General features: G+C 62.1%; 53 protein-coding genes, 1 tRNA gene and 2 pseudogenes (1 of these 56 cut by a window edge). 15 read left to right on the top strand and 41 right to left on the bottom strand.

All coding sequences use genetic code 11. The features are described from left to right. From NKI15_RS02925 to NKI15_RS02845, 17 genes are all read right to left on the bottom strand, one after another. Nucleotides 1–84: the start of a hypothetical protein gene (locus NKI15_RS02925; RefSeq protein ID WP_352885680.1), read on the bottom strand. The gene continues 171 nt to the left of window position 1, outside the view; the window shows 84 of its 255 coding nt (coding positions 1–84); it begins with the start codon at nucleotides 82–84; its stop codon lies beyond the left edge, outside the window. After that, on the bottom strand, nucleotides 81–719 hold the full coding sequence (gene parA, locus NKI15_RS02920; protein ID WP_352885679.1) for a ParA family partition ATPase: 639 nt from the start codon (nucleotides 717–719) through the stop codon (nucleotides 81–83). The genes NKI15_RS02925 and parA overlap by 4 nt, the downstream gene beginning before the upstream one ends. Beyond that, a complete protein-coding gene (locus NKI15_RS02915; RefSeq protein ID WP_352885678.1) occupies nucleotides 716–1858 on the bottom strand; it encodes a replication initiator protein A in 1143 nt (380 codons plus the stop codon). Before NKI15_RS02915 ends, parA begins: the two co-directional genes overlap by 4 nt. Before the next feature lie 20 nt (nucleotides 1859–1878). Continuing rightward, complete coding sequence (locus NKI15_RS02910; RefSeq protein WP_352885677.1) at nucleotides 1879–2160, bottom strand: helix-turn-helix transcriptional regulator; 282 nt, start codon at nucleotides 2158–2160, stop codon at nucleotides 1879–1881. Nucleotides 2161–2297: 137 nt separating this feature from the next. Next, the gene (locus NKI15_RS02905; protein ID WP_352885676.1) at nucleotides 2298–2807 is read right to left on the bottom strand and encodes a DUF2285 domain-containing protein; all 510 of its coding nucleotides are present in this window, start codon (nucleotides 2805–2807) and stop codon (nucleotides 2298–2300) included. Further along, on the bottom strand, nucleotides 2749–3075 hold the full coding sequence (locus NKI15_RS02900) for a transcriptional regulator domain-containing protein (protein WP_352885675.1): 327 nt from the start codon (nucleotides 3073–3075) through the stop codon (nucleotides 2749–2751). The genes NKI15_RS02905 and NKI15_RS02900 overlap by 59 nt, the downstream gene beginning before the upstream one ends. Before the next feature lie 121 nt (nucleotides 3076–3196). Further along, a complete protein-coding gene (locus NKI15_RS02895) occupies nucleotides 3197–3460 on the bottom strand; it encodes a DNA -binding domain-containing protein (protein ID WP_352885674.1) in 264 nt (87 codons plus the stop codon). A 130-nt stretch (nucleotides 3461–3590) separates the two neighbouring features. Next, on the bottom strand, nucleotides 3591–3845 hold the full coding sequence (locus NKI15_RS02890) for a helix-turn-helix domain-containing protein (protein WP_287070818.1): 255 nt from the start codon (nucleotides 3843–3845) through the stop codon (nucleotides 3591–3593). Between the two features lie 191 nt (nucleotides 3846–4036). Further along, the gene (locus NKI15_RS02885) at nucleotides 4037–4360 is read right to left on the bottom strand and encodes a DUF736 domain-containing protein (protein WP_352885673.1); all 324 of its coding nucleotides are present in this window, start codon (nucleotides 4358–4360) and stop codon (nucleotides 4037–4039) included. Nucleotides 4361–4729: 369 nt separating this feature from the next. Next, nucleotides 4730–5290, bottom strand: coding sequence for a YnfA family protein (locus tag NKI15_RS02880; RefSeq protein ID WP_352885672.1), 561 nt, complete (start codon nucleotides 5288–5290; stop codon nucleotides 4730–4732). Between the two features lie 1407 nt (nucleotides 5291–6697). After that, nucleotides 6698–7639 (bottom strand): DUF2493 domain-containing protein, encoded by a 942-nt coding sequence (locus NKI15_RS02875; RefSeq protein WP_352885671.1) that lies wholly within the window; start codon nucleotides 7637–7639, stop codon nucleotides 6698–6700. A 311-nt stretch (nucleotides 7640–7950) separates the two neighbouring features. After that, nucleotides 7951–9006: a DUF7146 domain-containing protein gene (locus tag NKI15_RS02870; RefSeq protein WP_352885670.1), complete on the bottom strand. Its 1056-nt coding sequence runs from the start codon at nucleotides 9004–9006 to the stop codon at nucleotides 7951–7953. 68 nt (nucleotides 9007–9074) lie between these two features. Then, nucleotides 9075–11195, bottom strand: a complete 2121-nt coding sequence (locus NKI15_RS02865) for a ParB/RepB/Spo0J family partition protein (protein WP_352885669.1) — start codon at nucleotides 11193–11195, stop codon at nucleotides 9075–9077. 146 nt (nucleotides 11196–11341) lie between these two features. Further along, nucleotides 11342–12538 (bottom strand): DUF932 domain-containing protein, encoded by a 1197-nt coding sequence (locus tag NKI15_RS02860; RefSeq protein ID WP_352885668.1) that lies wholly within the window; start codon nucleotides 12536–12538, stop codon nucleotides 11342–11344. Nucleotides 12539–12721: 183 nt separating this feature from the next. Beyond that, on the bottom strand, nucleotides 12722–12925 hold the full coding sequence (locus NKI15_RS02855) for a hypothetical protein (RefSeq protein WP_352885667.1): 204 nt from the start codon (nucleotides 12923–12925) through the stop codon (nucleotides 12722–12724). Then, nucleotides 12922–13968, bottom strand: a complete 1047-nt coding sequence (locus tag NKI15_RS02850) for a hypothetical protein (RefSeq protein WP_352885666.1) — start codon at nucleotides 13966–13968, stop codon at nucleotides 12922–12924. Before NKI15_RS02850 ends, NKI15_RS02855 begins: the two co-directional genes overlap by 4 nt. A gap of 376 nt (nucleotides 13969–14344) precedes the next feature. Then, nucleotides 14345–14596 (bottom strand): hypothetical protein, encoded by a 252-nt coding sequence (locus NKI15_RS02845; RefSeq protein ID WP_352885665.1) that lies wholly within the window; start codon nucleotides 14594–14596, stop codon nucleotides 14345–14347. Between the two features lie 31 nt (nucleotides 14597–14627). Between NKI15_RS02845 and NKI15_RS02840 the strand changes: the two genes are divergently transcribed. Continuing rightward, nucleotides 14628–15488, top strand: coding sequence for a DUF4238 domain-containing protein (locus NKI15_RS02840; RefSeq protein WP_352885664.1), 861 nt, complete (start codon nucleotides 14628–14630; stop codon nucleotides 15486–15488). On the opposite strand, the gene NKI15_RS02835 is transcribed toward NKI15_RS02840, so the two are convergent. From NKI15_RS02835 to map, 13 genes are all read right to left on the bottom strand, one after another. Further along, entirely contained in the window at nucleotides 15478–16305 is an 828-nt protein-coding gene (locus NKI15_RS02835; protein WP_352885663.1) for a hypothetical protein, read from the bottom strand. The genes NKI15_RS02840 and NKI15_RS02835 overlap by 11 nt on opposite strands. Nucleotides 16306–16620: 315 nt before the next feature. Next, entirely contained in the window at nucleotides 16621–18504 is a 1884-nt protein-coding gene (locus NKI15_RS02830; RefSeq protein ID WP_352885662.1) for a UvrD-helicase domain-containing protein, read from the bottom strand. A 2-nt stretch (nucleotides 18505–18506) separates the two neighbouring features. Beyond that, a complete protein-coding gene (locus tag NKI15_RS02825; RefSeq protein WP_352885661.1) occupies nucleotides 18507–20492 on the bottom strand; it encodes an ATP-dependent nuclease in 1986 nt (661 codons plus the stop codon). Nucleotides 20493–20649: 157 nt separating this feature from the next. After that, nucleotides 20650–21999 (bottom strand): AAA domain-containing protein, encoded by a 1350-nt coding sequence (locus tag NKI15_RS02820; RefSeq protein ID WP_352885660.1) that lies wholly within the window; start codon nucleotides 21997–21999, stop codon nucleotides 20650–20652. After that, nucleotides 21996–23435: a hypothetical protein gene (locus NKI15_RS02815; RefSeq protein WP_352885659.1), complete on the bottom strand. Its 1440-nt coding sequence runs from the start codon at nucleotides 23433–23435 to the stop codon at nucleotides 21996–21998. Before NKI15_RS02815 ends, NKI15_RS02820 begins: the two co-directional genes overlap by 4 nt. After that, the gene (locus tag NKI15_RS02810) at nucleotides 23428–24540 is read right to left on the bottom strand and encodes a hypothetical protein (protein WP_352885658.1); all 1113 of its coding nucleotides are present in this window, start codon (nucleotides 24538–24540) and stop codon (nucleotides 23428–23430) included. Before NKI15_RS02810 ends, NKI15_RS02815 begins: the two co-directional genes overlap by 8 nt. Next, nucleotides 24537–25385, bottom strand: coding sequence for a hypothetical protein (locus NKI15_RS02805; RefSeq protein WP_352885657.1), 849 nt, complete (start codon nucleotides 25383–25385; stop codon nucleotides 24537–24539). Before NKI15_RS02805 ends, NKI15_RS02810 begins: the two co-directional genes overlap by 4 nt. A gap of 112 nt (nucleotides 25386–25497) precedes the next feature. Further along, nucleotides 25498–26193 (bottom strand): MAE_28990/MAE_18760 family HEPN-like nuclease, encoded by a 696-nt coding sequence (locus NKI15_RS02800; RefSeq protein ID WP_352885656.1) that lies wholly within the window; start codon nucleotides 26191–26193, stop codon nucleotides 25498–25500. After that, nucleotides 26177–27313, bottom strand: coding sequence for a DUF262 domain-containing protein (locus NKI15_RS02795; protein ID WP_352885655.1), 1137 nt, complete (start codon nucleotides 27311–27313; stop codon nucleotides 26177–26179). The genes NKI15_RS02800 and NKI15_RS02795 overlap by 17 nt, the downstream gene beginning before the upstream one ends. Further along, a complete protein-coding gene (locus NKI15_RS02790; RefSeq protein ID WP_352885654.1) occupies nucleotides 27310–28626 on the bottom strand; it encodes a hypothetical protein in 1317 nt (438 codons plus the stop codon). Before NKI15_RS02790 ends, NKI15_RS02795 begins: the two co-directional genes overlap by 4 nt. A gap of 184 nt (nucleotides 28627–28810) precedes the next feature. After that, nucleotides 28811–30052: a tyrosine-type recombinase/integrase gene (locus tag NKI15_RS02785; protein ID WP_352885653.1), complete on the bottom strand. Its 1242-nt coding sequence runs from the start codon at nucleotides 30050–30052 to the stop codon at nucleotides 28811–28813. 147 nt (nucleotides 30053–30199) lie between these two features. Continuing rightward, the gene (locus NKI15_RS02780; protein WP_352885652.1) at nucleotides 30200–30865 is read right to left on the bottom strand and encodes a JAB domain-containing protein; all 666 of its coding nucleotides are present in this window, start codon (nucleotides 30863–30865) and stop codon (nucleotides 30200–30202) included. A 113-nt stretch (nucleotides 30866–30978) separates the two neighbouring features. Continuing rightward, on the bottom strand, nucleotides 30979–31812 hold the full coding sequence (gene map / locus NKI15_RS02775; protein WP_023705982.1) for a type I methionyl aminopeptidase: 834 nt from the start codon (nucleotides 31810–31812) through the stop codon (nucleotides 30979–30981). A 279-nt stretch (nucleotides 31813–32091) separates the two neighbouring features. On the opposite strand from map, the gene NKI15_RS02770 reads away from it, so the two are divergent. From NKI15_RS02770 to NKI15_RS02760, 3 genes are all read left to right on the top strand, one after another. Further along, nucleotides 32092–32388, top strand: a complete 297-nt coding sequence (locus tag NKI15_RS02770; protein ID WP_023667653.1) for a DUF982 domain-containing protein — start codon at nucleotides 32092–32094, stop codon at nucleotides 32386–32388. Between the two features lie 146 nt (nucleotides 32389–32534). Next, entirely contained in the window at nucleotides 32535–32810 is a 276-nt protein-coding gene (locus NKI15_RS02765) for a DUF6074 family protein (RefSeq protein WP_023681621.1), read from the top strand. Nucleotides 32811–33142: 332 nt separating this feature from the next. Next, nucleotides 33143–33811 carry a DUF2161 domain-containing phosphodiesterase gene (locus NKI15_RS02760; protein ID WP_023705981.1) on the top strand — a complete coding sequence of 223 codons (669 nt, stop codon included), beginning with the start codon at nucleotides 33143–33145 and terminating at the stop codon, nucleotides 33809–33811. A 145-nt stretch (nucleotides 33812–33956) separates the two neighbouring features. Here the strand turns inward: NKI15_RS02760 and NKI15_RS02755 are convergent. From NKI15_RS02755 to phaC, 3 genes are all read right to left on the bottom strand, one after another. Continuing rightward, nucleotides 33957–34031 (bottom strand) — tRNA-Glu (locus NKI15_RS02755). A gap of 324 nt (nucleotides 34032–34355) precedes the next feature. After that, a complete protein-coding gene (locus tag NKI15_RS02750) occupies nucleotides 34356–35477 on the bottom strand; it encodes a D-Ala-D-Ala carboxypeptidase family metallohydrolase (RefSeq protein ID WP_352514098.1) in 1122 nt (373 codons plus the stop codon). 360 nt (nucleotides 35478–35837) lie between these two features. Next, nucleotides 35838–37673 (bottom strand): class I poly(R)-hydroxyalkanoic acid synthase, encoded by a 1836-nt coding sequence (gene phaC, locus NKI15_RS02745; protein ID WP_023708456.1) that lies wholly within the window; start codon nucleotides 37671–37673, stop codon nucleotides 35838–35840. 97 nt (nucleotides 37674–37770) lie between these two features. On the opposite strand from phaC, the gene NKI15_RS02740 reads away from it, so the two are divergent. The 4 genes from NKI15_RS02740 to recJ all read left to right on the top strand — a co-directional run bounded on the left by NKI15_RS02740 (nucleotide 37771) and on the right by recJ (nucleotide 42887). Beyond that, nucleotides 37771–38181, top strand: coding sequence for a hypothetical protein (locus NKI15_RS02740; RefSeq protein ID WP_023667627.1), 411 nt, complete (start codon nucleotides 37771–37773; stop codon nucleotides 38179–38181). Between the two features lie 90 nt (nucleotides 38182–38271). Further along, nucleotides 38272–39489: an LL-diaminopimelate aminotransferase gene (locus tag NKI15_RS02735; protein ID WP_023681615.1), complete on the top strand. Its 1218-nt coding sequence runs from the start codon at nucleotides 38272–38274 to the stop codon at nucleotides 39487–39489. Nucleotides 39490–39539: 50 nt separating this feature from the next. Continuing rightward, the gene (locus NKI15_RS02730) at nucleotides 39540–40853 is read left to right on the top strand and encodes a homoserine dehydrogenase (protein ID WP_023707143.1); all 1314 of its coding nucleotides are present in this window, start codon (nucleotides 39540–39542) and stop codon (nucleotides 40851–40853) included. Between the two features lie 249 nt (nucleotides 40854–41102). Then, complete coding sequence (gene recJ, locus NKI15_RS02725; RefSeq protein ID WP_352885651.1) at nucleotides 41103–42887, top strand: single-stranded-DNA-specific exonuclease RecJ; 1785 nt, start codon at nucleotides 41103–41105, stop codon at nucleotides 42885–42887. A 15-nt stretch (nucleotides 42888–42902) separates the two neighbouring features. Here recJ and NKI15_RS02720 read toward each other — a convergent pair whose 3' ends face one another. The 3 genes from NKI15_RS02720 to folE form a co-directional block, all read right to left on the bottom strand. Further along, nucleotides 42903–43874: a patatin family protein gene (locus NKI15_RS02720; RefSeq protein WP_023667624.1), complete on the bottom strand. Its 972-nt coding sequence runs from the start codon at nucleotides 43872–43874 to the stop codon at nucleotides 42903–42905. Nucleotides 43875–43958: 84 nt separating this feature from the next. Beyond that, complete coding sequence (gene hisI, locus NKI15_RS02715) at nucleotides 43959–44417, bottom strand: phosphoribosyl-AMP cyclohydrolase (RefSeq protein WP_023695458.1); 459 nt, start codon at nucleotides 44415–44417, stop codon at nucleotides 43959–43961. A gap of 35 nt (nucleotides 44418–44452) precedes the next feature. Further along, the gene (gene folE, locus NKI15_RS02710) at nucleotides 44453–45088 is read right to left on the bottom strand and encodes a GTP cyclohydrolase I FolE (RefSeq protein ID WP_023667622.1); all 636 of its coding nucleotides are present in this window, start codon (nucleotides 45086–45088) and stop codon (nucleotides 44453–44455) included. Nucleotides 45089–45329: 241 nt separating this feature from the next. On the opposite strand from folE, the gene NKI15_RS02705 reads away from it, so the two are divergent. After that, the gene (locus tag NKI15_RS02705; protein WP_023707147.1) at nucleotides 45330–45776 is read left to right on the top strand and encodes an iron-sulfur cluster assembly scaffold protein; all 447 of its coding nucleotides are present in this window, start codon (nucleotides 45330–45332) and stop codon (nucleotides 45774–45776) included. 87 nt (nucleotides 45777–45863) lie between these two features. On the opposite strand, the gene NKI15_RS02700 is transcribed toward NKI15_RS02705, so the two are convergent. Continuing rightward, nucleotides 45864–46781, bottom strand: coding sequence for a LysR substrate-binding domain-containing protein (locus tag NKI15_RS02700; protein WP_023746751.1), 918 nt, complete (start codon nucleotides 46779–46781; stop codon nucleotides 45864–45866). A 93-nt stretch (nucleotides 46782–46874) separates the two neighbouring features. Here NKI15_RS02700 and NKI15_RS02695 point away from each other — a divergent pair, with 93 nt between their 5' ends. The 3 genes from NKI15_RS02695 to blaOXA all read left to right on the top strand — a co-directional run bounded on the left by NKI15_RS02695 (nucleotide 46875) and on the right by blaOXA (nucleotide 48500). Next, entirely contained in the window at nucleotides 46875–47033 is a 159-nt protein-coding gene (locus NKI15_RS02695; protein WP_023667618.1) for a hypothetical protein, read from the top strand. Between the two features lie 124 nt (nucleotides 47034–47157). Then, nucleotides 47158–47526: a membrane protein insertion efficiency factor YidD gene (gene yidD / locus NKI15_RS02690; RefSeq protein ID WP_023695455.1), complete on the top strand. Its 369-nt coding sequence runs from the start codon at nucleotides 47158–47160 to the stop codon at nucleotides 47524–47526. Nucleotides 47527–47684: 158 nt separating this feature from the next. After that, nucleotides 47685–48500: a class D beta-lactamase gene (gene blaOXA, locus NKI15_RS02685; RefSeq protein WP_023695454.1), complete on the top strand. Its 816-nt coding sequence runs from the start codon at nucleotides 47685–47687 to the stop codon at nucleotides 48498–48500. A 13-nt stretch (nucleotides 48501–48513) separates the two neighbouring features. Here the strand turns inward: blaOXA and NKI15_RS02680 are convergent, their stop codons facing one another. Beyond that, nucleotides 48514–49350: an SAM-dependent methyltransferase gene (locus NKI15_RS02680; RefSeq protein ID WP_023695453.1), complete on the bottom strand. Its 837-nt coding sequence runs from the start codon at nucleotides 49348–49350 to the stop codon at nucleotides 48514–48516. Between the two features lie 207 nt (nucleotides 49351–49557). Here NKI15_RS02680 and thrS point away from each other — a divergent pair, with 207 nt between their 5' ends. Beyond that, on the top strand, nucleotides 49558–51531 hold the full coding sequence (thrS, locus tag NKI15_RS02675) for a threonine--tRNA ligase (protein ID WP_023667614.1): 1974 nt from the start codon (nucleotides 49558–49560) through the stop codon (nucleotides 51529–51531). 85 nt (nucleotides 51532–51616) lie between these two features. Next, nucleotides 51617–52554: pseudogene (locus tag NKI15_RS02670) on the top strand (lysophospholipid acyltransferase family protein). Nucleotides 52555–52638: 84 nt separating this feature from the next. On the opposite strand, the gene NKI15_RS02665 reads toward NKI15_RS02670, so the two are convergent. Together NKI15_RS02665 and NKI15_RS02660 are read right to left on the bottom strand one after the other, a co-directional pair. Further along, nucleotides 52639–53529 carry an ankyrin repeat domain-containing protein gene (locus tag NKI15_RS02665; RefSeq protein WP_023741479.1) on the bottom strand — a complete coding sequence of 297 codons (891 nt, stop codon included), beginning with the start codon at nucleotides 53527–53529 and terminating at the stop codon, nucleotides 52639–52641. A gap of 156 nt (nucleotides 53530–53685) precedes the next feature. Then, nucleotides 53686–54648 carry an RgsD C-terminal domain-containing protein gene (locus NKI15_RS02660; RefSeq protein WP_023695450.1) on the bottom strand — a complete coding sequence of 321 codons (963 nt, stop codon included), beginning with the start codon at nucleotides 54646–54648 and terminating at the stop codon, nucleotides 53686–53688. A gap of 165 nt (nucleotides 54649–54813) precedes the next feature. Here NKI15_RS02660 and NKI15_RS02655 point away from each other — a divergent pair, with 165 nt between their 5' ends. After that, the gene (locus NKI15_RS02655; protein ID WP_352514096.1) at nucleotides 54814–55398 is read left to right on the top strand and encodes a nitroreductase family protein; all 585 of its coding nucleotides are present in this window, start codon (nucleotides 54814–54816) and stop codon (nucleotides 55396–55398) included. A gap of 94 nt (nucleotides 55399–55492) precedes the next feature. Here the strand turns inward: NKI15_RS02655 and NKI15_RS02650 are convergent. Then, a pseudogene (locus NKI15_RS02650) lies at nucleotides 55493–55666 on the bottom strand (transposase); the annotation flags it as partial.

The following is a 55666-nucleotide window of genomic DNA, read 5'->3' as shown; positions in this document are numbered from 1 at the left end:
CAGCGCTATCCCGGATTCCTTGATCCAGTCCTCGGCGGTGCCGGGACGGGCGATGAAGCCGCGCTTCGAGGGTCGCCCATTCATGGCGCGATCCTTCCAACTTCCGCAGCGAAGGCCGCAATCTCGCGTGAAGCCGGGCTATCCTCGTCTGTCTCAAAGACGAGGCGACCCGATTGTGCGGCATCGGCAAAGGCGACGCGCTGGCCGATGGTCGCTGCGAGCACCGGCGGATCGTGATCGGCCAGGGTCTCAGCCGTTTCGCGGGCGATGACGGTACGCGTGGCGCAACGATTGAGCACGAAGCGAGCGACAAGTTGGGGGCGGTAGATCCGCGCCTCTCGGATTAGTGCCAGCATCTCGGCCGACGCCCAGCCATCGAAGGGAGACGGCTGAACCGCGACAAGCGCGAGATCGGCCGCGAGCAGCGCCGAGCGCATCAGCGCGGCGACACGGGGCGGCCCATCGATGACGATATGATCGGCACCACGGGCCAGTTCGGGCGCCTCGCGATGCAGGGTATCGCGCGCCAGGCCGACAACCCCGAACAGCCGTTGCAGACCTTCCCGGGCGCGCTGCTGCGACCAGTCGAGAGCCGAGCCCTGCGGGTCGGCATCGATCAGCGTGATGCGCTTTCCCGTCCTGGCCCATTGCCCGGCGAGATGCAGCGCCAGCGTCGTCTTGCCGACGCCCCCTTTCTGATTGAGGAGCGCTACGATCATTTTGCCCCTCGCGGCTTAGGTTCGAGGGGAAGTTCAGGTGTCGGAACGCCAGGTTTACTGAAAGACGTATACGGGAAGATCGGGGGCTGAAGCGTCTGTGTTTCGTTGCGATTGCCGCCGTCGGCAGAGCTTTCAACGATGCCGCGCGCGCCATAAGAGTTAGATTCTGTGTTAGATTCTAAGTTAGGGGCGCGATTTTCGCTTGCTGTGCAGTGGGTTAACCCATGTTTGGGTTCCCGATAGCACGAGCCTCGGGTTCCCGATGGCACGATAGTGCGGGTTCCCGATAGCACGAGGCCGTCCACAGGTCTCCTTTGAGGAGTTGGCTCAAAGGAGAGCAGCACCCGGCCGCTGATTTCGACCTCGATGAACAGGGTGTACCCGGGCAGCGGCTGGCGTCTGACGATGTCGCGCAGCTCGAAGGCAAACCGCTTGAAGGGTGAGAGGCTACCGGACTTCAGGTAGAGATGGCGGAAGTCGAAGCGCCAGCCGGCGCGCTGTCGGCCGCAATGCTTGCGCACGAGCCGATAGAGCCAGCGGTCGAGCCCACCCGTCAGCGAAAAGTAATCGCGGTCGATGGTGAGTACGAGGGCCTCGTCGAGGACCGCCTGATAGAACCAGTCGGGGACGATCAATTCGATGCCAGCGGGACGCCCGCGCCGATCCGTGCGCTCGACCCACTCGTTGATCCAGGAGAAGCGGTGCCGACGACCCTGCGCGGGCTGGCGTATCGTCGTCGCCACCGTTGTCGATTGCAGGCGATCAAGCGCCGCCTTCAGGCGCTGGTAGTCACGAGCGCCGACGCCGCGTCCGATGAAGGTGAGAATTTCGTAGGGCGTGGCCGCCATAAGGCGCGACGTGCGCAGTCCGGCGTCGCGCGCCTCGACGATCTGGCTTGCGGCCCAGATAAGGATATCCGCGTCCCAGATGGTCGCCATACCATGTTCGGGCACGGCTTCGACGCGGACAACGACGTCCCCGGCGGAGAAGTCGATGGGCTGTACCCGAAGGGATTTGGAGAGGCTGAAGAACGGATAGGCCATGAGATCCTGCGTGTCTCGGGGTGCGAGATCGCTACCGCGCGCACGGAACAGTTCGAGTTGTCCGCGTTCCGACAGGGGGCGATGGCGCACCGGCATTGTGGAAACCGGCGCGACGGTCAGCGGGCGTGACGGCCGGCAACGACGGGCGTCACGGCCTCATGGCGCTTTGCGGGAAGAACACTGCCGCGGGGGTCGGAGGTCGAGATAACGGCGCCCCGGTCCGCCCAGGCCTGCAGGTCGTCGATCGCGTAGACGACGCGTCCGCCGAGCTTTCGATAGGATGGGCCGGTTCCGTAGGTCCGGTGTTTCTCCAGCGTGCGGCCGGACAGGCCCAAGAATCGAGCCGCTTCGGGAGTACGAAGAAAGCGCGGCGGCAAGCCGGTGAGGTTGGCGGACATGATCGGGCCTCCGTGGGTTCATTGAGGCCGCTGGCGATCAGCGGCGGACGAAGGCCACGGTGGCGGAGAGGAGCTGCGAGGGGGGATGGCGAAGAAGGGTGAGCTAAATTCGCACCCCAGACGTGGCGCGAAGGGTGTCAGGACTTGCGGCGATGGCGCAGAAGCTTGCGATAGCCGCCGGCGATCATGGCGCGACCGTCCTTGACGAGGTCGATGGTGCTGTCTCGAAGCGCCGACGTCTTCCAGGAATCTGCTGCGACGCGCGGCGCGCCATAGATGGCGTTTGCGATCTCGCGGTAGCTCGCGCCGTTCATGCTGCCGTCGACGGCCTGCAGCATGTGGCGCAGCCTTCGGCGCTGCTGTGCCGTCAGGCGGGTATCGGGGAAAACGCGACGGCTATGCAGTGCGCGCCAGAGCCGCGTGACGGCCTCAATGCGATCGAGGCCGTCGGCGTCAAGCGGAACAAGGGCCGCCAGCGGCTGATCGGGCCGCGCATCGCCAAGCACCAGAAGGCGGATGGCGGCGGCACCCTCGCCGTGCAAAATGCTCAGCCCCTCCGGCCCTAACTGCGCGTTGCGGGGATCGAGATCATGTGGCGCAAAGCCTTCCAAGCCCGGCAATGGCAATGGCGGGATCGCTGTGAGCATTACTGTGCCCGGATCGGCTCCCGGCGCCCAGAACACTGCCTTCTCGATGGCACTGAAAGTTGGGTCGACAGAGAAATCGCAGCCCCCAGCGCATTCGCACCATGTTCGTCAGGCGCTCACGGTCCGCGTCGGGACGTTCAGCTTCAGCGTAGTCGCGCTGATAGTCGGCGTTGCGGCGCAACCATTCCCAAGCGAGATCCGCGGCGACGAGGTCGTCGAGATAGTCGTACGTCGACGAGGATCTCCACTGTGATGTGTCCGGCCGCATCAGTGTCCTCTAAGCGTGCATGGTCTCGTACATGCTGGGAGCGACACGATTGCCGGATGTAAAGACCTCGGGAAGCCCTCGCGTGGACAACGCGCGATGCGGGCGTTGCATCGCGGTCGAGCTAGTGACGACCCTCGCGAACAAGCTTGCGGTAGCCGTGCTCTGTCATCCAGCGTGCGCGGGCAAGATGGGTGTCGTAAACGCGCCGGGCTCGTTCGGGTTCGAGGTCAGCATCTAAACCAAAGAGGATCGACACTGCCTCATGCCAGTCTGCACCGTCGGCCGCCGCGTCAATGAGGCGGATATACAGCTTCATGTGCTCGCGATCGTACCTGGTGAGCTCTTGGCTCTCTGGTGGCTGGTCCAGAAACGCTTCTTGTGTCACGCCGATCTCCCGCAGCCAGTCATCGCAGCGTCTGGATCATGTGAGCAGTATAGGCTGGCAGGTGAATGCGCGAGTGCACGAAGGCATCAGGTGATGCGCGCGGCGCATCGCCGCGCCGGGCCGTGAGAGGCTAGGACGAACCGGGGGAATCGATCTTCGCACGAACAAGCATCACTCCTTCCCCTTGGTCGGAGGACAGAAAGACGATACCGCTGCTCTCAAGGGTCCGGCGCACCTGATCGCGTGTCGTCTCGTACACCTTGAAGTCGTTCTCGGACTCAAGGCGCTTCAACGCGGTCAGCGATACCAGGGCCTTCTCAGCGAGCGTCTCCTGCGTCCAACCAAGCAACGCGCGCGCGGCCCGCGTCTGTCGGGCGGTGATCATGCATGACCACCTCCTACAGACCTAAATGCGCACGCCAGAACTACGGCTAAAATAGTCGTTCTTGACTGACATAGCGAGAGAAAAGTGCCGCGCGGAGCTGGCTTTGGGGAATTAAGGCCGAACTGATTCGGTCGCCCGAAAAGGGGCTTGGCCCCGCCCGGTGTGTCCGGGCGGGGCGTTGTTCAGGCCGCCTACTCCCCGTTACGGCGGCTGGGGCGGGACCAGATGAGGCTGAAGCCTTCGCCTTCCTCGTCGTCGAAGAGGTTGGCGTAGATCGGAGCGTTGAAGCTCGGGTCATCGAGCTTGAGGCCGAGGTAGTCGCGGCCCTCGTTGGAGGTTTTGGACCAGGCGGCGCCGATCTCGGCGCGGCCGACGAAGACGCGGTGGCTTGGGGCGCTCTCGCCGACCTGGCGGCTCTCGGGGACGATGCGGACGTTCTTGGTCTGAAGGCTCAGGGTGACGATTTCGCCGGTGAATTCGTTGCCGGACTTTTTGAAAGTGCCGATGGTCGCCATGGTAGTTCTCCTTGATCTCTGCTTCGAGCCCGCACCATTGCGGCCTCGATGGCGATCGGCAGGCCGGAGGCGATCGACGCGGCATCGCTTGCGACCGCAGCGTCAGCGGAGGATGGCAGTCAGGCGACTTTGTTGGGTCGCGAGGAATGACGGCACAGCCGGCAGGGGAAGAAAGTCGATCGGCGCCATTGCCGCATAGGCGGTCGAGGCATAGCCGACCTTCGGTCAGATCAGGCCATTGATGAGGCCGTTTTGGAGCGGTCGACCTACAAGAGGACCTCAAGCGAGAACATGGCGACCAACGTTCACTTCGAGTAGCCGGCGTTTGCTCTACGGCGCTCAGCCCGCCTTTCGACCATATCCGCGATGTCACCGGAATGAGCTTCCCAGGGAGAAGACCGCCGTTGCATCTGCGATCGACGGCCGCTTGAGGTCGTGACCGCGGTCAATGCCAGACGGGGTACTGCTCGGATCTGCGCCGTGCGTGTGGGAACCCCGTGGGCTTGAACGCTCTGTCCGTGACCCTGACGCGGCGAGGAGCGGCTTGGTAGTGATCCTCGCTGTCCTCTGGCCCACAAACTCCGGATGGGCCCTAATACCTCTGCACAGAGGATTAGTGCTGGCGATCGCGCGACAGCGAGGGCCCTTTTCAGTCAGCATCGGATCAGAGCGACATGAGGGCGCTGCTGGACTAGTTGATCGACGGCGACGTGGAACTGAGACGCTGGGCACGTGCGAGCGCGCTACTGAGTTCGGGTGAAAACAGTATGATAGCCGCTGCCAGCAGGCGACCATGCCGCCGGTCAAATTCCAAGCGTCCGGCCGGTGGCCTTCGCCCAGCCACAGCCAGAGCAACGCAGCGACGATGTAAATGCCGCCACAGGCGGCATTGGACCTCCCGGCATAATCACTTGGGAGAAGCGTCAGCAACTAGGCGAACAGCACCGGCGAAACGACGCCGGGGCCAGCCAGGCAAAAGATTTGCCCTGCCGCAGCCACCGGCCGCCCCGTCTGCTGAACGACGATCGCTTTGGGCCTTTCTTGCAGCCCTCCGACAAGCTTGTGGACGATCCTGTTCTGAGGATCATCCAATCGCCGATTAATCATGAGCAGGTTCCAAGCCGAGTCGTTGCGCTATTCCACAGAGGCCAGATAACGACCTCGAGCTTATCGCTAACGTCCGGCGTAAGGCCGGTCAACGGAATTGGGCACAGTTTTACTTAGGACGCCTACCCCGACCCCCTTCGGCATCCCCTCGCTATCCCTTACTTATCGCGCACACAGCAATGTCCATCAACAACCGGCCGTACAGGTGTACCCACCACCCTCTACGCTAAGAAAGTCGTGAAAGTTTGTTTGGTCAATGCACGCAGAACTTTCCCTCCCCGGTAATTGTAGAGAGCAAGTGAAAGTATAAACGTCACCCGATTGTCTTTTTATCCGACAACTGAAGTCCGCTTTAATTAGATGATCGACATTGCTTGTTGCTTCCATCCTAGCGTTAGTATAATGATCTCCCCCATTTCCAAAAAGTACGCATTGAGCGCTTAAGGCTCCGTCAGCTTCTGGGGAGGGCTTTTCTGCTTTCAGAGGTGTTGTAAATACTGGTTCTGTACCGGTAGATGGCAGGTCGCTCGCGTTCGCATTCATAAATGAAATATTGAACACGACACCAAGTATAATTGCGAATGCTATTCCATTATTTCCCTGTATCACGTCGTCCTCCACTCGATCATTTTTTTTCTGTTGCCTTTCCCCTTGAACGCAATTTATCCTCGTGCCGAACTAGCTGCCCATCTCCCTGTGGACATGGATTATTTAGGTCAACCCATGACCCGCTGTCCGAACACTTCATTTCTCGCCCGCTCTGGCACACAACGGAACCTGGAGAATAAGAACTACCATTGTAGGTACAATTCATAACGCTCGCCTCCAAAAATGCGCAAAGCATGTTATACTGAGTGAGTGCATCGCGGACAGCCCCTCCCACGAACGAAGCATAATTATCCCGATTTAAGTGGAAGTAAAGCTATCTCGCTGGCCGCGCAGAAGGCGAATTAGCGGGACAATCACTCTAGTTCGAGTCTCAATTTCGTTAGATCGCCGAAAGCGACGAGTGACGGCCGACTTGGGGGCGCAAAGCGGCAGTCACCGGGGCCGCTACACGAGGGCCAGATTGCGACACATGTCTGTCTGTAAAACGACCGTTTTCCGCACGTCGGCAGGACTAAGTTGCAGCCGGGCAATCTGGATCAAATCATCGGCCGTGCGCAGGGTTGACTGCAAGTCAGTTCTAAAAGGAAATGCCGATACAGCTTTTCGGAAATACGATGGCGCTCACGCGCCGCCCGTCTTGCGGAAGTCGTAGGGCTTGATCCCGAGCTTGCGCGCCTTGTCGGCGAAATTGTCCTGGATGCCGGTCCCCGGAAAGACAATGACGCCGATCGGCAGGACGTCGAGCATCTGGTCATTGCGTTTGAAAGGTGCCGCCTTGGCGTGCCTGGTCCAATCGGGCTTGAAAGCGACCTGCGGCACGTTGCGATTGTCGGCCCACTTGGCTGCGATCAGTTCGGCGCCCTTCGGCGATCCACCATGCAACAGGACCATGTCGGGGTGCTTGGCGTGGACCTTGTCGAGCGTCTCCCAGATCAGGCGATGATCGTTGAAGTCCAGCCCGCCGGTGAAGGCGATCTTGGGTCCGGCCGGGACCATCACCTCGGCTTCGGCCCGTCGTTTGGCGGCGAGGAAGTCGCGGCTGTCGATCATGGCCGAGGTCAGTGTGCGATGATTGACCATCGAGCCACTGCGCGGTCGCCACGATGATCCGGTGTGACGCTCGAAGTGCTCGGCGGCCTGGTCGCGCATCAACTCGAAGGCGTTTCGGCGCTCGATCATGGCCTGGCCCTCGGCCGTCAGACGTTCCAGATCGACCGACTTCACCTCGCTGCCGTCCTGTTCACGCTGGCTACGGCGCTGCGCCTGCTCGTTGTCGTCCAACTCGCGCTCGATCCGGCCGGTGGCGCGGTGGAAGACATTGACGGTCGACCACAGCAGGTCGTCGAGGTCGGGCTCGAGGCGTGTGTCGCTCATGCTCACAATCAAGGCGTCGAAGATGTCGGCGATGGCGCCAGCGACGATGTTGCCTTCGGGGAGTGGTCGCGGGTCGGCTTCGTCCTGGAAGGGCCGGTAGCCATAGAGCTGGAGTTCGGCGAGCAGATGGTCAGTGGGCGATGAGGCGTGATGGGGCTCGAAGCCGGTGTCGCCCTGGTCGATGGTCATGGGATGCTCCTTCGTGGATCAGCCGCGACCGTCGCGGCCTTCATGGCGACGAAGGAAGGCGGGCGGGCCGGACCTGCACCCCGAGCGAAGCGAGAGGGCCAAGCTTCGCGCTGAATGGCGAAGGCCGGCTATTTTGCCTCGCGATGCAAAGGCGGGCTTGCCCGCCGGCGGAAAATAGCCGGGCGCAGCCATTGCCGGACCGGGCCGATTGCCGTCCCGATCGCCCTCTGAGAAGGCCGTGGTCGCGGCTCTCTCCGATGTCGTGGAGCAATCCCGTAGCCGATGCAGCACACCGGCCCCGAGGCGCGGACTCATATCCCCATGCCGGCCATTGCCTGCACTCCCATGAAGCCGGCGACATCTTCCGCCGCGATCTGTACCCGCAAGGCCGCCCGAAGTGCATCAATGCCGAACGCGCGGAGATCCTCGTTGAAGTCCCCGACCCGTGGCGACAGGGTGATCGCCTCGATCCCGACCGCCTGCGCCCGTTCGACAAGGCTTTGCACCGCCCCATCACCGGCCGGATCGTCGTCGCGCGCGATGTAGAGACGGCGCAGTGTCGCCGGGAACAGGAGCTGGCCGAGATGTGCAGCCGAAAGCGCCGCCACCGTCGGCATCTGGGGCAGCACCATTCGTAGCGACAGCATGGTCTCGGTGCCTTCGCCAGCCGACATGACATCGTGGGCAACACCGAAACGGACCCCGTTGCCGAGGAGGTCGCCCATCGCACGCCTCGGCGTATCGACCGGCGCCTTGCCGCTACAATCTGGTGCAAGCCAGGTGCGGTGCGCCCCGGTGATCTTGCCGTCGAGATCGGTGACGGAAGCGATCATCGCCGGCCAGGTCTCGGTTTGGCTGAAGCTGTCCGGGCGATAGTAGCAGCGTGGATGGAAGCGCAGCGCTCCGGTTCCGTGCATAGCCGTAATGCCGCGTTTGCGTAGATACGTCTCTACGATGGTGCCCGTGATCGGCTGCGACATGGAAATTAGCCGCCGTGCTGATTCCGGCGATCCCGCCGGTGCGGACGATGATCGGGGCCGCGGCTGAGGGTTGGGTTCGTGTCGGGGCAGGCTGAGGAAACGTCGGGCCTCGTCAGCGACATCCTTGAAGTCGAGCAGGCCGCAACTCTCGCGGATGACGTCGAGAAGGTCGCCATGCTCGCCAGTGGCGGCATCGGTCCATTTGCCCGCCGCGCCCTTGCCGGACTCGGCTCCTTTCAGCCGGACGAACATCGACCGGCCCAGATTGTTCTGGACATCGCCGACAAGCCAGTAATGGCCCTCGCGGTGGCCGTTTGAGAGGTAGTGCCGACATACGGCCTCGGCCTGAGCAGCCAGCCGCTGCGCAAGATCCATGGCGGGTCGCATTGCAGACTCCTTAACAAAAAAGGGCCTGCCGTTGCCGGCAGGCCCCTCGGGAGGATGTGTTTCTTCGACTATTCGGCCGCAACCGCATGTGTGTCGATCTCAGCCGCCTCATCTTCGGCTTGCGGTTCGCTTTCCGCCATAGCCGTTTCGTCGCCGTCTACCGCCGTTTCTTCGACCGCCCGATCGGTGGACAGGCTGGTGTGGGTGGACGACGTGTCGACAACCGTCGCGACTGGCCGGCCAGGCGTGCGCAGCGGTTCCGGAAGCCAACCCGCACCGGCGAGCAGCTCTTGCGCCTTCTCGGCCATGTCGCCCTTCTTGAGGTGTTCGATGCGATCGCCGGCGCGTGCGCCCTTCGCTTCGCGCACCGATGCGAGAATGCGAGCCTTGGTGACACGGCCGAGATAGGTTTCGACCGTTGGTGTCCATCCGGCCGCCACCATGTCGAGATCGACGGCCTGTGCGAGTTGGTCGGCATGGGCGAGCGCACGCGGTCGACGACTATATGCCTCGTAAATCGCGTTGACCGACAGCGACACGCAGTGCGCAAACAGGCCCTGACGGCTGTCGCCGTCGAACGCCTGCAAGGCATCCCACAAATCGCCGGGCTCTTTCGGTAGCGCCGCCACCCAGGTTTGGTGACGGCCATCGAGCGCGGACGCCAGGCTGCTGTCGTTCAGGCCCGGCGCTTGCGTGCCGAAGCTGATGCTTTTCAACTCCATTTCCAGGCACGTATCCGAGCCGTAGCGGTAGAAGGCACGGAGCGTGAGTGCATGGAGGGCAGCGAGGAAGGCGACATCGGGCTGATCGCCGAGCGCGTGGCGCAGAGCCAGCGTGCGATGGGCAGTCAGCTCGGTCATCAAGCGATCCGGGATCGGCTTCAAACCGTCGTCTTCCTCGTGTTCCGTCGCGGTCTCGATGTTCGCGCTCACACCGTCGACCTCATGCTCCGCACGCGCCGCGGTGGCGACGTCGCCGTCCTTGGTCTCGACGTCGGCCTCCGGTTCGATCGGACGTTCGTCGTCGGGGCGAACATACCCACGCTCGACCCTGAGGTTGCCCGATGCATCGATGCTGACGAATGCACCGGCGCGCCTGATCTCCTCGGGATCGAAGACCTCCGCCCTTTCGTCGAGAGCGCTGATCGCGGTTTCGATCTCGCCAAGCCTTTCGTCCACCTCATCGGGGAGATCGTCGGTGGCGGCATAAGTCTCCTCCAATCTGTCCAACTCGGCTTGAAGAGATGCGCGGGTGGCCTGTTCCTCCTCGGTGAGAGCGGGCTGTTCGCCGCGGAGGTGACGGAGACCATAGGTGTGGCCGTAGGGGAAATCCGGCGCGATCTCGACCCACTTCCAGCCTTCGGCCGAGATCACCTCGGACTGCACGCGCAGCTTCTCGGCAACCAGCATTTCCAAGAGACCGACATCCTGCAGCCAACCGCCGTCGTCGCCCTGGAATAGGTCGCGCATGACGATGCCACCAGCCTCGGCATAGGCGCCCAGGCCGATGAATTGGGCACGCTTGTCGGCAACACGGACTGAGGTCTCGGTAAGCATTCGGCGGATGACGTGCGGCTCCTTACTGTAGCTTTGAGCGAGACGTTCGAAGACCTGCTCCTGCCGTTGATGGTCGCCGTTGACGGTGAACGCCATAAGCTGTTCGAGGGTCATGCCGTCGTCGGCATAGACATCGAGGAGCTTGGGCGAGACCGACGCAAGGCGAAGCCGCTGCTTCACGATCGCGGTCGAGACGAACTGGTTGGCGGCGATTTCCTCTTCCAACATGCCCTTCTCGCGGAAGGCAAGGAAGGCTCGGAACTGGTCCAGCGGATGGAGGGGTGCCCGCTGGATATTCTCGGCGAGCGAGTCTTCCTCAGCGAGACCGCCTTCACGGACAACGCAGGGAACCGGGGCATTCTTGGCAAGGCGCTTCTGCTTCACGAGGAGTTCGAGCGCTCGATAACGGCGTCCGCCGGCCGGGATCTCGAACATGCCGGTCTCATTGCCGTCGGCATCGCAAACCGGCCGAACCGTGATGCTCTGTAGCAGGGTACGGCGAGCAATGTCCTCCGCCAGTTCCTCGATCGACACGCCGGCCTTGATCCGGCGGACGTTCGCCTGGGAGATGACGAGTTGATTGAATGGGATGTCGCGTGACGACGACAGGGTGATTTTCTTTGCAGTAGCCATCGGAATGTACTCCGCGACGGGCGGCCGAAAGCCTCTCTCTCGGCCTCCAACCCGTCACGAAGTTGCGGCCCACCTCTTACTCTGAGAGGCGAACCGCAGAACCGGACAGCAGGAAAGGCGTGCAACCGCAAAGGCGTGAACCCGGATCAGGTGGCACGGTCGAGCAGCTTCTTTGCCTTGGCTTCGAGGTCGAGCCGCGCGTCCTGGTGTGTCTTGTCGCGCGCCACCGCAGTAATGCCTTGGACGAAATCGAAAACGCTCTCGGGTTTGTGGCCCTCCTCGGACAGCACGGTCTCAATGATCTTCTTGGTCTCAGTCTTGCTGAAGTCCCGCTTGCGGAGGAAATCGGTGCGGTCTTCGTCGGAGCGGGCGACGATCCGCGTGCGGGCCGCCTTGATCCCATTGACGAAGGGCAGGGGGCTCGAGTTGGCAAACCGTGTTAGCGCCGGTGCGGCCTCTTGAGCGAAGCGCGAGGCGGCATATTTCGAGTGCCGGATCGTGATCTCCTCGAAATCCTCGACGCCCCAGAGATTGCGGTTCTGGCAGACGGCGCGCAGATAGAAAGACGCCATGCCGAGCGTCTTGGCGCCGACCTCCGAATTCCAGCAATAGAAGCCGCGAAAGTAGAGGTCAGGCGAACCGTCTGGCAACCGGCCCGCCTCGATCGGATTAAGGTCATCGACCAGAAAGAGGAAGACGTCACGGTCGCTGGCGTAGAGCGTTGTCGTGTCCTTCGTCACGTCGACACGGGGGTTGTAGATGCCGGTCGACCAGTCGAGCAAGCCCGGCACCTTCCAGCGTGTGTCACCGGTACCGTTGCCGGCGATGCGCTGAACGGCGGCGACTAGCTCGTGGTCGTAGATCCGGCCATAGTCTGGGCCGGTGACGGCGCGGAGTTCGACTCGCCCGTCATCGGTATCGAGCGTCTTGACTTGCTCGGCGCGGTGCGACGTCAAGCCATATTGGAGGTTGATGCCGGCCAGCGAGGCCGGAAGCTGGCGAAGATAGGTCGCCGGCGCGCCGATCAGGCCCGCGAGTTGTCCAAAGCTCCAGTGGGTCGGCGCGAGAGGGTCGATCGCACTGGGCAGAATAAGCGACAGGCGTTCGGCGTTGTCGCGGCTGGCTTCGACGCGAACCGCTGCGGTCTCGACGGTCCGTGTTCTGCTGTGTTCGCTGCGGGTATGCACGGACGCGAACAACTCCGACAAGGAAAGGAACCGCTCATCGTCAGGCCGGGAAAACCATTCCGACGACACCCGGTCGACCCGCTGGCCGCGACCGATATCGACCTTGTAGCCGCCGCTTCCGTTTCGCGCTGCGTCCAGTACCTCAACATTGTCCATGGCTGATCTCCATGACGGATCGCCGAGAGCCTCTCTCTCGACCTTCAACCCGTCACGGCGAAAGCCGCAGCCCTCTCACTCTCGGGAGTTGCGGGGTGTCCCCGCAGAGGGGTCGACCGAGACACTGAATCGGGCGCAATGGGAAGCATTCCCTTCATATTCATTGTTGCCCAGCATGCCGGCTTAGCTTTCGCCTGGTGCCGCTGTGATCGTGACATTCTTGGGGTCAATGACAAGTGTCAGCTTTTCCGCACCAGCCTGATCGATTCCGTATTCGTCCAGGTCATCAACGCCCGGTCTTACATCTAGCGCTTCGAAATGCTTCGAGTGATACCGCCAGAGCGGATCGCTCGTCTTTTCGAAAAAAACCTTCGCACTGTACGTCAAGCTGGTGTCCGCAAATGTGGTTGTATTGAAGTACAAGCCTGCTGGCAGAGGCAGTGTCTCGTCGATCGTAAGAGACTGAACTCGAAATGGGCAACCGGCTTGGGATTTAGCAGAATATCGACCGCCATCCTGGCATCGTTTGCTCCCCAGAACTCGTCGAACTCGAAGGTGACGTTTGAGCGTAGGCCGGCGCTTGCGAGAAGGCGCAGCCATCCATCCGCGAATTCGGAAATGAGTGGTATTTCGGCGATATAGGGTCCAGTGATCGGTTGATCGGCGGCCAAGGTTATCGAAGGGATACGCGCATTACCGGCGATGGCCAGCGTCGCCTGTTTTGTGGACAACAGGGTCAACGCGCGCAGCAACTCCGCCCACTCGTCGAGACTATGTCGCGCTTCATCGATCGACCCGACGCTTTCGAATCTAAGGCCTTCAGGCGTCAGCCTGATGGTGAAGTCCGGGTGACGAACAAGCAGTTCCGGGGTGTAGGGGCCAAGAAGGGGAGGCCCGATAAACATCTCGGCCTCAAATCGTGCCGCCTGGCCAAATCCGGGCCCCCTGATCGAAACTTCGCAAGGTCCAAGCGTAGGCGGCGTCAGGCGGAGTTCTTCGATATCGTCGAACAGGGTGCCTTGATAGCGCAGACGGATGCCGAATCGGCTGTCAAAGACACGAAGCCGATGCGGCTTCAGCGGCACAAGGCCGAGCACGAGATTGTTGAGATGCTCCTGGCCTTCGATCCAGATCATTACTTCGGCTTCGAACTGCCCGTGCTCGTAGCCAAGCTCCATTAGCTGGCGCTGCTTCTCCATTGTGTAGGCGCCTGGGTTTTCACCGCATGCCGACGTGAGCGCAGCCAGCAGTCCTGCGGCGGTCGGTTCAAAGCGTTGCCCCACTTTTTCATAGTTGTAGCTGATCTCAATGTGATTGATTTCGTGAGCCTTGCGCGCTTCAGCCAGGCGCAGCCGCCGCAGCACGCGCGCAAGTTCATTGCCAATGAGATGAACAAGGTAACCGGACTGAAGCTCGCCGTCGGCACGCATGCGAAACACAATGATGAGGGCGGGACGGGGTCCTTCGCCAACCTATCAATTGCAGATAGGGTAAGCCTTACGCGATTGCCTGATCGTCCGAACGCCGACTTCAACTGAACGCGCGCGGCATTGGTGGGGCGTTGATCGAGTGGCAATGTTACGCCGGGAGGATTCATCGGGAATTCGACGATGAAATCCCACCCCATCAAATCGAGGGCGCTCTTGTTGCAGTAAAGGCCGGCCCGCTCGCACAGCACCTCGAATTGCCGCTCGCCGATGCGTCCGAGCCGATCCGGTTCCAATTCGGGTTCCATGCGATTCCTTCCGCGGCAGGCAGTTCACCATTGTTCTTGCGGCCGAGGGTTCGACCTAGAGCGCCGCCGTGCTACCCGTCGGCAAGCGCGCCATGCAGCTTTAGCACCTTCATGAGGATGTTGTTCGCAGCCACGAAATTGCCAAGCTGCCCCCTAGCTTGTACTGCCACTTCACACCGTGGAAGGTTGTTGCGGTAGCGGAAGACGACGATAGGCACGGTGGCCATACGGTTTCGAGCGCCGTTGTTACCGCCGTCGATGATTACGCGGACCAGTGCTTCGCGATCGGGTTTTCTGAAGTGTAGATAGTCGGCGTCTGGCATAGGGCTTATCTTCAAACGTAGCAGGCGCAAAATGACCGGTGGAAAAGACCCTAAGTTGCATCATTTTCTGCCGCAAATGCTGTTGCGTCGTTTCACCGATGTCAAAGGCAGGCTTGCCTTCTATACCAAGGTCGCTCCGGCAGCGGGGGTCATCGCAGGCAAGCCGAAAGGCCTTTTCGCCGAAAATTATCTTTACACCGTCGAACAGGCCGACGGCTCGTGCGACGTGGAATTAGAGAAGAGCTTCGCAAAGCTTGAAGGGGAAACCCACTCGGTACTGGCTATGATCGCGTCCGCAGCCCGCCAAGATGAGACACCGGGTCTGTCGGTCGAGCAGAAGCGCCTGCTCGATCAGTTCTTCTACATGCAATGGAAGCGCGTCCCCGACATGCATGCGAAGTCGCGAACCCTGCAGAACGCTGACGCCAATATCGAGGAGCTTATTGACCAACTTCTGGAGAAGCATCCTGATCGGGCCAATGAGTTGCAGGCGCTCCGGTCGCCCAAAGAAAAAGCGCGGCTGGCGCAGGGCGCGAGGGTGAGGGCGATCGCAACGGACGTAGGACAGATAATGGCCGTGCTGGATCAGCGCGGCCTGGCGATCGCCAGGACGTTCGAGGGTATGTTCGCGATCGGAAGCGCGCCGATCGTCCGCAAACGTGGCGACCTGCGCGAGCCGGATAGCGAGGCTTGGCTGCCTATCGCTTCCGACTTGGCTATAGGGATTGGCAGGGGCAAGGGAACGGAAGTGCTGATTGATCTTTCGCGCGATCAGGTGAACCGGTTCAACCAGATCACGGCGATGCAAAGTACTTCTTTCGCCGCCGCCTCGCGGTCGCTGATCGAGCAACTCGTGGCAACGCTGCCGACTTCTGAGGATGCTAAAGGCTAGGGAAGGAGCGACCGAGGAACGAAGCCACATGCTCGATTCTGGTCGCGAAAAGAAAACGATCGCTCGTGTCCCAACCCCAGACGATCCCGGTCAGTCGCGCGACGCCAGGCGTCCAAGCCTCACCGCGGCCGGCGAATTCGGCCAAGCGCGTGTTCCAGACAAAGGATCCGCTCATCCCATGCGGATCGAGTGGGATCGAGCTGGTCTTTCCATCCGTGGGTGTCGTCGCTTCGGGATGCCAATGCATCGCGAAATGGTAATCCTGATCGAAATCAGGGTGCTTGATCGGCCGCTTCGACGCCTCAGGCTCAAGGGTCTCGTCATATTCCTGGGTGAGATAAGGGGTGCCGGTTGTAAACAGCGTCCCGAATGTAGGCGAGTAATGGGCTTTCTCGCCGGTGAAACCTATTACGAAGAGATATTCGCCCTGAAGCGGCGCATGCTTTTCTTCAAAACGGTAGTCGGGAAATGCCATCGCACTGTGCGTAACGGCATTCCAATGGTCGTCAATGAGACTGAAGGCGATATCGTATGGCGCTGCAATGGTTTGAAAGGGATTGTTAACGTTAAGGTAGTCGGGAGCGTCGAAACATTTGCGGGCCAGCGAATGCTTCTTCACCTCCCAAGCGACGTGCTCATTGGTGATCAAGAGGCGCTTGCGGCGCCATTCGACATACCCACCGGTACCGACGTGTGTCGCCGTACCATCAGAAAGCGCGCCGGAAATCGGCGTCACGAAGGGCTGCATCTGCAGCCTCATCAAATTGCTCACCGCCGCGAGTTGTTCCTCTATTATCGGTTGTTGACTCGCATCCATTCAATCTCTCCCATGCGCTGGTCAGGCCTCGGTGCTATCTTGTGTAGCGCCCAGAGCCAATCGAAAAAGCGCTCAATCAATGTTCCTGCGGCCGCTCCAACCAACTCATTGGCGCGGAAGCGGTAGATCTGGTAGCCGGCAGGCGCAGGTCACGATCGGCCGCCACCATTCCGAGTAGGCTGCCAGGGAGGGTTCGCCATCTCCGCTAATATGCTGCGAGCCATCGACCTCAATTCGCGATGTACGGCATCTTGTCGTCGACCACACGCGGTTTCAGCGTTTCGGTGATGCGTTCTGATAATAGCGATGCACAACTCATATCGCGATCTCTGGCACGCCGGCGTCCGTGAGCAGTTGGAATAGGTCGGCGACGCGGCGGCGCTGGCCGCGCTCCTGGCAGAAGGCGAAAATCGCGCGCTGCTTGGCACGGGAGAGCGCCACAAAAAAAGTCGCAAGGCCTTCAGGGTTGCCCGGTGTGTGTGCCCACCATGCCTGATCATCAAGGCCGATGAAAACGATGGTGTCGTATTCGAGACCCTTGCTCTTGTGGACCGTCATCAACGGAATCTGTCCGAGCCCCTCGAAGGCGTCCAGGCAGATGGTCCATGTGGCGGCGCCGTTTGCCGATGCTGCCAGATGCTGTTGGAACGCATCGACCATGATCGCCAAGAGGTCGCCCGATGAATATTGGAGATAGGTTCGAGCGAAAGCGCCCAAATCGAGGAATGCCAGGATGCGCACGGCGAAGATCGCTGCGCTCGCCGGCGACGTTGCCGTGTTGGCCATGTCGGCACGCAGTGTCGTTAGAAAAGCTGTGAGCTCCGCCTCTGTGCGCGGCTCTGCGACGTCGTCCCCTGATGCGATCGCTCGGACTTCCAATAGAGCAGCGGAGGCCAGTTGCCATGCGTCCGGCGCGCGGCGGGTGGCGCCCAAGCGGAATAGAGCGATCGCGACTCTCGCAAATTGATCCGAGAGGAGCTCTTGGAGGGTCGTGCGCCCGAGGGCGTGGCTCTCGTTTCGCAGTCGCAACCCTTGCTGGGCCAGTGGCGCGGCAAGATCGGCCTCGAAGTCGTCGGACTTTTGCTTGACCAGAATGGCATAGTCGCGGGGTGCGCGACCGCGAGCCGCCATGTCATTCGCCAGCCACTGCGCAAGGTGTTCGGCCTCGCGGGCCATGGTCGGGCTGTTCCAGACTTGGGCGACATCGCCGTCCACCAGTCGTGCAGCTTGCGCCACCGTTGGCGCCGCGTGCGGATCAAGCGCTCTTGCCACGACGTGTTGAATTCGAACGAGATCCGGTGAGGAGCGGAAGTTGAAGAGCAATGGGATCCGAATGGCTGCAAAATCTGCGGCGATGCGTTCGAAGGCGTCCATGCGCGCGCCAGCCCAAGTCATGATGCGCTGTTTGTCGTCGCCAACGGCCGTCACGGCGATTTCGGCGCCGCCGAATGCCGAGAGCAGGAAATCGTACTGTGCGTAGGTCGTGTCCTGAAATTCATCGACGAACACGAAGGGATAGGTCAACCGAAGCGCGTGGCGAATGTCTGGGCTGGCGCGCAACAGCAGTTCGGCGAGCCGATTGAGGCTGACGAAACTCAGAGCCGATCGGGGATGGGTTCCGAACTGACCTTCCCACCAACGGTAGATAGTGAACTCCGTGCCGGTCTGCGGCGCGGGGCGCGCTATCGGCAAGCGATAAGCGCCAACATCGCGGGATTCAAAATTGCCCGCGCCAAGACCCGCAATTTCAGCCTGCCATTGCGCGGGAGCCGCGAGACGGGAGAGGTCAAGAAAACCTGAGACCTGCCGGTACGCCGGAAACGCGATGTCATAGGGTCGGGTTGGCCGCCAGTCGACGGGTATCGCGCTCTGGAATCTGTCCACCAGGCTTTTGGTGAAGGCGTCGAATGTGAGTGACGTAAAACGGTTCGCCAGTTCGTGCGGACAGCGCTTTCGCACACGGGCGGCAAGATTGTCGGCCGCATCGCCTTTGAAGGAGATCGCCAGGACACGATAGGGTGCTGAGCATAGTCCTGTCTCGAGGAGGTAGGCGGCACGCTGCGCCAGAAATTCGGTCTTCCCCGCGCCGGGGCCAGCAACAACGCATGTTGAGCCGCCTTGGCGCAGGGCGCGCCAAGCGTCGGGTTCAAGGTCGTCTATGCCCCGCGGTCGCCAGTCTTGTGGTCGGACGAGCGCCATGATCAGGCCGCCGGTGCGGGCGCAGGTGGCAGTGGGGGTGGCGGTGGGGCCAGCCGGGCCGAAACAGATGTCAGAAGCTCCCGCAACTCCTCGGGCGCGCCGGCGGCCAAAGGTGCGGCCGTCAGCCCGCTTAGGACACGGACATGCGTGCTGGGCTTCCCGCGCCCAAGGAACAAGTAGCGATACCAGCGCAACAAGGAATCCTGGTCAGCTGCATAGAGATCACCGCGGCCAGCTTCACCGAGGACAGCCGTGCGCGGATCACCCTGTGCTGATGGACCCTGTCGCCCCGGCTCGGCCATTTGATAGGCCACCGGAAAAGCGCGTAACATGGAATGGTCCAGATCCAGCGGCGTGCTGAAGAAAACGTTGAACTGCCTTAAGAAATTTGTCCAGGTCGTCATCAATGCGAAATTCTCGGTCGCGGTCACATCAAACGCGGCGAGGTTAGCCGCCGGGTCAGCATTAAGATGCTGGCCAAAGATAGCTGCCGGTGGAACGTCGATCTCCAGAAGCTGCGCGCATACCGTCTTGATTCGACCCCAGCCGCCGCCATCACGGCCCCAATCGAGATCGAGAAGTGTTGCATGGGGGATATCGAGGGCAGTGAGGAGCCGCCAAAGGTGATTGACGTGGCGACCGCCAAGGGGGACGACGGCAACAAATGAGCGGTCGATGTCGAGGCCCATTGCCTCTGCAAGCCGCGGGAGGACGACTTCCTCTGAAGCGCCCTCGCCAAGCACGACGAAGCGAGCGAAGTATAGCTCGGGATAGGTGCGAACGGCTTCCCGGACGAATTTCGATGCTTCCTCTTGTCCGATGGGGAGCCTAATGGCGCGAACCCGCGCTGTTCGATCTGCCGAATTGAGACGGAAATGCCTGACCTGCGACGGATCAACACGGGCAAGAATGCTCGCGGAATGGCTCGAAACCACCGCTTGGGCTCGATTTCCCTTCGTCAGGTCCTCGATCTGCCGCACGATACGGGAAAGATAGAACGGTGCGAGATTGTTTTCCGGCTCCTCGATGGCGATGAGCGTCAGAGCTGGCAGCGGTACGCCGCCGGGTTGGAAACCTGCAGCGACTGGATCAACAGCGATGCTGCTCTCGACGTCCAAAGTTGCGGCCGTCATCGCCAAATGGAACAGCGAGCGTTGTCCATCGCTGAGGTCGTCCAGCGCGCGCTCACGACCGGCTTCGTCGGGGCGAAAGACCACCTCTACCTTACGAATAAATTCTTGGAAGCGTAGGTCGATTGGCCGAAACAATGGTGTCGTGTCGGTGCCGGCGGTGTAGACTTCTTGCCAACGCCGACGCACGGCAGCCGACACGATGTCCACGGCGGGTTCGCCGGCAAAAGAGCCGTTGAGCGTAGCGCCCGTGTTGGAAAAGGTGTCCCTTACGCCCTGCGACCAGTTGATGGCCCGCCAGAGGCGACCGCGCAGGAAGGCCGTCACCTGGGATGCGCCATCGCGTGACGCGGGCACATAGATCATCTGAATCCGAGCGCGGTCGAGGGGTTTCAGCTCGATGCAATCGGCTTCCACGAACGGACCGAACGCGCGAATAGCCCAATACTTCTGCTCAATCGTTCCTTCAAGCGAACCGTCGTCCGTCCAGGTTGCCTCGATACGCAACCGGCATTTCAATCGGCCGGCCTCGTCGGCGGCCATTTGGTGGAAGAATTCGGGAATCGCCCCGGCGTGGGCGCCACCGGCATCAAGCTCAGGAAAGGCAAGAATTGCTTCGAGAACGAAGGTACGTTGAAGCGGTGCGACCAGTTCAGCCGCAGGCACATGGAAATCCTGGCGGCGAAGGCGCCGATGATCGCCAGTGATGCCGAACAGACGTTGAAGCGCCTGCATGACCGCTGTCTTGCCTGCTCCATTCACGCCTACGAATGCGGTAAGACCAGGCGTCAAGTCGATGGTCAATGGATCGGCGCCGAAGCAGCGGAAATTGACCAGAGTAAGCCGTTCAATAAACATGGGTATTAGATCTCCAGAATCCGGTCCGCGGATGTTTCAATCGAGGCAAGGGCGGGTAGAAATTTCTTCTGGTATTTCGGAATGCAAAAATTGATGCCAGCCCTGCGGCGTCGTCAGTTGGCCCGTGGCAGTGTGTCGTCGCGACCGTTACTGAGGATCAGCCGACCCGATCGAGCCTGCCTCTGCTCGGGACGGGGTAGACCCTGTTGTCACGTGCCAGCTGTTGCAGAAGGCGGGTGTTGGCCAACCAACCATCAAATTCCGGGTCGGCTGAGATGCCGAGGCTGCGGTCTCCAGTTGGTGCATAACGTCGTAGCTGGTGACTGACACCGCCACGGCTGAACATCCAGCAAGCCACACGATGGCGAGAAAGCAGGACACACAGCCGACCCGCGTCTAGATGAAAGCCGGTAGCGTCCGATCGACCTGACAAGGGGTGCTGGACGAACATCAACGGTCGCTCCAATCCTTGAAACCGATTGGCCGTCTCGACGAAGACCCCGGCTAGAGCTGGGCCAAGGCGTTCCCGGACGGCGTTGACCTGTGCGACATGGGCGCAGGCGACCCCGATCATTTCCGGAGTTACCGGGACTGCTTTTCCTTGGTGGTCGAGAATCCGCGCCCCACGTGTTAGCACGCGGCCGATAGTCCAAACCATTTCTGCGGCGAGATCTGGATCTACTTCGCCGGCGATCATCGCCGGGAGTTCGACCATTACCAAGCTTTGCCCCGCCACTACAGCGTCAAGTGGGGTGTCCATCGGGGCGATCCCAGGAGTATCGAAGGTCAGGGGCCTTGCATCGTCCAAGGCGACGAACGGCATGACAGGATAGAAGGCCGGCTGGATGAAGTCGACGGTATCCCGCACGAGGCGCCGCGAAACCGGCAGGCTCATCTGGCGGACTTCGGGATGGCGCTCGATCATGGCACGTGGCGCTGGCACGTGCGGGCCGGCCGGGTCACAGCGCCACCGTTCGAGCTCAGCTTGGATCACCGGATCGATCTGGCCGGGATCACCGATCAGGACCTGTCGTGACGCGAGGCCCGCTATCTGGTGATAGCGATAGTCCGGAAGTTGGTAGGCCTCATCGACGATTTGCAGATCGAAAAGGCGGTGATCGGCGTCCAACCAGGACCACTTAGCGCCGTTGCCCACAACGACGCAGGGGCCATCCGGCAGATCGCCCGCGCGATGGATCACCCGGAGGTTGGGCAACGACGTGACGTTGGCTGGCGGTGTCAGCTTCTCGCTGGCCATCATATAGAACGGCAGCCGCGAGAAGCCTCCGCAGAGCCGGCGCAGAAGATCGAAGGCCTGCTCGTTTGTCTGGGTCGTGACCATGGCCCGCTCGCCCATGATGCCAAGCGCTTGAACAGCAAGACGCTCCGCAACGCCGGTCTTGCCGGCGCCCGGCGGCGAGTTCAGCACCACGGCGGGATCTCGCGTCCACTGAGTGGCGAGCACCGCTTCGACGGATCGCTCGGCTAGCTCGGCAGGGGTCGTCATCGGAGGGCCTCCACAGCGGCCAGTAGGTTGAGGGGTTGTGCAATGGGCGTCGCCTGCGGCGCAGTGGTATCTTGCGAATGGGTCCACGGCGTCTCGGCCAGTCTAGCGGACATTTTGCCACGCTCGCGATAGAGCTGATTCCAATCAGGGGGCGGCGGCGCCAATTCGATTGCCGCGCCAATCGAAGGCACACCGACTGCGCGCATGCCGGCGGTGACGATGAAACCCACGTGGGTGACCGCCTCATGGCGACGAACGCCTTCCACCGCACACCTGAGACGGGGGTCGGACAGATACGCCATCTCATCGCCGTGCCGCAGATGCAGGTTGGTCTGAGCGGTCTCGACGTTGAAGCGATGAATGGTCTTTCTTGGCACCTTGGTTGCCGTTACGTTCGAAACTCGCCCGCTTACGATCTTGCCGGCGAGCCGCCCGCGAGCTTGCGCCAGGGCGTCGCCGTACAGCGCACCCTGCTCAACATTTTGGGCGGCACGTTCGCGCTCGGAAATCTTGAAAGCGGCCGCCTTGGGTCTGTCGCGATAGGGTAATGCGACGTCCTCGTCACGGCCGCGCATGAAACTCTCGAACTCGTCGGCCTCACGGCGGGCGAGGTCGTCCAACACGCCTGCCGCCGGGAACTGACCTTGCAGGAAGGTGAGCGCTCGCTGAACGGCCTGATAGATGCGCTCGACAATAGGGATGAGTTCGTTTTCGATTGCGCGGGCCCTGCGCTGCTGTTCGGTCGCCGACGCCCCTTCGCGTCGCGCCCGGCCATAGGCTGACACGAGCGGCTGCAGGCGCTCACGGTCGAAGACCGGGTCGGTCTTTACGCCCATCACCTCTTGCTCGGCCTGCTCGACTGCACGCCGAACGTCGCCGTCCGCAGGCGGGTCGAGCCAGACCAGGAAGGCGCCAAGGTGCTCGTCCTCGCCTTCCTGCTGTCCAGTGCAGTAGTGCGCCGAAAGGGCGCCTGTGGCGGTCATCAGCGCTTGCTGACCCGCCACAGGCGAGCGTTCTGTCGCATAGGTCAGGAGTTCGCCGACCCGCTTGATCGGCGGGTTGTCGCGCGTGAAGCGCAGTCGATCAGCCAGGATGTCGAGATGGCCCGCAGCTGCTCCAGACGAAACCCAGATCTGCGGAAATTCACCGGCCAGCCGGCAGCGCTGAAAGTACGCCTCGATGATTACGCCGAGCCAGGCGATGAGCCCATACTGCTCCTCGCGTACCCGTGGATCGGGAACCACACGGATTTGCGGTGGGCCACCAACTGGGCCGACGGCTAACGCGTGAATCGTCGTGTCTTCGCCTGCCATCGCCAAAGGCGCGATGATCAGCGCATGCGACTGGATGACCATCTGCAGATGCGACGCAGCGCGAACGGCCCGGCCGGCATCGAACGCGCGCAGGCGGCCCACGAGGTTTACAAGATCAGACATGGCCGACGGCTCTCCGCAAGGCTTGATCCGCAGTCCGCAACTCAGCTGCCAAGGTTGCCTCGGCGGCGTTGAGCGGCGGGAGGCCAGAACCCGCCATCAGCTCCAAGGCGCGGTCGATTGACCCGGCAGCAGCGAGCTGTTCGGCAGCGAGGTCGCCGAGCACAACGGGATGGCGACCCGCCAAGGCCTGGCGACGGCAATGCTCCCACAGCCCGCAGTGTTCCTTGCAGGACGGTCGGTAGTTGTTAGGCACCGAGGCCAATACGGCTGGGTCGTCCAGAGTAGCGCCGGCTGGCAACATAGTCTCGAGATCGTCGAGGTTAGTCGGCGCTTCGGCGATAGCGCGTTCCACCGAGTCGACCTCGCTGGCGATCGCCATGCGACTCAGGGTCGGGATGAAGAACCCTGTCACGCGCATCACCAGGTCGGCATCGGCAACAGCCAGCTGCTCCGGTTGGCGTGCTCCGAAGCTTTGCAGCGTTTCGCGCAGGCCGACGACGCCGACAGCGGCTTGGCGGCAGGCACTCCGGATGTCGGCCGCATCTGTCTTGCCGCCTCGGTCGGGATAAGATTTGAGTTCTCCCACCCTATAGAAGGGTTCCTGGTCCGCCGCGACGAGGAAGTCAGGTTCAATCGGATGCGGCAGTCCCACCAGGCTGACCAGCAGTCGAGGTTTGATGATAAGGTTCGGCGCCAGCGGATCACCGCGAAACTTTCCTTCCAGCAAGCGGCGCGTTTCCGTCTCACGCCGGCGTCGGGCTCGTAGGTCGGTCCCTGGCGCAAGACCATCGACTGCGACGATCTTAGCCTCCGAGGGCCCGAGAAGGCCTCGTTCCCGATAGAGCGTGAAAAGGTTCGCCGCGCCGTTCTCCAGTAGCTGTCGTTCAAAGCGTTGCCCAAGAGTCAGCGCGAATGGCGACTGACCCTCGCGGTCCGGAAAGCCAAGGATTTTGGCCGCCGTCGCGGGCGTCACTCCGGCGATGGTCACGGCACGGAGGCGCAAACAGTCGGGGTTGCGCGCAACGCGCTCGATGCCGCGTGCGCCCGGCTCTTCCGCCGGGCGGGCACCTCGCAAGCGTGCAACCCGCTGGTCCGAATTGCTCATCCGCCGACCCTCCCGCCCTGCGAGCCGCCTTCGATCACGGCCGGCAGACCCCAGAGTCGTTGCTGCTCAGGGTATTTGCGAAGTCGGGCGGCTGCGTCCCGCCGCTCCTGCAGGTCGTCGGCTTCGATGGCGCCAAGCTCAGCCTGAACGACGGTGCGGACCTTTTGCCCATCCAGCGGCTGCCCCGAGGCCACGGCGCCGGGAACGCCGCGGGCGTAACGCACCACAAGACTCTCGATAGCGCTCGCCTGGGGCGCCCCGCCAGCCTGCAGCCGTTCCAGTCGGTCCACGAACGCCAAGGTCGTATAAAGGTGGATAACGCGGAGGCTCCGGGCGCCCACCACCCGGCGCTCAAGATCCCAAGCCGTACTGGTCAGCAGCCGCGGGATGGGCGTTAGGCGCGCCGTGCTCAGCGCCGGAGCCACCCACGCGGGTCTGGAAGTCGGATCACGGCGGGCAGCGCGCTCCTCGTCCCGCCGCAGACTGGCGAATCGGGACGCAGGTATCTCAATGCCGGTTGTAGCTTGGCTGAATTCGCTGACCGTCGAAGGCGCCAGTGGCACTCCGATCTCGTCGGTGATGTCCAGTACCTGCTCGCGCATAGTCTTGCCGCTTGCGCGAGGGCGCGGACGGGCCGGCGTCATCGTCGCATCGGCAAGTGCGTATCGCAGGTCTTCGTTCAACCGCTGCATCTCAGCGGAGAGTCTGCGCAGCTGCGGCTCAACCCGTCCCTGCTCGGCGAGATCGCCGGCTAGGAGCGCAGCGCTGAAGGCGGCGAGCAAAGTCTGCTGCTGTTCTACGACCTTGGTCAGGCGTTGCCGGATAGTGATGACTGTCTGGTTCATTGCGCTTACATAACATTCCACGTTCTTCCACGCAATACCACGCTTCTAATATTCGCGCGCTCGACCGCCGCGCCGGCGTAGGAAGCGTTGATCAAAGCGTTTAGGAACCGACTTAAGCGGCGTTGGCCCGACGGAACGCGCCGTCCCGCAGGGCAGCGAAGACACCGCTTTGAACGAACTGCATCACTTCAAATGCGGCGGCGGTGTACTCGCGAATATGGTCGGCGCTCGGTACCCGTAACGCGTCGCCGTGGGCGATGGCGTTGCGCACGCCGAGTAGCCGGTCGATGGCACCCCGGTGCCGATCGACCGCGGGATAGTCGAGCCCGAGCTGGTATAGGTTTCGTTTCAGCACGACCGAATTCAGGTTGGCCTTGGTGTCGATTACGCGGTCGGGGATTTCCACCGTGCGGGCAAGGATCACCTCGTAGGCTTCGACGAAGGTCCGTTCCCGCCAGAGCATGTGAAGGTCTTGGTCGTCTGGGAGGCCGTTGCGAAATTCCGGAGCCTTGCTGTTCGGGTTGCGCAGGGCTGCGAAGACATCGCCAAGGCTGGCCGCCAGCACCGGGAACGCCGCTTCGCGGCAGGGCAGGGCCAAGGCGTTGATCGACCCCGCGTACGCCAGCAGTGCGAATTTGCAGAAGCCTTCGAGGTGGGCATAGGTGAGGAGGGCCAACGAGCGGAACAACATGTGGCGCTCGGCCTCAACCTCGGTCCTGGCTGCGATGTTCTCGATCAGGCGAAGCTCGGCCTCGCGCTGACGCCGATCCGCTTCCAGATCTTGAAAAACGTCATCCGGGGAACGCATCGACCAACCGCCGTTCTACAAAGCCGATGCGATCATTCAGCGGGCCAGGCGAGTTCTTGCCGCCGCCGGTGGTCATCTCGATAAAAACGGGATCAAGTTTGATGGCGATAAGTGTGTCTTTCAAACGTTGAATCACGCCGTCATCGTCTAAGTCCAAGCGATCGAGCACCGCCTGCAGTCCGATGGTGATTGCCTCGAAGTGATAGGCGCCGAAGCCGGCCGTCAGTTTGTCTCGGGTTTTGTATGCGATGGCGAAGGACATGTCTCCGAGCGCCTTGCGAAGGGCCGCGAAAGTCCGGCGAAACACTGCCTCCTCGATGTCGTAATCGAAGGTTTCCGCCTCCAGCGGGTCGGCCACCTCCTCCATGTATTCGGTTAGGAAGTCGGTGACCTCGTGCTTGAATCGAGCGCGCCGATTCTTCAGTGCGAAGAATCTTAGGACCAACTCCTGATCGAAAGCGGACAGCTTGCGCGCCGGGGTCATCCCGCTGGTGCATTCCTTAAAGTCATCAACGTCGCTCATGCGGATAAGAAAATCAGGAAAGACCGCACCCAGCAGGCGGATTGTGCAGTTGCGCAATTGCTGCGCGGACAATAGCTCTCCGCCCGTGTTGAGCCGCTTGAACATATGATACTTGAACCGCGGATCGGTCTCCTTGCGAACGACCTCGACACGGATGAAAGCCCGCTTTAAGCGAATTTGCAGCGCCGTAGGGAAGTCGTTGAAGGTCAGCCCGTTCAAGGCGGGAACGATATCGCAGTCCGACAGGGTCAGGAACTCGCCAGGAGCCACCGGCGGGTCAAGATGTGGCGCCGAGAGCTTTGCACGCATGTGCAGATATGACGAGATGCGCTGCAGTCCATCTATCAGCTGATAGGTTCCGTCACCTTCCTCGATGACGAAAATGGGCGGCACAGGCATCTCGAGGAGCAGCGACTCTATGAACCGAGACTGCTGTCCCTCGCTCCAACGAAACAGGCGCTGGTAGTCCGGCGTGATGTTCAGTTCGCCGTTCTCGCTCATGTCCAACAGCTCGTTGAATGACAGATCTAGCGATTGGGTGCTCGCCTTCTTCAGCGTTGCGGCGATCGACTCGATCAACGGGGATGCATCGGTCATTGCTGTATCGCCTCTTGACACTTCTCAAAGCAGAGCACCGCTTCGACCGCGCCGGCGGCGCGCTTGTAGGTGCGGGTGTGGGGATTTATGCCGGCCATGGAGCGCTTGAACTCGAAGTCGACGCGCCGCCGCAGTCGCAGGCCTGCAGCCGCCGCCATCTCCGTCGTAATGCTGGGTAGGTCGTTGTGGACATCTTTATAATATGAGTCCTGGACAACCAGGACGGCCGTCCCGGCAGGTTTAAGACCCCTAGCGAGATGGGCGAGCGAGAGCGCCATCTTCTCGAAATAGTCGAGATGGGTCTTGTAGTAGTAGCCGGCCGACGCCTTCGACGGGTGCGCCTTTAGATTCGCGATAAACTGGCCACAGGTCGATCCCCAAGCTGCATCTACCTCGATCTCATGATCTGGAACCCGGGTTGATCCGATCATTTGACGGCCGAGGTCTTCCATCTTTACGTCGACGAGAGGGTGCATCACGGCTAGTTCGATACGGGTGGCCGCGCTGTAATCGATCCGTGTGCAATAGGGGGGCGAGGTCAGCACCATGTCGATGCTCCCTTTCGGTAGCTTAGTGGACGTTGTGTCCGCAAGCTGTAGCTCCGCGATAGCGTGATCCTTCTGAGGCTCCTCAGCCCGCTCGGCCAATGCCTCGGCCATGTTCTTCACATTCGCCGTAAAGGCTGAGAGAATCGCTTCACGATCCGCGGCGATGAGAGCTTCGTTGGCCTTTGGCTTGCGGAGCCAAGTTGGATTGGACGAGCGGAAAGGCGTCGACATCTCCCGGCAAACTGAGAACAACGCCACGTAGAAGGTGGCCGCTAGACCCGAGATGTGATCGAGCCTTACGCCATCAGGGGTGGACGTGCGCTCTCCGACCAACTGGCTGCGAATACGGCGCTCCAGGGCGCGTATGAGCGCGGCCGTTGCGGGCTCGAACCACCATAGGAGCGGATCGTCAGGCTGTAGAATTCGTTGATCGGCCCGGATGCCTTTAACTGTTTCGCGCCCAAGCGGCTCAAGACTGTCAGCCTCGGACGGGGGAAGCAGGCGCGCCCGAGCTACAATGATCATGGTGGGGTTGAGATCGAACCCTTTGGACGCAAAGCCAAGCTGGGATGCGGAGAAGGTCGTCGTTCCGCTGCCATTCCAAGGGTCGAGGATCACGGACCCTTTGGACAGATTTGCGCTCTCCAGCAGCGCCCGAGCGAAGCTCTCGGGGTAGCCGGCGTAGTATGGGAAGAAGCCGTTCCATCCCCGCTGCGCTTGGGGCGTTCTCTTTGGCGACTGAATAACGAGAGAATCAAACATCATCAGCTAGTCTTTCGTTTGGAAGAGAATTGATGACATTTCACTCCCGAGGTGGCGCTTGGGCTATCTGTCATCACGAAGCAATTGTACATTCAGGGCGCATGATAGAGCGCCGAACTAGCCGGTGCTTCGAGGGGTGTCCTGCCAACGGATGATCGTACATGATCGGGTGGAATCAGAGCCGTCACTATGCTGCCACCTTTAGCGGCTTTTTGCTCAGCATTGCCAAGACAAAAGCGTTCCACCTCTTCATCGCAGCCCGCTTCTCGGGCATGTAATTCCATCGGTCGTAGCTCTTCGAACTGACGTCCTGAAGTGCGTGGTTTTGGATACGGTCTCGGATTTCCTTGGATATGCCTGCCTTTCCTGCGAGCGTTTTCCAGGTTCGCCGCAGATCGCGATTGGTCGCGAATGGAATGACGCCGCGATCGCGTTGACGCCAGACGAAACTATATAAGGTTCCGTGGCTTACGGGTTTTGTCGGGTCTTTGGCAGACGGAAAGAACCAACCGTGCTCGTTCGGGGTGATCGATTCGATCAACTCTGCTGCCAATGACGGCACGGGAACGGCGTGTGGCTGCAGGTTCTTCGTCTTCGACCAGTCAATGATGCGCTCCGAAGCATCCCACTGACTATCGTGCAGCCGTGCGATCTCTTCCACGCGTTGACCGGTCAGCATGATGAGCTGGACCGCACGGGGGTAAGAAGGATGAACCGGCGTGTCAGGGCACCCGAGCCAACGATAGAGGCGAAGGAACTCTTCCTCGTCGAGCCAGCGCGTCCCAACTTTTTTCGGCTCAGTGGGGATACCGGCGGCCGGATTATAGGCGATCCGGAAACGCCGCTGGGACGCGCTGCGATAGTCGTGCTCGGACTTCAAACCCCAGCTGTAGGCCGACCGGATGTAGCTCCTGACGTGATCTGCCATGGAGCGCTTGCCACGATCGTAGATCGGGCGGATCAACTCAGTAATTTCTTCGGGCTCAATGTCACGGGCCGGCCGATTCCGCCCTAAAGTGTCGGCAATCTTGTTCAGGCACTTTTCGGCTTCCTTCCAGGACGATTTTTCAGACACTTTCAGGTAGGCCACATAGGCTTCGAAGAGATCGGCAACGGTGCCAGGCCGCGTGTCGCCGGCAATCTTGATACTGCGGCCTTTCTGGATCATGTTGGCGAAGTCCCGGATAAAGACCTCCCGTGCCTTGCTGAGCGGCATAGACGGATATGAGCCGAGTTTTTTCTTCAGGCGCTTCTGATCACGCCACTGTTGTGCCATCCAGTCTGCCGTGACTCGAGTTGGCATAGGCTTCATTACTAAGACGAGACGACCGGTGCCGTGCCCCTCGCCATCGACGAGGGTGAACTGTTTTCCGGTTTGCTCTACCTGCTTTAGAGCGCGGCGGATTTCTCCATCTGTAAGGCTTGGCACTGGGCTCTCCCATCGGCTTCCAAGTGGGGTCGCCAGACGAGTAGTAGGGGTCGGCGACTGGGGTCAAAAGGGCTCTCGATCCCCTCAAAACAGACCCCAATATGCCATGATATCCGGCACTACGACAAGCCAGAAAATGTAGATGATTCAATGTGTAGGGGCGTGATCCATCGTGATCAAAAGAGGGTGAGTGGGATGGTTATGCACCAGGATGACGGCGCTGGCCGACAGTTCCAGCGCGCGCTTGATCACTTCGCGCGGATAGACCGGCGTGTGGTCCACGGTGCCGACCTGCTGCACCTCGTCGGCGATCAGCACGTTCTTCTTGTCGAGGAACAGGATGCGGAAATGTTCGCGGTTCTCGAACGCCATCGCCGAGCGGCAGTACGCAAGAAGCTGCGTCCAGTTGGACAGCACCTCGCGGTCGCGAACCTCGGTCCGCGCCATGCGCTGCGCGGCAGCGGCAATCACCTTCAGGTCGACCGCCACGGCGGGGCCGATGCCCTTCACCTCCTGCAGCAGCGCCACCGGTGCGCCAAGCACTTCGCCAAAAGTGCCGAAGCGCGCCAAAAGCGCCTTGGCGATCGGCTTGGTGTCGACGCGCGGGATCAGGCGAAACAGCAGCAGTTCGAGAAGTTCGTAGTCGGGCAGGGCGTCCGCGCCGCCGGCAACGAAGCGCTCGCGCAAGCGGTCGCGATGGCCGTGATAGTGTGGCTTGTCCGTCGATTTGTCTCTTGGTGCCTTGTCCTTCGCCGGTGGTTCAAGCCACCGCTCGGAGAAGAACCCCCGTTCGTCGTCACCGCTGTTCCCCATCGACCCCCCACACTCCCCGAAGGCTTCGACGGCAGATTAGAGCGGTAAGCAGCGCGCGGTCGAGTTTTTTCGGCGACGGCGCCTCAAAGCCGCGGCTTGAGGCGATCTTGTTTTCAGCTGACCGGCGGCAGGCCGGGGCGGTCGAGCTTGTTTGGCGACAGGGTGAAAATCTCGCAGCCAGTTTCGGTGACGCCGATCGTGTGTTCGTACTGCGCCGACAGCGAGCGGTCGCGCGTCACCGCCGTCCAGCCGTCCGACAGCACTTTCACATGCGGCCGGCCAAGATTGATCATGGGCTCGATGGTGAAGATCATGCCCGGCCGCATCTCGACGCCTTCCGAGGCGGTGCCATAGTGCAGGATGTTGGGTGCGTCGTGGAACAGCTGGCCAACGCCGTGGCCGCAGAAATCGCGCACCACCGAGCAGCGCTCTGCCTCGGCATAGGTCTGGATGGCGGCGCCGATGGCGCCGGTGCGGGCGCCGGGCCGGACCGCCGCGATGCCGCGCATCAGGCACTCGTGGGTGACTTCGAGCAGGCGTTCGGCGGCGCGCTTGATGGTGCCGACGGGATACATGCGCGAGGAATCCCCGTGCCAGCCGTCGAGGATGTAGGTGACATCGATGTTGACGATGTCGCCATCCTTCAACGGCTTGTTGTCTGGAATGCCGTGGCAAACGACGTGGTTGATCGAGGTGCAGGACGATTTGGTGTAGCCGCGGTAGTTGAGCGTCGCCGGTAGCGCGCCTTGGTCCATGCCGAATTCGAAGACGAAACGGTCGATGGTCTCGGTGGTGACACCCGGCTGGACCATCGGCACCAGTTCATCGAGGCAGCGCGCGGTGAGATCGCAGGCCTTGCGCATGCCGGCAAATCCTTCTTCGGCATAGAGGCGGATCTGGCCGGTATTCCTGAGGGGTGCCGTGGCGGCGTCGAGATAGGTGACCATAGTGTCCGTTTGCCTGTAAGCGGGCGGCGCATACCAGCCCGTTAGAAAATTTCCTCAGATTTGGCACTGCAAGCCGCAAGGTTCAAGGAAGAACTGCCGGCAATGGACTGATACTGGCGATATTCCTAGCTTGCGCGGCCGCTCAGATGACATCCAGGTGCGCGATCTCCTCCGAATGCCGAGATCGCACTGACGACACATTTTCGCGCAAAAGCAGCCAAAGCAACTTTTGACGACGAACGGCGTTGCTGTGGTCGACGCCAGTTCGGGAGATATAGAATGGACAGATTGCAATTCGAGGTGCCGGTGCGCATCGCGCCCGCGCCCGGGCTGCCGGTAGAGGAAATATACAGCGTCGAACAGGCGCTGGATATCCTGCATGACTGGCCAAAGAAGCGACAGGGCAAGGTCTATGAGGCGGCGTTCAATGCCTGCTTCGGGGCCACGGTGGATGTGGTCAAGACTGAGGATGCCTGGCGCGCCTTCATGGCGTTTTGCCGGGTCAGTGGCCTGCTGGCCAGGGATATGATGGTTACGGCCAAGCGCGCCGGCGAGGCGAGGGGCCTGAGGGTCTAGAGTTCTGCTTGGCCTGGAGGCCGGCCAACCGACTCGTTCCAATCGGCGCGGACTCCGCGGCGTTAAGGTTCCGTTTCCGACTTCACAGCTAGGCATGAGCCATAGAGCAGCGTCTGATTCGTTGCGTCGGTTTCATGGTGCAGAACATGTCTTCAGCCAATGTGCGTACCTTCCCGCTAGATCGGCAGACCGTGCTGGTGCGCGAGGTCGCCGCAAGGCTGGGCAGACTGCACGGCGACACGGCCACGTCGTTCTGGAAGGCCACGGCGCGCGAACTCCTCGACAAGGCGGTCGCGGCCGGCTGCGATGCGGCTTCGGCGGCCAACGATGTCCGCCGGTTTTTTGCCGCGGTCCAGGACGAGATGCATTTCAAGGCGGACGATGCCGCACCAGGGCAGCGCCGGACGCGCACCCGCCCCTAGCCTCAAAACACACGCGCTCATCATTGTGTGGCCAACCGTGGACCGGTCTTGGCGTCGACGGATCTCGGGTCCTACGCTGTCGATTGTGCCGTCCCAGCCACGGCGAGCGCCTTGTTGAACGCGAGACAGGCGATGAAATACTGGTCGCGCTCGGCCCTGGCGACGTCGGTCATCGCCAAGGAAATCGTCGAGCGCTATGGCGGGACTATCATGCCGGAGACCTGCCTGACGGATGGCTTTTGCAGATGGTGGGATCGACGCGGTTTAGCGCAAGGCGTCGGCCTCTCGGCCATTCCTGTGCCGACCCGATCCGAATCGGCTATGCCTGCGCGATGCAGGAAACGTCTCTCTACATCCCGGTGAAGCGGTTTCTCGAGAGCCTGGAGTTCACGGTCAAGGGCGAAGTCGGCCACTGCGATATCGTGGCGGTGCGCGACGGCGAGCCGCCTGTGCTGGTCATCTGCGAACTGAAATTGCAGTTCAACCTCGAACTGGTGCTGCAAGGTGTCGATCGCGCCGCGGCATGCGACGAAGTGTGGCTGGCGGCGCGCATGTCGGCGCGTGGCAAGGGCCGCGAGCACGACCGCCGTTTTCGCGCGCTGTGCCGGCGGCTCGGCTTCGGGCTTCTGGCTGTCAGCGGCAAGGGGGAGGTCGAATTGCTGCTCAGCCCGGCGGCTCTGCCGCCGCGCCGCGATCCGAAGCGCCGCTCCCGGCTGATGGAGGAACACCGGCGCCGGCGCGGCGATCCGGTGGTCGGCGGCGGTTCGCGCGCGCCGATCATGACCGCCTACCGGCAGGATGCGCTGGCCTGCGCCGCAGCCATGACCGACGGGCCGAAACGCCCGCGCGATCTGAAAGCGATTTCGCCACGCGCGCCCAGCATCCTCTTGGACAATGTCTATGGCTGGTTCGCCAGGGCCGAGCGCGGCGTCTACGCGCTGACCGAGGGTGGCCACGCGGCGTTACAGCGCTGGCCGCAGGTAGCGCACGACCAAGGGTGAGTGCCGGAGATTGCCGCGAGCAGGCGCCGAGGGAAACCTCGGCACGGCAGCCGCTGTTCGCCGTTTCAACCGATTCGCCGCGCCACCGTTCCAGCCGCTGCTAGTTCGGCGGCTGCCGCGAGGCTTCTTGTTTTCCTGAAAGATCTGGTACGCCCAAGGGGAATCGAACCCCTGTTACCGCCGTGAAAGGGCGGTGTCCTAACCGCTAGACGATGGGCGCGCTCAGACGAAGCGGCTTATAATTGCGTTGTTGCCAACCGGCAACCCATCAGCCGCCAGATGCGGAAACTTTTTTCAAGAGGGGCGAAAACGGCCAGTTTGGTGAGCCAGCGCAGGTTTTCTGGCCTCGCGTCGTTGCACATCTTTGGACGAACGCGCCGCGCAGTCGTCATCCTCGCGTCTGCGCTGCGTCGCTGCGCTCCTTGCTTCGCCATAGGATGACGAAGTCGCGGGTGCCTCGGCTAATCTCGAACGTCGCTGATAGCTAATCGGAAAAAACGGCGGGCTGCTAACAGCCCCTCGGCCCGTTTGCCGAATGGGGATGCTACCCCCGCCGGCGGCAGCGCCAATTCCAGTCGCGCTCGGGGCCGACGTCGACGTGAACGGATTCGGTATGGCAGTAGGTGCCGACGCCGCCGCGGCCGGGCATGGTTCGGATGTAGCTCGCCAGTTCCCATTTGGAGACGCCGGGAACCTGGATGTCGGCGGCGGCGCAATACATGTGCAGCGAATTCTTGGCGCCGTTGGCGCGCCGGTTGCGGGCCGGGTCGCGGTAGCCTGATGTGACCATCATCTTGCGGCCGTAATGGCCTTCGATGGTCTTCAGCACACGCACCAGCGACGGCTTCAGGCAGGCGACGTCGACGCTCTCGTTTTGCTTCAACAGGCCATTGGGCGCCAGCCGGGCGAGGCCGGCGGCGGAGGCCACCTGATAGGCGCCGCCCGAACCCTCGTCCTCGTTCAGGTCGACGTCGCTTTCGTCGTCGAGGCCGGATTTGCGCTTGATCTCGAACAGCGCCGTCTGGCGCACGCCGGGCAAGGCATCGCTGCCGGTGATGTGGTTGCTCTCGTTGCCAAGCGAGGCAAGCTGCAAGGGCTTGTCGGCGGAATTGGCTGACGCTAGCGTGATGATCGGCTTTGCCGGGACGGCCTTCTGGGAAGCAACCGCAGGCTGTTCGCCCGAGCGCGAGTTGACCAGCGGAGCAGGTGCCGCCGAGGTTGGCGTGGTGCTGAACAGTGAGGCCAGGAAGCCCTTCTTCGGCGTGTCGATCTGCTGGGGCGCGGCGGTCACGTAGACCTCGCCGGGCGCGGGTGCCGCGGCAGTCGGTTTCGGCGCGGTCACGCCGGCATCGGCGGCGGCGATCTTCTGCGCCACGGCGTCCGTTGCGGCCGCGGTCTGTGCTGACTGCTGCAGCGACTGCGGCGTCTGGCCGACAATGGTTTCGGAGCCGGCGGGAACATTGACCGGGAAGCCGGTGCCGGGCTTGGCCACCGGCACATAGGCGACCTGCTCGGGCAGTGTCGCATCGCCCGCTGCCGTCATCATCATCTGCGGCCCGGTGGATGTGACCTGCACGGTCGAATCGCCCGGCGCCGCAGGGCTGGCGCCGGAAGCCGCGGAGATGTCAGAAGCGGTCGCGTTGTAGCCAGGCATGCCGACGGACATTGTGGGGTCGCCAGCGGAGGTGCAGGACGCCAGAAGCACGGAGAAAAGCGCTGCCGCTATAGTGCGACCTTCTCTCCCCGCGAGACGCGATCCTACTGATTTCAAAACTAAATTCCCCCTCGGTGTCCGGTCGGCCTGCTATTGGTGCGGCGTCGAAACGTTCACATCCAATAACCTTGTGTTCCCAAACCGGAAACGAGACTTGTGTCAATTCTGCAAGCCTCTGAATTATTTGCTCGTTGGAGGCCAATTGAGGCTTCTTGAAGGTTGACGATACCATTTCGCCCCGTTTTGCCGGCTCGTCAACTCACCAGACATTACATTCCGTTACACACAGGCACCTGCAAAAGGTGCCGGCCGTTACACACGCACCTTCACATAGGTGCCGGGGGCATCACCCAGGGTTTTCATGTGCTTGCCCGGTTTGCGGGCCGGAACGAGGGTGTCGTCCTGGGTCTCGATCCAGTGCTGCCAATGCGTCCACCAGGAGCCGGGATGCTCCACCGCGGAGGCGAGCCACTGGTCAAAATCGCCTGTCGGTTTGCCGCCGGTCCAGTACTGGTATTTCTTGGCTGCCGGCGGGTTGACGACACCGGCAATGTGGCCGGAACCAGCCATCACAAACTCGACCTCACCGCCGAAATATTGCGAGCCGAGAAACACGGAAAGGGCCGGCGCGATGTGATCTTCCTTCGACGCCAGGTTGTAAACCGGGATGGTGACGTCGGCCAGCGACAAAGTGCGGCCGGCGAGTTCCATCACGCCACGCGTCAGATTGTTCTCGAGATAACAGTTGCGCAGGTAGAAGGAGTGGTTGGCGGCCGCCATGCGGGTGGAATCGGCGTTCCAGTAGAGCAGGTCGAAGGGAAGGGGATCCTTGCCGCGCATGTAATTGTTGATGACATAAGGCCAGATCAGGTCGCCCGAGCGCAGCATGTTGAAGGCGGTCGCCATCTTGGTGCCGTCGAGGTAGCCCTTTTCGTTCATCGATTTCTCGACCGCTGCCACCTGGTCCTCGTCGACGAAGACTTTCAGGTCGCCGGCATGGGTGAAGTCGACCTGCGTGGTGAAGAAGGTCGCCGATTTGATGCGGTTGTCGCCTTCCTGTGCCAGCAGTGCGAGTGCGGCCGCCAGCAGCGTGCCGCCGACGCAATAGCCGATGGCGTTGACCTCTTTCTCGCCGGTCGCCTTCTCGATCGTGTCGAGGCCGTATTGCAGGCCTTCCCGTATGTAAGCTTCCCAGCCCTTGGCGCCGTGCCGCTCGTCGGGATTGATCCAGGAGATGACGAACACGGTATGGCCTTGCTCGATCGCCCAGCGGATGAAGGACTTTTGCGGGTTGAGATCGAGGATGTAGAACTTGTTGATCCAGGGCGGGCAGATCAGCAGCGGGCGCTTGAGCACCGTCTCCGTCGTCGGATCGTACTGGATGATTTCGGCGACATCGCTGCGCCCGACCACCTTGCCGGGAGATGTCGCGACGTTCTTGCCGATCTCGAAGGGCGAATAGTCAGCTTGTCTCAGCTTCAGGTCGCCCTTGCCGGCGGCGATGTCTTCGGCCAGCATCTTCATGCCGCGCACCAGGTTTTCGCCATTCGAGGCAACGGTTTCTCGAAACAGCTCCGGATTGGTCAGGATGAAGTTCGACGGCGAGATGGCATTGGACACCTGCTTGACGTAGAAGCTGGCCTTATGGCGGGTGTGATCGTCGAGGCCTTCGGCGTGCTCGACCAGGTCGGCCGCCCAGCGCGAGGTGACGAGATAGGCCTGTTTGAGGAAATCGAAGAAAGCGTTGCGACCCCATTCGGGGTCTTGAAAACGCTTGTCGCCGCGCTCGGGCTTGACCGCATCTTCGGGCGCCTCGGCATTCGGGCTAACCTTCTGGATGGCGTTGCCCCAGACCGTCATGTAGCCGGCGAACAGTCGCGTCTGCGCTTCCAGCGCGCGTTGCGGGTCGGCCAGCCAATATTCGCTGAGCTTGGAAAAGGTTTTTACCATGTCGACCACGGGTTCGGCGACATGATCGCGCACCTCGCCCTTTTCGCGCGGCTCGGCCCAGGCGGAGGCGGCTTTGCCGGCCTGTTCGACCATACGCGCCATGTTCAACGCGAAGCGTTCCGGGTCTTTCACCAGATATTGCTCGACGGTCGAAGATTGATCATCTTCCGCTTTGCTCGAATCAGGTGTTTTGGACATGGCTCGCGGGGTTCCTCCCGAGGCGTTTTCTTGACATATTATCATGGGACATCTGACCGGGTCCAATGCGCTGTACCCCGGCTGCCAGGAAAACAATATGACGATTAACACCGGCGAGACCATTTTTTCGGGGGCAGGCCGCTTTTGCCGCATCGCGGTTGCAATCGCCTGTCTGGCGCCAGGGCTGCTGGCGGCAAGTGGCTGCACGAGCGCCAATACCGGCAACGGGATGAATGTCGGCCTGACCCAGGGCGCGCAGGACACCGGCTCTTATCCCAATCTCAACATCCCACCGCAGGTGGCGGCAAAGCAACTCACCCCTGAGGAGACGCAGGCCAAGCTTGCCCAGTTGAAGGGCGAACAGCAGGGGCAAGTGGCCAAGGGCGGCGGCGGTGCCCCGTCCACCAGCCCGGCGGCGCTGAATTCGCTGGCGAAGAACCATGGCAAGGACACGCTGAAGCAGATCGAAGCCAAATGCGATCCCGCCCTCGACCCTACCTGCAAATAAGGCTATATCGCGCGCCGAAAGCGGTCTTTGCCAAGGGCGCCTAGCCAAGCCAACTGTGCTAAAGCCAATCTTAAATCGTCTGGAACTGACATGGAAGAATTTCACAAGGTCCGCCGGCTTCCGCCCTACGTGTTCGAGCAGGTCAACCGGCTGAAGGCCAGCGCCCGTTCGCGCGGCGCTGACATTATCGACCTTGGCATGGGCAATCCGGACCTGCCGACGCCGAAGGCGATCGTCGACAAATTGTGCGAAGTGGTGCGCGATCCGCGCACGCATCGCTATTCCTCCTCCCGCGGCATCCCAGGTCTGCGCCGCGCCCAGGCCGCCTATTATCAGCGCCGCTTCGGCGTGAAGCTCAATCCCGACACGCAGGTGGTGGCGACGCTCGGTTCGAAGGAAGGCTTCGCCAATATGGCGCAGGCGATCACCGCGCCGGGCGACGTGATCCTGTGCCCCAACCCGACCTATCCGATCCATGCTTTCGGCTTCATCATGTCGGGCGGCGTCATCCGTTCGCTGCAGGTCGAGCCGGATGACGGCTTCATCCCGGCGCTCGAGCGCGGTGTCCGTCATTCGATCCCGAAGCCGCTGGCATTGATCCTCAACTATCCGTCGAACCCGACGGCGCTGGTCGCCTCGCTCGATTTCTACAAGGACGTGGTCGCCTTCGCCAAGAAGAACGACATCATCATCCTGTCGGACCTTGCCTATTCGGAGATCTATTTCGACGGCAATCCGCCGCCTTCGGTGCTGCAGGTGCCGGGCGCCATCGATGTCTGCGTCGAGTTCACCTCGATGTCGAAGACCTTCTCCATGCCTGGCTGGCGCATGGGCTTCGCCGTCGGCAATGAGCGGCTGATCTCGGCGTTGACGCGGGTGAAGTCCTATCTCGATTACGGCGCCTTCACGCCGATCCAGGTGGCGGCGGCGCATGCGCTGAATGGCGACGGCGCCGACATCGCCGAAGTTCGCGAGGTCTATTTGAAGCGCCGCGACGTCATGGTCGATGCCTTCAGCCGCGCCGGCTGGACCATTCCGGCACCGGCTGCCTCGATGTTCGCCTGGGCGCCGATCCCGGAGCCGTTCAAGCATCTCGGCTCGCTTGAGTTTTCCAAGCTCCTGATCGAGCACGCCGACGTGGCGGTGGCGCCGGGCATCGGCTTTGGCGAGCATGGCGACGATCATGTTCGCATCGCGCTGGTCGAGAACGAGCACCGGATCCGGCAGGCGGCGCGCAACATCAAGCGCTTCCTGGCGTCCAGCGCCAAGCAGCCGAACAATGTGGTGCCGCTCGCCGCGCATCGCTAAAGTCGCCGCACATCTTATTCGAGTAGATTTTTTGAGGGGCGTCGCCGGGCATGGCTGAAGCGTTGCGTGTTGGAATTGCCGGTCTGGGTACTGTCGGTGCCTCGGTGGCGCGCGTGCTGCGCGACAAGGCAGCGGAACTGACGCGCCAGTGCGGACGCGATGTCATCGTCGCGGCCGTTTCCGCGCGTGATCCCAAGCGCGACCGTGGCGTCGACCTCAGCGCCGCCAAATGGTTCGACGATCCGATCAAGATGGCGCAGGCCGCCGATATCGACGTCTTCGTCGAACTGATCGGCGGCGATGAAGGGGCAGCGCGCGCGTCGGTCAAGGCAGCACTTGAAGCCGGACGTCATGTCGTCACCGCCAACAAGGCGCTGTTGGCCAAGCACGGCGTGGCGCTTGCCGAAATCGCCGAGAAGAAGGGCGTGCTGCTCAACTACGAGGCGGCAGTTGCCGGCGGCATCCCGGTCATCAAGACGATGCGCGAGGCGATGGCCGGCAATTCGGTCACCCGCGTCTTCGGCATCCTCAACGGCACCTGCAACTACATCCTGACCCGCATGGAGGCCGAGGGCATCTCCTTCGACGAGTGCCTGAAGGACGCGCAACGGCTGGGCTACGCCGAAGCCGATCCGACTTTCGATATCGAGGGCCATGACACGGCGCATAAATTGTCGATCCTGACCAGCCTGGCCTTCGGCACCAGGATCGCCGCCAACGACATCTACATGGAAGGCATTTCCAATATCAGCCAGGCCGATATCCGCGCCGCGGGCGACCTTGGCTACCGGATAAAATTGCTCGGCGTCGCGCAGCGCACCGACAGCGGCATCGAGCAGCGTGTGCACCCGACCATGGTGCCGACCGCGTCGGTGATCGCACAGGTGCATGGCGTTACCAATGCGGTGGCCATCGAAACCGACATTCTGGGCGAACTGCTGCTCTCCGGCCCGGGCGCCGGCGGCAACGCCACCGCGTCCGCCGTGGTCGGCGATATCGCCGACATCGCAAAGAGCCGGCCGGGCTTCCAGCACGGTCCGGTGTTCGGCCTGCCGGCCAAGGAACTGCGCCCCTACAAGAAGGCGCAGATGCGCAGCCATGCCGGCGGCTATTTCATCCGGCTGACCGTGCACGACCGCATCGGCGTCTTCGCCGCGATCGCCAAGCGCATGGCGGACAACGACATTTCGCTGGAATCGATCGTCCAGCATGCCGTCAGCGGCGAGACGGACGCGCAAAAGACGGTGATCCTGGTCACCCACGAGACGACGGAAGCAGCGGTGCGCAAGGCTGTCGACGGCATCACCAAGGACGGCCACCTCACAGACAAGCCGCAGGTTATCCGCATCGAGCGTGCGGGCTAGGCCAAGTCATTTTTCTCCTTTAACCGATTGATGCTGCTGCTGAAAAGTGGTTTCGGACGCCATAATGCTCTCTCTCTTTGATTTGGAGCCGGATTGAGATTTCAGGTCGAACCCACCAGTCATCATCGGGTTCTGGCGGAGGCGTGAGCCGCGAGATCAAGGCGCGTCACCAGGAGGTGGAAAAGTTGAGACTTTCCTGTTTAGCCGTCGCATATTGCCGGAAATGACAATCTGTAGACTACGCCTCCTATGACGGGCGACAAACGCTTCTTCCTCGACGTCAGGCAGTCGGCGACCGGTGTTTCCTGGGAACACCGGTTGAGCGAGCGGCAGGACATGACTGCGCTGGCCATAGCGCAGGGCCACGGCGTGCCCGACATTGTGGCTCGCGTGCTCGCCGGGCGCGGCGTCACCGCGGACCAGGCCGAGCGCTTCCTCGATCCGACGATCCGCAATCTGTTGCCGGATCCGGCTTCGCTGACCGACATGGGCAAGGCTGCGACCCGCATCGCCGAAGCGGTCATGGCCAAGGAGAAGGTGGCAATCTTCGGCGACTATGATGTCGACGGCGCCGCCTCTTCGGCGTTGCTCAAGCGCTTCCTGACGCATTTCTCGGTGCCTTCGGAGATCTACATTCCCGACCGCATCTTCGAGGGCTACGGCCCCAATCCGGAGGCTATGCGCGAACTGGTCTCGCGCGGCGCGACGCTGATCGTCACCGTCGATTGCGGCACCAACAGCGCTGTCTCCATCGATGCCGTCAAGGCCGCAGGCGCCGATGTGGTGGTGCTCGACCACCATCAGGTCGGCGGCCCGCTGCCGGAGGCGACCGCGGTCGTCAATCCCAATCGCGAGGACGACCTTTCCGGGCAAGGCCATCTGTGCGCCGCCGGTGTCGTCTTCCTCACTCTGGTGCAGACGGCGAGGGTCCTGCGCAGCCGATTGCCCGACGCAGCGCCACCGGACCTGTTGTCGTTGCTCGACTTGGCGGCGCTGGCCACGGTTTGCGATGTGGTGCCGCTCATCGGCGTGAACCGCGCTTTCGTCGTCAAGGGACTGCAGATGGCGCGGCAGCAGAAGAATGAGGGGCTCGCCGCACTGGCGCGGGTGTCCCGCATTGGTGAGCCGATAAGCACCTTTCATCTCGCCTATCTGATTGGGCCGCGCATCAATGCCGGCGGCCGCATCGGCGATGCAGCACTTGGCAGCCGGCTGCTCGCCACCGACGATCCGGTTGAGGCCGGGACCATTGCCGAGACACTCGACCGGCTCAACCAGGAACGCCAGCAGATGGAGCTGGAGATGCTGGCAGCGGCGCGCGCCGAGGCTGACGCCGAACTTGCCGGCGGCAACGGGCCGGCCATCATCGTCACCGCCAGCACCAATTGGCATCCCGGCATTGTCGGCTTGATCGCCTCGCGGCTGAAGGACCATGCGCGGCGGCCGGCCTTCGCCATCGCCTTCAACGCCAATGGCATCGGCACCGGCTCTGGCCGTTCGGTGTCGGGCTTCGATCTCGGACGGCTGGTGAGCGCAGCCGCCGATGCCGGGCTGATCGTCAAGGGCGGCGGCCACGGCATGGCCGCCGGCGTCACGGTGGAACGCGCCAAGCTCGGCGAACTCCGTGCTTTCTTCGAGGAGCGCGCGGCGGCCGAAGTGTTCCGGCTGCAGGACGAAGAAAGTCTGGCCGTCGACGGCGCGCTCGCCGCCGAGGGCGCGACGATTGCTTTGCTCGATGCGCTGGAAAAGGCCGGGCCTTTCGGCGCCGGCCATGTCGCGCCGGTGTTCGCGCTGCCGCGCCATCGGCTGGCCGACGCGCGGGCTGTCGGCACCAACCACATCCGGGCTGATCTGCAGTCGGAAAGCGGCGGCCGCATCCAGGGCATCGCCTTTCGATCCGTCGATACCGCGCTGGGCGAATTCCTGTTCAAGAACAGGGGCAACACGATCCATGTAGCCGGCTCGCTGTCGGGGAATTATTGGAACGGCAACCGCACGGTGCAGTTCCGCATCACCGATGCGGCCAAAGCCTGACATTGCCTAATTGGTTTAAGCGAGGACCGTCTGCAGCCGCTTCAACTCGCTGATCTGCGCCATCGTCGCCTGGTAACCGACGCTGATCGCCTCATCCGCGCGATGGAATTCGGTCAAGCCGATATGGCTGAGTTTCGGTTGCAGCGACATGTCGGGCGGATCGCCCGCCAGCCTCGCGCGTGAAATCCGGTCCTGGATGATGTTGAAGGCTTCGACCATGACGCCGGTGATGCCGAGACGGCTCTGGTGCGGCTGGTGGTCGGGGCTGGCCTGGCCTGGCCGGGGCGCGTCCTTCTCGATGAGCAGTTCGCCGGCGCTGTGCTTGATGACGGCGGCGCGGCCGAACAGATCGTAGTGAAGGTTGACCGCGACGACCAGCGGCTGCTCGTAGGCGCGGCAGACCGAAACCGGAACCGGGTTGACCAGCGCGCCGTCGACCAGAATGCGGCCGTTGCAATTCACCGGTTCGAACACGCCGGGCAGCGCATAGGAAGCCCGCATCGCGGTGATCAGCGAACCGCTGGACAGCCAGATCTCATGGCCGGTGCGAATTTCGGCGCCAACGGCCACGAAGGGTTTCGTCAGATCCTCGAAGCGGATGCCTGCCATGTGCTCGCGCAGCCTGACGTCCAGTTTCATGCCGCCGAACAGGCCGCTGCCGCGCAGATTGAGATCGAGCAGGCCGAAGATGCGCCGCTTGGTCAGGCTGCGGGCGAACTCCTCGAGTTCGTCCAGCTTGCCGGCGAGATAGCAGCCGCCAACCAGCGCGCCGATCGAGGTGCCGGCGATCATCGAGACTTCGATGCCGGCTTCGTCGAGCGCGCGCAGCACGCCAATGTGCGCCCAGCCGCGTGCGCAGCCGCCGCCCAGCGCGAGCGAAATGCCTGTCTTGCCCGCGGGTTGCGGGTCAGGCACGCCGCCGGACGATGAGGGGCCATTGGCCTCCCGCACGTCCGGTCTGCTACGCAATGACGCCCACTCGAGCATCATGATCTCCCTTGTCCCGCGTCCGTTCTACAGGAAGGACGTTTGAGAATAGTGAATATGAGTGGTTTGCGACTGTTGAATGGTTCACGCGGGCTTCCGATAGGTTTTTTCCGCATCGAACAGCGGCGTGCTGCCATCGTCGGCAAGCGTTGCCTTGCCGCCGATTAGCCCCACCGTCCGATAAAAACATGAACGCCGGCCGGTGTGACAAGTTGCGTCGTGGCCCAACACTTTGACGCGCAACCATATGGCGTCCTGGTCACAATCCGTGAGCATCTCGACGACGGTCTGAAAATTGCCTGATGTTTCGCCCTTCTTCCACAGCGTGCTGCGCGAGCGCGACCAGTAGTGCGCGATGCCGGTTTCGAGCGTCAGCGCCAGCGCCTCGGCATTCATATGCGCGACCATCAGCAGCATACCGTCAGCGGCGTCGGTGACGACGACGGTGACCAGCCCGGCAGCATCGAAACGCGGGGAAAACACCGCGCCTTCTTCGAGGGCCTTCTTGTCTGATGGAGCCTTGGGAAATGTTAGTGCCGACATCGCCGGTCCTTGATCTAGCGATGCCGGCGAGGGGCTTACGCCCCGAGGCCGCGCACCATGGTGACGAAACGGACCTGTTCCTCGGGCGTGTCCTTGAACACGCCGGTGAAGGTCGAGGTCAGCGTGGTGGAGCCCTGCTTGCGGATGCCGCGCATGGCCATGCACATATGCTCAGCCTCGATCATGACGGCGACACCGCGCGGATTGAGCACGTCCTGGATGACGCCGGCGATCTGTGCGGTCATGGCCTCCTGAGTCTGCAGGCGATGGGCGAAGATATCGACCACACGGGCAATCTTGGACAGGCCGACGACCTTGCCGTCCGGGAGGTAGCCGACATGCGCCTTGCCGATGATCGGCACCATGTGGTGCTCGCAATGCGAGTGGAACTGGATATCCCTGACGATGACGAGATCGTCATAGCCGGCGACTTCCTCGAAGGTGCGGCCGAGCTCTTCGGCCGGGCACATGTCATAGCCGTTGAACATTTCGAGAAAGGCCTTGGTGACGCGCTTGGGCGTGTCGATCAGGCCCTCGCGGTCCGGATTGTCGCCGGTCCAGCGCAACAGCGTGCGCACGGCGGCCTCGACCTCGGCTTCGCTCGGCCTGTCGGTGACCGGCTTGTCCAGATAGTCGGAAGGGGGCATTATTTTCTTGATGACGGCATCCATAAAGGCGTCTCCCGTAGTTCCTCTCTCAGGAGGAACGAGTTGAACGGACCACGACCTTTCGGGTGCTGAAAACTCGCCCGGTTTCCAGCCCGCAAGCGGCGTGAACGAAATGGGCAAGGACGATGGCTTTGCGTTGCCTTGTCGATACCCGACTGCCAGCATTATATATGGTCGTGCGCAGCGAATGAAAGATGCCACAGCGGCAATCGCTGTTCGCTTGGCGGCGACGGATTGGAAAAATATGATTGACGACGTCTACAATGCGAAAATTCTGGGTTTTGCCGGAAACATCGCCCGCATAGGCCGGCTCGATCATCCGGATGCGAGTGCCAAGGCTCATTCCAAATTGTGCGGCTCGACGGTAACCGTCGACCTCAAGATGGACAATGGCGTCGTCACCGATTTCGCTCATGACGTGAAGGCCTGCGCCCTCGGCCAAGCCTCGTCCTCGATCATGGCTCAACATGTCATCGGCGCCAGCGCCGACGAATTGCGGGCGGTGCGCGACACCATGCTGAAGATGCTCAAGGAAAATGGCGCGCCGCCGCAAGGCCGCTTTGCCGATCTGAGATATCTGGAGCCGGTGCGCGACTACAAGGCGCGCCATGCCTCGACCATGCTGACCTTCGATGCGGTCGTCGATGCCATCGGTCAAATCGAGAAGAAACGCGCAGAAGAAGCAGCGTGATGTTGGTACATGACGGCTCCTCCAACAGCCGGTGAATTGTCAAAATTGGGCGCTGAACACGTCGAGGAGCTTCTCACGTAACCGGGCTCATGCCTTGGTTTGCTGCGCCCGTCTGCTTTCGGCAAATTCGCTTCTCACCCAGTCGGCGAAGGCCTTGGCCGGCTCCGCCAGGTCCTTCAAACTCCTGGCGACCAGCCAGTAGGCGCCCGATGCGACATCAATGTCGAACGGCTTGATCAGCGCGCCGGATGCAATCTCCTCGCCGATCTGCAATAGGTCTCCGAGCGCAACGCCGTGGCCGAGCAGGGCCGCCTGCTTCGACAGCGACACATCCGCCAGCATCGGGCCGCGCGCCGGAATGGCGTCGGCAGCGACGCCGGCGGCCTCGAACCAGCGCGCCCAGCCCTGGCGGTTTTCCTCGTGCAGCAGCGTGTAGCGGGCAAGGTCGAGCGGCTTTTCGAGGGTAGGGCCTGATGCCAGCAATGCCGGCGACAGGACCGGCGAATCGACGGTCGAGGCGAGCCATTCGGCCTCGCTGCGCGGCCATGAGGTGGCGCGCGCGCTGAAGCGCAGGGCGAGTTCAGGCTGATCGCTGCGGAACTCGATCGGCCTTGGGTCGACCTCGAGGGAAACGTCGATATCAGGCCGCAACTGGCTGAACCGGTTGAGCCGCGGCAACAGCCACACAGAGGCCAGCGACGGCTCGACGCTGACGCGAACCACCGACTGTGCCGGGGCCGCCACCAGGTCCGAAAGCAGCCTGTCGATGTCGTCGAAACTCCTGACCAACTGATCGAGCAGGCGCTGGCCGGCCTCGGTCAGCTCGACGCGGCGGTGATGACGGCGGAACAAGGGCTGGTGCAGGAACTGCTCGAGTTCGCGGATCTGCCGGCTGATGGCGGCCTGCGAGACGAACAGCTCCTCGGCGGCCCGGCTAAAGCTCAATTGCCGGCCGGCTGCCTCGAAACTTCGCAAGGCCGTCAGTGGCAGCCGTCCGCGCTTCATTCGCATAACCCAGAGTTATCCGAAACGGAAATTATACTCGTTTGAAGGCGAAGGCCAGTGGGCGTCTAATCCGCTCTTAGAGGAGACACGGACATGATCCAGTTTCTGGAAATCTTTGGCGATGTGATGCGGATCGCGACGTTTCAATGGCGTGGCGACAGGCAGCATCATGTGCAGCGCACCGAGCAAAGGCCGGCCACCCGCTGGGCGGCTCCAGCGGAGCGGCATCCCTTTCGCCGCTCGCGACCCTGAAGCCGACAAAGAGGCGAGTGAGTGAAGAGGATTGCGTTTGCCGGCCGAAGCTCACATCTATCGGTTTGGAAACGCAAGCTGACCCGGAAGCCGGTTTCGGGGTCGCGTTCGGAAAGAGACTGCGGTGGGCGACCAGCATCGGCATGTGCATGCCGCCGGACAGACCCGGCGCGGGCGCAACTGGCCCGGTCCCTGGCGCAAAACACCCGGCCGCATTTTCGGCACGTCGCTGGTGCGCTTGTACCAGCTGACGCTGTCCGGCTTTGTCGGCAATTCCTGCCGGCATCTGCCGACCTGTTCCGAATACGCGCATGAGGCAATCGCCCGCCATGGCCTGTGGGCCGGCGGCTGGATGGGGCTTTTTCGCGTGCTGCGCTGCGGGCCGTTCGGAACGCATGGTGTCGACCGCGTGCCGGAGGTGCTCGCTCCGAGCTACGTCTGGTTCACGCCATGGCGTTATTGGCAGATCGGCAGGAAGCGCGGCGAGGCCTGACGGCGGACGCGCTGGGTCCCTGATATAGATCGCCAGGGCGGCATTTCTTTACGATCCGGTAGGGTTAACAACGGCCTGCACAAAGACTGCGCATTTGAGTCAAAATCGAGCCAAGACACTTCGCTAAGCGCCTCCTGTTCATTCCCAGGAGAGCCCACATGCGTCGGATCGAAACCCATCCCTTCATCATTGCCGCGGTCCTCTTCCTGCTGGCCTGGTTTCTGGGATTTCCGATGCGGGCGCAATCGGCGCCGCTTGGCGATTTCGCCTGCACGCTTATCCAGGACGCGGCGAGCGGCGAGACGCTCTATCAAAGCGGCGTCTGCGACCAACGCGTCAGCCCGGCGTCGACCTTCAAGGTGCCGCTGGCGCTGATCGGCTACGACAGCGGTGTCCTCAGCGACGCGCATACGCCGAGCTGGGACTACAAGCCTGAGTTCAACGCCGTGAAGCGCGACCACAAGGCCGTCGACCCGACGATCTGGGAGCGCGACTCGATCGTATGGTATTCGCGCGAGATCGTGCGCCGGCTCGGCGCAAAAAGCTTTGCCCTCTACGTCTCGAAATTCGGCTACGGCAACATGGATGTCTCGGGCGATGCCGACAAGGACAACGGGCTCACGCAATCCTGGATAAATTCCTCGCTTGAGATATCGCCGGTCGAACAGACAGCCTTCCTGCGCCAGCTGCTCGCCGGCAAGATGCCGGTTTCTGCCAAGGCGCATGAGATGACCCGAGCCATCCTGCCGACTTTCCAGGCCGGCGGCTGGACGGTGCGGGGCAAAACCGGCAGCACCAGGCTGGGAAACAGCAAGGACAAGCGCGCGCTGGGCTGGTTCGTCGGCTGGGCCGAAAAGGGCGGCCGCCGGATCGTCTTCGCCCGGCTGGTCGTCGACACCAAGCCGATCGACATGCCGAAAGGCCCGGCGACACGCGCGGCGTTACTGAGGGAGTTGCCGCAACTGGTGAAGTGAACTTGCTTTAGCTTCAAGTGCTCCGGCGGGCACGAAGGATGTGGCCGCCGGAATTCCTTGTCTCCGCCTTTGGCGTCCTGGAGAAGCGGGCGGCGATGTCGCTGCTTTCCAGATCTTCGATCTCATCGAAGCCGAGCTCGCGCAGCGATTGCGCCAGTGCCGCGGGCACGAAGAAGCTGATCCAGGGCTCTCCGGCAGCGGCGACGCGCGCCGCATGGAAAGAGAGGGCAGCCTGTCCAGCCGCATCGCGGTTCTCGGCCGGCTCGCTGTAGTCGAAGACGACCTCCGAACCGGGCATGCCGGCAATCCAGGACAGGGTGCTGAAGATTGCGTCCTGGCTCAGATACGGAACGACACCCAGCCAGATGAAGAAACTGGGCTCGGTCTGCCGCAAACCGGCCGATGCCAGGCCATCCGCGGGGCGCTGGCGCTCGAAGTTGACCGGCACGAACATGGTGGCCCGCGGTTCGGCAAGACCAGCATCGGCGATGCATTTCCGTTTCCAGGCCTGTGTCGCCGGGTGATCGACTTCGAACACCGCGACATCAGGGTACGGATTGCGCAGCGAGAAAGTGTCGAGGCCGGCGCCGAGCACCACCACTTGCTGGACGCCCCGGCGCACCGCCGCAGCCAGCCAGTCCTCGGCGAGGCGGGCGCGCGCTGCCACGAACAGGCGCATGCGCCGGCTGCGCTCACCTTCCTGCTCGAGCTCCTGCACCGTCGGTGCGGCATCGCCCAGTATCGCACTCGCATATGGGTCGCGAAACAGCGCCGCCTGCTGCGAGAACTGGTGGAGGGCCCGCATGCGCGCGACGCCCAAGGCGGTTCGGCTGGATTTTGCGTCTTCCATGCCGGGGATTCCAACCTCGTGTCGGGGAAATTCGCAAGCCTGTGCGACTGGCCTGCGACATCTGTCGCGATATTTCCTGACAGCTGCGCCAACGACGGCTCTTTACCTGATGCCGCGTGGCCTCTAAAACCCGCCCGCTGCCGGATGCCTCCGGCTTCACACCACGACCACCCGCGCTCGTTTGCGGGACTGGATAGGAGATACCCGATGCTGAATTCCGTTTCCCTGACATTTCCCGATGGCTCCGTCCGCGACTATGACGCGGCGATGACCGGTGCGGGCCTCGCCGAATCGATCTCGAAGTCGCTGGCCAAGAAGGCTGTCGCCTATGCCATCGACGGCACCGTTCGCGATCTTTCCGACCCGCTTGGCAAGTCCGGCAAGGTCGAGATCATCACCCGCAGCGATCCGCGCGCGCTGGAGCTCATCCGTCATGATGCAGCACACGTGCTGGCGGAGGCCGTGCAGGAACTGTGGCCGGGAACGCAAGTGACCATCGGGCCGGTGATCGAGAACGGATTCTATTACGACTTCGCCCGCAACGAGCCGTTCACGCCTGACGATTTCCCGGTGATCGAAAAGAAGATGCGCGAGATCATTGCGCGTAACAAGCCGTTCACCAAGGAAGTCTGGTCGCGCGACAAGGCGAAAAAGGTCTTTGCCGAGAAGGGCGAGCGCTACAAGCTCGAGCTGATCGACGCCATTCCCGAAGACCAGGATCTCAAGATCTATTCCCAGGGTGACTGGTTCGACCTCTGCCGCGGCCCACACATGGCCTCCACCGGGCAGATCGGCAACGCCTTCAAGCTGATGAAGGTCGCCGGCGCCTATTGGCGTGGCGATTCGAACAACCCCATGCTGACCCGCATCTACGGCACGGCCTGGGCCGAGCAAGCTGAACTCGATGCCTACCAGACGATGCTGGAAGAGGCAGAGAAGCGCGACCACCGCAAACTCGGCCGCGAGATGGACCTGTTCCATTTCCAGGAAGAGGGGCCGGGCGTCGTCTTCTGGCACGCCAAGGGCTGGAAGATGTTCCAGAATCTGGTCAACTACATGCGCCGCCGCCTCGACGAGCAGGGCTACCAGGAGGTCAACGCACCGCAGGTTCTCGACAAGAGCCTGTGGGAGACGTCGGGCCACTGGGGCTGGTATCGCGATGCCATGTTCAAGGTGACGGTGGCCGGCGACGACACCGACGACGACCGCGTGTTCGCGCTGAAGCCGATGAATTGTCCGGGCCACGTGCAGATATTCAAGCATGGGTTGAAATCCTATCGCGATCTGCCCGTAAAGCTTGCGGAATTCGGCAATGTGCATCGTTACGAACCGTCCGGCGCCTTGCACGGGCTGATGCGCGTGCGCGGCTTCACGCAGGACGATGCGCACATCTTCTGCACCGAGGAGCAGCTGGCCGCGGAGTGCCTGCGCATCAACGATCTGATCCTGTCGACCTACGCCGATTTCGGCTTCGACGATGTCAGCGTGAAGCTGTCGACGCGGCCGGATAAGCGCGTCGGCACCGACGAGGCCTGGGATCATGCCGAGGCGATCATGGGCAACGTGCTGGATACAATCAGGACGCGCTCGGGAAACCGCATCAAGACCTCGATCAATCCGGGCGAGGGCGCTTTCTACGGGCCGAAATTCGAATATGTGCTGAAGGACGCCATCGGCCGCGAATGGCAGTGCGGCACCACGCAGGTCGACTTCAATCTGCCGGAACGCTTTGGCGCCTTCTACATCGGTTCGGATTCGGAAAAGAAGCAGCCGGTGATGGTGCATCGCGCCATCTGCGGTTCGATGGAACGCTTTCTCGGCATCCTGATCGAGCATTATTCCGGTCATTTCCCGCTGTGGTTCGCGCCGCTGCAGGTGGTTGTGGCGACGATCACCTCGGATGCTGACGACTATGCGCGAAAGGTCGTCGCACAGTTGAAGGCGGCAGGACTTTTGGCCGAACCGGATCTGCGCAACGAGAAGATCAACTACAAGGTGCGTGAGCATTCGCTGGCCAAGGTTCCTGTGATCCTCGTATGCGGCAAGCGCGAGGCGGAGGAGGAGACGGTCAACATCCGCCGGCTCGGCTCGCGCGATCAGGAATCGCTCAAGCTGGCCGACGCGCTGAAGCTGCTTTCCGACGAGGCTGTTTCGCCCGACCGAAGGCGCAGCGCGGCCTGAGCAATCAATATTTCGGAGAAATGGCGGTGGAGCGATCCACCGCCATTTTCACATGCCTGTCACGCCAACCTTGTAACGAGCCCCCATGCTCAAGCTGAAGATACGGGAAAGGCCGTTTCCCGAACTCTCCTACGCCAATGCGAGCCAGCCGGCGCTGACGCGCTGGTTCATCCATTCCATTGAAGGTCTGTCGGGGCGCGACCGGTATGCCGCGCTCTATGATTTCTGGCGCCGCCAGGTGGCGCCGACGGGCGAGCGGGTGTTCAGCCGCATGCTGGAGCTGATCGACGTCAAGGTGCGCAGCACCGATCGGTGGCCGCCGGCGGGGCTGCCGGACACGCCGCTGGTGATCGTCGCCAACCACCCGTTCGGCATTGGCGACGGCATTGCAGTGCTGTCGCTGGTCGAGCAGCTCGGGCGTCCGTTCCGCGTCATGATCCACAAGGATCTGCTGAAGGTCCGCGAAATGGAACCGTACTCGCTGCCGATCGACTTTTCCGAGACCAAGGACGCGGTGAAGAACAACATGGCGGTGCGCCACGAGGCAGTGCGGCTGTTGAAAGAGGGCGTCACCATAGTGGTATTTCCGGCCGGCGGCGTCGCCACCGCGCCGAGAGGCTTTGGCCGGGCGCGCGACCTGCCGTGGAAGATGTTTCCGGCGCGCCTCGTGCAGGACGCCAAGGCGTCGGTGGTGCCGATGCATTTTTCCGGGCAGAACGGCCGGCTGTTCCATCTGGTCAGCGGCCCGATGAACATGGGGGAGCGCGAAGGAAGGCTGGCGAAATTCGTCGGCAAGGCGTCGCTGACGTTGCGCCTTTCAATGCTCATCCGCGAATTCGGCGGCTGTCCGGCAAAGCGATCGACGTTCGCGTCGGCAACGTACTGCGCTGGGATGAGCTGGAGCCGCTGCGCGACCGCAAGACCTTGCTTGATCGCCTTCATCGCGGCGTCTTCGATCTGGCGCCCGACGCACCGCGCAGCCGCGTCCACTTCCTGCCGCGCCGTATGCGCAAGGCAGCCTGAGAGACGCTAACTAGGGCGTGTACTCATAAACGACGTTCAGTCGGTCAAATTTTCGACAACCTCGGCCTTTTTGCTCAATAGCTCCTAGGGCAGTGGGAGCGGTTTGTCGCTGAGTGTACGCAAGTAGGCGATCAGGTTGACCCGTTCGGTCTCGTCCGGGACGCCAGGCACCTCCATGTAAACACCCGGCGTGGTGAGCATGGGCTCAAGCAGATATTTGTTCAGGTCCTCGTACGTCCATACACCCTCTAAGGCCAGCAAGGTGTCGGAGTAACGCATATTTGCCATAGATGCCTTGTCGCGGCCGACGACGCCCCATAAGTTCGGTCCCGTTTTGATCCCTCCCTGTGGCTCGGCATTGTGGCAACCGTGGCACACGTGTGTGAAGTAGGTTCGGCCTTTCTCGACATCGGCAGCAGCCAACTTCATCGAGATCGGAGCTGGCGTTGGCAACACGACGCCGTTCGACATGAGATAGTCAGCAACTTCGCGTTGCCCCTTGAATTTTGCCAGATGGAGCGGTGTCTTGCCGTCCTTTGTCTTCGCATTCACGTCCGCGCCGGCCTCAACCAGTGCTTTCACGCAATCGAGGCAACCGAGATTGACCGCGATGTGGATAGCGTTTTCGCGGCTGCGCTTCGAATTTGGATTTGCGCCCCCGTCCAGCAACAGATTGATCAAATCGGTCCTGCGTTTTGCCAAAGCCAGAATAAGGGCAGGACCCAAACGCGGGTCCGGGACGGCGTTGACGTCGGCACCGCGTTCAATGAGCAGTTTTGCCGCTGCAAAATGACCGCCTTTGACCGCAAGATAGAGTGGTGTCGTGCGCCCGTCGCTCTCATCGACGCCGGCACCAGCGTCGAGCGCTGCCGTGATCGCCGCGACATCGCCCTTCATGGCGGCGTCGTGAATGCCGGCGGCATGCGATACAATCGGTGCAAGCAGTAGTGGAATGAAAAGCAAGGACATGCGCATTTGGCATCTCCCAAGGCAAACTGCGGTACGGGTCATGCTTTCAAGGCCGCAAAAACATACCACGAATGCCGGATCGTGGCCACTCCAACCGGTGCCTAGAAACGAATCGCAAGGTCGATCCGTCCGGCTGTGGCTTCGGGCTTATGAGTCCACAACCTAGTCGGCGCCTTCCTCGGGATCGATGGCCGACGCCTCGGTGGCCAGCACCTCGATCTCCTGGTTCTGCCCAGCGACCACGGTGAAATCCTTCTGGTAGATGCGGTCGCGGTTCTTGGCGATGATGGTGTATTGGCCTTCGGCCAGCACCATCGAGGCGAAGGCGCCGACGGCCTCCTTGATCGGATCGCCGGATTCGTTGAGCAGCGACCAGGATGTATCGGCGATGGCCTCGCCGCCGGTCTCGCGCACCAGCTTCATGGTCTCCTCCGCCGCGCGATGCTCGACGGTGGCTTCGGTCAGCTTGCCGGCTTCGACACGGATGTCGGAGCGAATAACGGCATTGACCGCGCCATAGGTGGAGACGACATGATAAACGCCGGCGTTGAGCCGCACGACGCTGTTCGGCTCGACATCGGGAATGATCAAAGCGCGGTCCCCATTGGCCTCGGCGGTGCCCTCATAAATGGAGAAGCGCAGTTTTTTCGGCGGAATACGCACGCCGCCCGACAGCACCGCGTCGAGCTTGAGGCCGCCGGCATCGAGCACCAGGCTTTCGCGCCTGGCGTCCTTGCCGACGGTGATGCGCTTGGTGGCGCCGGCGCGTCCGTATGAGGCGTGGACCAGATAGCTGCCGGGTTCGAGCTGGAACACGGCGCTGCCGCCATGCGCGGAAGCCACCATCGGCAGCTTGCCGTCGCCGGCGGCCTCGGGCTTGAAGACGCGCCAGACGATGCCGCGCGTGATGTCGGCGCCCTTGTCGGTCAACTGCGCCGACAGCGTTATGGCACCGCCGCCACCGAGTGCCAGCGGCGTCTCGCCCTTGGGCGGTGCATAGCTCGAAATATCGGGGAGTTTCAGATTGCCGATGCCGTCGGCATTCTGCGCCATGGCCATCGAGGCCGGCGCAAACAGCGCTACGGCGAGCCAAATCAGGAAAAGGCGCGATGTCCCCTCAAACATGCCTTGCGTTGAAGCCCAAGGCGGTGGCAATTTCAAGGCTTAAGAGTCCGACCGCCTTGGCAACAGGTTCTTTCGTCCGGCGCGCCCGCGCCAATGCCCGAGCCGCCCCGATCCGCAATGGCGCGCTTCAGCTCAAAATCGAGTGCTTTAGGAGACCTGGCCCCCATGGCGTCGCCGATCATCGACTTCCTGCTGACCCGAAACTCCGCACCGATTCCTGAATTGAAGGAACCGGCGCCCAGCGATGGCGATATCGCGACCATGATCGCGGCTGCAAGCCGGGTGCCCGATCACGGCCGGCTGGAGCCGTGGCGCTTCATCCTTTATCGCGGCGAGGCGCGCTTCGAGATCGGCAGGAAGCTGGCGGCGCTCGCCGAACAGCGCGAAGGACCGCTGCCGGAAAACCGCCGCAATCAGGAACTGGCGCGGTTTTCCCGCGCGCCGCTGGTGATCGGCGTGGTGTCGGTTCCCAAGGACAATCCAAAAATCCCGCAATGGGAAATGTTCCTGTCCGGCGGCATGGCGGCGATGAACCTGATGATCGCAGCCAATGCGCTGGGCTACGGCACCAACATGATCAGCAACTGGTATTCCGACGTGGCGGAGGGCCGGGCGCTGCTGGGACTGGCGCCACAGGAACGTGTTGTTGGGTTTATCCATATTGGCTCCTATCAGGGACCGGCGCCGGAACGGCCGCGGCCAGATCCGGCAAAGCTCTATGCCGATTATGCGGGGCCGTGGAACGACTGACACCCGAAAGCGATTCCCCTTTATTTAAACACAGGCTAAGACAGCGGCTTCGGCGATGCGTTGGGGGTTGGCGCATCGACCATGGGGATTTTTTTTTGAGGCCGACGAGGAAGTCCCTCCAGGCCGAGCGGCTCTCGCGATTGGGCATCTCCACGGCCAGGATCTGCCGGCGCCCGTCCCAGTCGATACCGACCGCGATCAGCACCGCCTGGCTCATGACAACACCGGCTTCACGCACCTTCTCGTAGCGCGCATCGAGGATGAGGTA

Source organism: Mesorhizobium sp. M0862, from assembly GCF_040319795.1.
Classification (GTDB): domain Bacteria; phylum Pseudomonadota; class Alphaproteobacteria; order Rhizobiales; family Rhizobiaceae; genus Mesorhizobium.
This window is presented reverse-complemented; position numbering and strand designations above follow the sequence as displayed.

What these genes read in the sequence shown, in the direction of transcription:
- parA (WP_352885679.1), bottom strand. Translation starts at nt 719, where the DNA reads ATGATCGTAGCGCTCCTCAATCAGAAAGGGGGCGTCGGCAAGACGACG.
- NKI15_RS02915 (WP_352885678.1), bottom strand. Translation starts at nt 1,858, where the DNA reads ATGCCGGTGCGCCATCGCCCCCTGTCGGAACGCGGACAACTCGAACTG.
- NKI15_RS02910 (WP_352885677.1), bottom strand. Translation starts at nt 2,160, where the DNA reads ATGTCCGCCAACCTCACCGGCTTGCCGCCGCGCTTTCTTCGTACTCCC.
- NKI15_RS02905 (WP_352885676.1), bottom strand. Translation starts at nt 2,807, where the DNA reads ATGCTCACAGCGATCCCGCCATTGCCATTGCCGGGCTTGGAAGGCTTT.
- NKI15_RS02900 (WP_352885675.1), bottom strand. Translation starts at nt 3,075, where the DNA reads ATGCGGCCGGACACATCACAGTGGAGATCCTCGTCGACGTACGACTAT.
- NKI15_RS02890 (WP_287070818.1), bottom strand. Translation starts at nt 3,845, where the DNA reads ATGATCACCGCCCGACAGACGCGGGCCGCGCGCGCGTTGCTTGGTTGG.
- NKI15_RS02885 (WP_352885673.1), bottom strand. Translation starts at nt 4,360, where the DNA reads ATGGCGACCATCGGCACTTTCAAAAAGTCCGGCAACGAATTCACCGGC.
- NKI15_RS02875 (WP_352885671.1), bottom strand. Translation starts at nt 7,639, where the DNA reads ATGACCATCGACCAGGGCGACACCGGCTTCGAGCCCCATCACGCCTCA.
- NKI15_RS02870 (WP_352885670.1), bottom strand. Translation starts at nt 9,006, where the DNA reads ATGCGACCCGCCATGGATCTTGCGCAGCGGCTGGCTGCTCAGGCCGAG.
- NKI15_RS02865 (WP_352885669.1), bottom strand. Translation starts at nt 11,195, where the DNA reads ATGGCTACTGCAAAGAAAATCACCCTGTCGTCGTCACGCGACATCCCA.
- NKI15_RS02860 (WP_352885668.1), bottom strand. Translation starts at nt 12,538, where the DNA reads ATGGACAATGTTGAGGTACTGGACGCAGCGCGAAACGGAAGCGGCGGC.
- NKI15_RS02850 (WP_352885666.1), bottom strand. Translation starts at nt 13,968, where the DNA reads ATGCGTGCCGACGGCGAGCTTCAGTCCGGTTACCTTGTTCATCTCATT.
- NKI15_RS02845 (WP_352885665.1), bottom strand. Translation starts at nt 14,596, where the DNA reads ATGCCAGACGCCGACTATCTACACTTCAGAAAACCCGATCGCGAAGCA.
- NKI15_RS02840 (WP_352885664.1), top strand. Translation starts at nt 14,628, where the DNA reads ATGACCGGTGGAAAAGACCCTAAGTTGCATCATTTTCTGCCGCAAATG.
- NKI15_RS02835 (WP_352885663.1), bottom strand. Translation starts at nt 16,305, where the DNA reads ATGGATGCGAGTCAACAACCGATAATAGAGGAACAACTCGCGGCGGTG.
- NKI15_RS02830 (WP_352885662.1), bottom strand. Translation starts at nt 18,504, where the DNA reads ATGGCGCTCGTCCGACCACAAGACTGGCGACCGCGGGGCATAGACGAC.
- NKI15_RS02825 (WP_352885661.1), bottom strand. Translation starts at nt 20,492, where the DNA reads ATGTTTATTGAACGGCTTACTCTGGTCAATTTCCGCTGCTTCGGCGCC.
- NKI15_RS02820 (WP_352885660.1), bottom strand. Translation starts at nt 21,999, where the DNA reads ATGACGACCCCTGCCGAGCTAGCCGAGCGATCCGTCGAAGCGGTGCTC.
- NKI15_RS02815 (WP_352885659.1), bottom strand. Translation starts at nt 23,435, where the DNA reads ATGTCTGATCTTGTAAACCTCGTGGGCCGCCTGCGCGCGTTCGATGCC.
- NKI15_RS02810 (WP_352885658.1), bottom strand. Translation starts at nt 24,540, where the DNA reads ATGAGCAATTCGGACCAGCGGGTTGCACGCTTGCGAGGTGCCCGCCCG.
- NKI15_RS02805 (WP_352885657.1), bottom strand. Translation starts at nt 25,385, where the DNA reads ATGAACCAGACAGTCATCACTATCCGGCAACGCCTGACCAAGGTCGTA.
- NKI15_RS02800 (WP_352885656.1), bottom strand. Translation starts at nt 26,193, where the DNA reads ATGCGTTCCCCGGATGACGTTTTTCAAGATCTGGAAGCGGATCGGCGT.
- NKI15_RS02795 (WP_352885655.1), bottom strand. Translation starts at nt 27,313, where the DNA reads ATGACCGATGCATCCCCGTTGATCGAGTCGATCGCCGCAACGCTGAAG.
- NKI15_RS02790 (WP_352885654.1), bottom strand. Translation starts at nt 28,626, where the DNA reads ATGATGTTTGATTCTCTCGTTATTCAGTCGCCAAAGAGAACGCCCCAA.
- NKI15_RS02780 (WP_352885652.1), bottom strand. Translation starts at nt 30,865, where the DNA reads ATGGGGAACAGCGGTGACGACGAACGGGGGTTCTTCTCCGAGCGGTGG.
- map (WP_023705982.1), bottom strand. Translation starts at nt 31,812, where the DNA reads ATGGTCACCTATCTCGACGCCGCCACGGCACCCCTCAGGAATACCGGC.
- NKI15_RS02770 (WP_023667653.1), top strand. Translation starts at nt 32,092, where the DNA reads ATGGACAGATTGCAATTCGAGGTGCCGGTGCGCATCGCGCCCGCGCCC.
- NKI15_RS02765 (WP_023681621.1), top strand. Translation starts at nt 32,535, where the DNA reads ATGTCTTCAGCCAATGTGCGTACCTTCCCGCTAGATCGGCAGACCGTG.
- NKI15_RS02760 (WP_023705981.1), top strand. Translation starts at nt 33,143, where the DNA reads ATGCAGGAAACGTCTCTCTACATCCCGGTGAAGCGGTTTCTCGAGAGC.
- NKI15_RS02750 (WP_352514098.1), bottom strand. Translation starts at nt 35,477, where the DNA reads ATGTCCGTCGGCATGCCTGGCTACAACGCGACCGCTTCTGACATCTCC.
- phaC (WP_023708456.1), bottom strand. Translation starts at nt 37,673, where the DNA reads ATGTCCAAAACACCTGATTCGAGCAAAGCGGAAGATGATCAATCTTCG.
- NKI15_RS02740 (WP_023667627.1), top strand. Translation starts at nt 37,771, where the DNA reads ATGACGATTAACACCGGCGAGACCATTTTTTCGGGGGCAGGCCGCTTT.
- NKI15_RS02735 (WP_023681615.1), top strand. Translation starts at nt 38,272, where the DNA reads ATGGAAGAATTTCACAAGGTCCGCCGGCTTCCGCCCTACGTGTTCGAG.
- NKI15_RS02730 (WP_023707143.1), top strand. Translation starts at nt 39,540, where the DNA reads ATGGCTGAAGCGTTGCGTGTTGGAATTGCCGGTCTGGGTACTGTCGGT.
- recJ (WP_352885651.1), top strand. Translation starts at nt 41,103, where the DNA reads ATGACGGGCGACAAACGCTTCTTCCTCGACGTCAGGCAGTCGGCGACC.
- NKI15_RS02720 (WP_023667624.1), bottom strand. Translation starts at nt 43,874, where the DNA reads ATGCTCGAGTGGGCGTCATTGCGTAGCAGACCGGACGTGCGGGAGGCC.
- hisI (WP_023695458.1), bottom strand. Translation starts at nt 44,417, where the DNA reads ATGTCGGCACTAACATTTCCCAAGGCTCCATCAGACAAGAAGGCCCTC.
- folE (WP_023667622.1), bottom strand. Translation starts at nt 45,088, where the DNA reads ATGGATGCCGTCATCAAGAAAATAATGCCCCCTTCCGACTATCTGGAC.
- NKI15_RS02705 (WP_023707147.1), top strand. Translation starts at nt 45,330, where the DNA reads ATGATTGACGACGTCTACAATGCGAAAATTCTGGGTTTTGCCGGAAAC.
- NKI15_RS02700 (WP_023746751.1), bottom strand. Translation starts at nt 46,781, where the DNA reads ATGAAGCGCGGACGGCTGCCACTGACGGCCTTGCGAAGTTTCGAGGCA.
- NKI15_RS02695 (WP_023667618.1), top strand. Translation starts at nt 46,875, where the DNA reads ATGATCCAGTTTCTGGAAATCTTTGGCGATGTGATGCGGATCGCGACG.
- blaOXA (WP_023695454.1), top strand. Translation starts at nt 47,685, where the DNA reads ATGCGTCGGATCGAAACCCATCCCTTCATCATTGCCGCGGTCCTCTTC.
- NKI15_RS02680 (WP_023695453.1), bottom strand. Translation starts at nt 49,350, where the DNA reads ATGGAAGACGCAAAATCCAGCCGAACCGCCTTGGGCGTCGCGCGCATG.
- thrS (WP_023667614.1), top strand. Translation starts at nt 49,558, where the DNA reads ATGCTGAATTCCGTTTCCCTGACATTTCCCGATGGCTCCGTCCGCGAC.
- NKI15_RS02665 (WP_023741479.1), bottom strand. Translation starts at nt 53,529, where the DNA reads ATGCGCATGTCCTTGCTTTTCATTCCACTACTGCTTGCACCGATTGTA.
- NKI15_RS02660 (WP_023695450.1), bottom strand. Translation starts at nt 54,648, where the DNA reads ATGTTTGAGGGGACATCGCGCCTTTTCCTGATTTGGCTCGCCGTAGCG.
- NKI15_RS02655 (WP_352514096.1), top strand. Translation starts at nt 54,814, where the DNA reads ATGGCGTCGCCGATCATCGACTTCCTGCTGACCCGAAACTCCGCACCG.